The 57,671-nt window shown below is 49.3% G+C and carries 35 protein-coding genes (1 of these 35 running past the window's edge); 14 read left to right on the top strand and 21 right to left on the bottom strand.

Going from position 1 to position 57,671, the window contains the following annotated elements:
- A protein-coding gene (locus HGH92_RS14815) for an N-acetylmuramoyl-L-alanine amidase (RefSeq protein WP_247654945.1) crosses the window boundary here: on the bottom strand, positions 1-598 show its 5' portion. It extends 236 nt beyond the left edge of the window; only the first 598 of its 834 coding nucleotides appear in the window; the start codon lies at positions 596-598; its stop codon lies off the left edge, out of view.
- 173 nt (positions 599-771) lie between these two features.
- Between HGH92_RS14815 and HGH92_RS14810 the strand changes: the two genes are divergently transcribed.
- Positions 772-1,635, top strand: a complete 864-nt coding sequence (locus HGH92_RS14810; RefSeq protein ID WP_247654944.1) for a lysophospholipid acyltransferase family protein — start codon at positions 772-774, stop codon at positions 1,633-1,635.
- Between the two features lie 60 nt (positions 1,636-1,695).
- Positions 1,696-2,700, top strand: coding sequence for a fatty acid desaturase family protein (locus tag HGH92_RS14805; protein WP_247654943.1), 1,005 nt, complete (start codon positions 1,696-1,698; stop codon positions 2,698-2,700).
- Here the strand turns inward: HGH92_RS14805 and HGH92_RS14800 are convergent.
- On the bottom strand, positions 2,648-3,352 hold the full coding sequence (locus HGH92_RS14800) for a DJ-1/PfpI family protein (RefSeq protein WP_168871587.1): 705 nt from the start codon (positions 3,350-3,352) through the stop codon (positions 2,648-2,650). The genes HGH92_RS14805 and HGH92_RS14800 overlap by 53 nt on opposite strands.
- Before the next feature lie 53 nt (positions 3,353-3,405).
- Positions 3,406-4,413 (bottom strand): aldo/keto reductase, encoded by a 1,008-nt coding sequence (locus HGH92_RS14795; RefSeq protein WP_317166414.1) that lies wholly within the window; start codon positions 4,411-4,413, stop codon positions 3,406-3,408.
- Between the two features lie 1,055 nt (positions 4,414-5,468).
- On the opposite strand from HGH92_RS14795, the gene HGH92_RS14790 reads away from it, so the two are divergent.
- Together HGH92_RS14790 and HGH92_RS33605 are read left to right on the top strand one after the other, a co-directional pair.
- Positions 5,469-6,419, top strand: a complete 951-nt coding sequence (locus HGH92_RS14790; RefSeq protein ID WP_168871586.1) for an ADP-ribosylglycohydrolase family protein — start codon at positions 5,469-5,471, stop codon at positions 6,417-6,419.
- A gap of 56 nt (positions 6,420-6,475) precedes the next feature.
- Positions 6,476-7,318: a DUF6515 family protein gene (locus HGH92_RS33605; protein WP_211092648.1), complete on the top strand. Its 843-nt coding sequence runs from the start codon at positions 6,476-6,478 to the stop codon at positions 7,316-7,318.
- Positions 7,319-7,382: 64 nt separating this feature from the next.
- Here the strand turns inward: HGH92_RS33605 and HGH92_RS14780 are convergent, their stop codons facing one another.
- A complete protein-coding gene (locus HGH92_RS14780; protein WP_168873208.1) occupies positions 7,383-9,056 on the bottom strand; it encodes a TPM domain-containing protein in 1,674 nt (557 codons plus the stop codon).
- 211 nt (positions 9,057-9,267) lie between these two features.
- On the opposite strand from HGH92_RS14780, the gene HGH92_RS14775 reads away from it, so the two are divergent.
- From HGH92_RS14775 to HGH92_RS14765, 3 genes are all read left to right on the top strand, one after another.
- Positions 9,268-10,359, top strand: a complete 1,092-nt coding sequence (locus tag HGH92_RS14775; protein WP_168871585.1) for a hypothetical protein — start codon at positions 9,268-9,270, stop codon at positions 10,357-10,359.
- 141 nt (positions 10,360-10,500) lie between these two features.
- A complete protein-coding gene (locus HGH92_RS14770; protein ID WP_168871584.1) occupies positions 10,501-10,956 on the top strand; it encodes a VOC family protein in 456 nt (151 codons plus the stop codon).
- A 100-nt stretch (positions 10,957-11,056) separates the two neighbouring features.
- Complete coding sequence (locus HGH92_RS14765; RefSeq protein ID WP_168871583.1) at positions 11,057-11,686, top strand: DUF5710 domain-containing protein; 630 nt, start codon at positions 11,057-11,059, stop codon at positions 11,684-11,686.
- A 114-nt stretch (positions 11,687-11,800) separates the two neighbouring features.
- Here HGH92_RS14765 and HGH92_RS14760 read toward each other — a convergent pair whose 3' ends face one another.
- Positions 11,801-12,598, bottom strand: a complete 798-nt coding sequence (locus HGH92_RS14760) for a M48 family metallopeptidase (RefSeq protein ID WP_168871582.1) — start codon at positions 12,596-12,598, stop codon at positions 11,801-11,803.
- A gap of 124 nt (positions 12,599-12,722) precedes the next feature.
- Positions 12,723-15,824, bottom strand: a complete 3,102-nt coding sequence (locus tag HGH92_RS14755; protein ID WP_168871581.1) for a leucine-rich repeat domain-containing protein — start codon at positions 15,822-15,824, stop codon at positions 12,723-12,725.
- 118 nt (positions 15,825-15,942) lie between these two features.
- Here HGH92_RS14755 and HGH92_RS14750 point away from each other — a divergent pair, with 118 nt between their 5' ends.
- Entirely contained in the window at positions 15,943-16,566 is a 624-nt protein-coding gene (locus HGH92_RS14750; RefSeq protein ID WP_211092647.1) for a Pr6Pr family membrane protein, read from the top strand.
- Here the strand turns inward: HGH92_RS14750 and HGH92_RS14745 are convergent.
- The 10 genes from HGH92_RS14745 to HGH92_RS14700 form a co-directional block, all read right to left on the bottom strand.
- Positions 16,547-17,569, bottom strand: coding sequence for an endonuclease/exonuclease/phosphatase family protein (locus tag HGH92_RS14745; RefSeq protein WP_168871580.1), 1,023 nt, complete (start codon positions 17,567-17,569; stop codon positions 16,547-16,549). The genes HGH92_RS14750 and HGH92_RS14745 overlap by 20 nt on opposite strands.
- Positions 17,570-17,626: 57 nt before the next feature.
- On the bottom strand, positions 17,627-18,001 hold the full coding sequence (locus HGH92_RS14740) for a DUF4188 domain-containing protein (protein WP_168871579.1): 375 nt from the start codon (positions 17,999-18,001) through the stop codon (positions 17,627-17,629).
- A gap of 11 nt (positions 18,002-18,012) precedes the next feature.
- Complete coding sequence (locus HGH92_RS14735) at positions 18,013-18,465, bottom strand: hypothetical protein (RefSeq protein ID WP_168871578.1); 453 nt, start codon at positions 18,463-18,465, stop codon at positions 18,013-18,015.
- A 65-nt stretch (positions 18,466-18,530) separates the two neighbouring features.
- A complete protein-coding gene (locus HGH92_RS14730) occupies positions 18,531-19,112 on the bottom strand; it encodes a Crp/Fnr family transcriptional regulator (protein WP_168871577.1) in 582 nt (193 codons plus the stop codon).
- A gap of 138 nt (positions 19,113-19,250) precedes the next feature.
- Complete coding sequence (locus HGH92_RS14725) at positions 19,251-19,853, bottom strand: short chain dehydrogenase (RefSeq protein ID WP_168871576.1); 603 nt, start codon at positions 19,851-19,853, stop codon at positions 19,251-19,253.
- A 61-nt stretch (positions 19,854-19,914) separates the two neighbouring features.
- A complete protein-coding gene (locus HGH92_RS14720; RefSeq protein ID WP_168871575.1) occupies positions 19,915-20,781 on the bottom strand; it encodes an AraC family transcriptional regulator in 867 nt (288 codons plus the stop codon).
- Between the two features lie 76 nt (positions 20,782-20,857).
- Entirely contained in the window at positions 20,858-22,192 is a 1,335-nt protein-coding gene (locus tag HGH92_RS14715) for a RagB/SusD family nutrient uptake outer membrane protein (protein ID WP_168871574.1), read from the bottom strand.
- Between the two features lie 11 nt (positions 22,193-22,203).
- Entirely contained in the window at positions 22,204-25,557 is a 3,354-nt protein-coding gene (locus tag HGH92_RS14710) for a SusC/RagA family TonB-linked outer membrane protein (RefSeq protein ID WP_168871573.1), read from the bottom strand.
- Positions 25,558-25,608: 51 nt separating this feature from the next.
- Positions 25,609-28,224, bottom strand: a complete 2,616-nt coding sequence (locus tag HGH92_RS14705; protein WP_168871572.1) for a zinc-dependent metalloprotease — start codon at positions 28,222-28,224, stop codon at positions 25,609-25,611.
- A gap of 383 nt (positions 28,225-28,607) precedes the next feature.
- Complete coding sequence (locus tag HGH92_RS14700) at positions 28,608-29,186, bottom strand: hypothetical protein (RefSeq protein ID WP_168871571.1); 579 nt, start codon at positions 29,184-29,186, stop codon at positions 28,608-28,610.
- Positions 29,187-29,622: 436 nt separating this feature from the next.
- On the opposite strand from HGH92_RS14700, the gene HGH92_RS14695 reads away from it, so the two are divergent.
- The 6 genes from HGH92_RS14695 (at position 29,623) to HGH92_RS14670 (ending at position 41,867) form a co-directional block, all read left to right on the top strand.
- On the top strand, positions 29,623-34,056 hold the full coding sequence (locus tag HGH92_RS14695) for a WGR domain-containing protein (RefSeq protein WP_168871570.1): 4,434 nt from the start codon (positions 29,623-29,625) through the stop codon (positions 34,054-34,056).
- 96 nt (positions 34,057-34,152) lie between these two features.
- On the top strand, positions 34,153-34,770 hold the full coding sequence (locus tag HGH92_RS14690; protein ID WP_168871569.1) for an RNA polymerase sigma factor: 618 nt from the start codon (positions 34,153-34,155) through the stop codon (positions 34,768-34,770).
- Between the two features lie 47 nt (positions 34,771-34,817).
- Positions 34,818-35,771: a FecR family protein gene (locus tag HGH92_RS14685; RefSeq protein ID WP_168871568.1), complete on the top strand. Its 954-nt coding sequence runs from the start codon at positions 34,818-34,820 to the stop codon at positions 35,769-35,771.
- Positions 35,772-35,938: 167 nt separating this feature from the next.
- A complete protein-coding gene (locus HGH92_RS14680) occupies positions 35,939-39,076 on the top strand; it encodes a TonB-dependent receptor domain-containing protein (RefSeq protein WP_211092646.1) in 3,138 nt (1,045 codons plus the stop codon).
- An 11-nt stretch (positions 39,077-39,087) separates the two neighbouring features.
- On the top strand, positions 39,088-40,509 hold the full coding sequence (locus HGH92_RS14675) for a tetratricopeptide repeat protein (RefSeq protein WP_168871566.1): 1,422 nt from the start codon (positions 39,088-39,090) through the stop codon (positions 40,507-40,509).
- An 11-nt stretch (positions 40,510-40,520) separates the two neighbouring features.
- The gene (locus HGH92_RS14670; RefSeq protein WP_168871565.1) at positions 40,521-41,867 is read left to right on the top strand and encodes an alkaline phosphatase family protein; all 1,347 of its coding nucleotides are present in this window, start codon (positions 40,521-40,523) and stop codon (positions 41,865-41,867) included.
- Positions 41,868-41,923: 56 nt separating this feature from the next.
- Here HGH92_RS14670 and HGH92_RS14665 read toward each other — a convergent pair whose 3' ends face one another.
- Genes HGH92_RS14665 through HGH92_RS14645 form a run of 5 tightly spaced genes read right to left on the bottom strand, consistent with a single transcriptional unit; the run spans position 41,924 to position 57,664 of the window.
- Positions 41,924-42,604 carry an ABC transporter ATP-binding protein gene (locus HGH92_RS14665; protein WP_168871564.1) on the bottom strand — a complete coding sequence of 227 codons (681 nt, stop codon included), beginning with the start codon at positions 42,602-42,604 and terminating at the stop codon, positions 41,924-41,926.
- Positions 42,605-43,849: an ABC transporter permease gene (locus tag HGH92_RS14660; RefSeq protein ID WP_168871563.1), complete on the bottom strand. Its 1,245-nt coding sequence runs from the start codon at positions 43,847-43,849 to the stop codon at positions 42,605-42,607.
- Positions 43,850-43,874: 25 nt separating this feature from the next.
- Positions 43,875-44,972 (bottom strand): efflux RND transporter periplasmic adaptor subunit, encoded by a 1,098-nt coding sequence (locus tag HGH92_RS14655; RefSeq protein ID WP_168871562.1) that lies wholly within the window; start codon positions 44,970-44,972, stop codon positions 43,875-43,877.
- Positions 44,969-46,294, bottom strand: coding sequence for a TolC family protein (locus HGH92_RS14650; protein ID WP_168871561.1), 1,326 nt, complete (start codon positions 46,292-46,294; stop codon positions 44,969-44,971). Before HGH92_RS14650 ends, HGH92_RS14655 begins: the two co-directional genes overlap by 4 nt.
- Before the next feature lie 48 nt (positions 46,295-46,342).
- Positions 46,343-57,664 carry an SDR family NAD(P)-dependent oxidoreductase gene (locus HGH92_RS14645; RefSeq protein WP_410493978.1) on the bottom strand — a complete coding sequence of 3,774 codons (11,322 nt, stop codon included), beginning with the start codon at positions 57,662-57,664 and terminating at the stop codon, positions 46,343-46,345.
- Between the last annotated feature and the right edge of the window lie 7 nt (positions 57,665-57,671).

Below are 57,671 nucleotides of genomic sequence, written 5' to 3'. Positions count from 1 at the left end.
GGAAATACGCGCTGGGGTCTACTTTACGGCCGGGGGCAATGTCTCCGTGGCCCACAAAGTTGGCAGCGGGGATATTGTAACGATGCTGCAGCGTGTCCAGCAGGATGATCAGGCTATTGATCTGTGCGGAAGAAAAGGGTTCTGCGCCGTTGTTGTCAAGCTCGATACCGATGGAACCGGAATTGATATCGGTAATATTTCCCCAACGGGAAGCGCCGCCATGCCAGGCGCGGAGGTAATCATTCAGCATATGGTGAATGGTACCATCACGGCATACCACGTAGTGGGCACTTACCTGCGTCCGCTCCAGGGTGAAGGTTTTCAGTGTTTGTTCACATGAATTTTGCGCAGTATGATGGATAATGACCATATTCGGTTTGCGGAGATTGTAATTGGTGGTGCCAGCCCACCATGCAGGCCTGATGCCGTTTTCGCCGGGCAGGGCGCCGGGCTGTTCGCGTATCACATGCGCGTACCCTTTGGCTTTCTGCCGGTATATTTTATTGGTGGCCGCATACGGAGAACGCGCGCAGTAGCTGCACAAGCCAATAACCGCAGCCATACAGGCCCATCTTGTCAGGTGTCGGATAGTGTTCATCTGTATATGTTAAAGTTTATAAAAGATGCCTGGATAAAGATAATAAAACATAACAATGCCGTGTTTTTAAGGCTATATTGTGAAAAGTTCCGTCTTTCCTATATATTTACATTTTTCATAATGCTCATCAGAGCAACAAAACCTACGCTGACTTGACTGTTATTGCCTATTACTTGTTACTGCCAGTAATTTACTTTGTTTCATTGCTGCCTTTCCGGATGCTGTATTTCGTCAGCGACCTGCTGTACCTGCTGCTGTACCGGCTGCTGGGCTACCGGAAAAAAGTGGTAATGCAGAATCTCCGCAATTCTTTTCCTGACAAAAACGAAGCCGAGCTTAAAAAGATATGCAGTGATTTCTACCACTACCTCTGTGATCTTTTTCTTGAAACGTTCAAAACGTTGACTATCAGCAAAAAAGCGATGGTACAGCACTGCCGTTTCACCGATGAGACGATTGCCCTCTTTGAACAGCTGGCAGCGGACAAACAGAGCGTGGTGCTGGTAATGGGGCATAAAGGCAACTGGGAATGGGCCGGCAATACCTTCAGCATCCTGTGCCGGCAACAACTGTATGTGATCTATCACCCACTGGCCAACAAACATTTTAATGGCCTGATGTATAAAATGCGCACCCGCTTCGGCACCAAACTCATTGCCATGCAGGACACCTTCCGGGACATGGTAAAAAACCGCGACCATGTGAGCGCCACAGCCTTCATCGCTGACCAGGCGCCACAGCCCCAGACAGCGCACTGGATGACCTTCCTCCACCAGGATACGCCTGTGTTCAAAGGAACAGAAAAAATTGCCCAGAAATTAAACTACCCGGTAGTATACGTCAGCGTACAACGGGACAAAAGAGGCTACTATACCGTATCCGCCCATATGCTTACGGCCTCCCCTTCTACAGAAAAAGAAGGCGAGATAACTGCGTTGCATACACGCCAGCTGGAAACAGATATCATTACGCAACCTTCCACCTGGCTATGGTCCCACAAACGGTGGAAACACAAGCGACCAACTGTTCAACAATAAAGACAACTGTATTTTTTACGAAATCGACCCACCATTATGCTGCAAGGCAAAGATTTGATTTTGGCTACCAAGCCATATGCATGTGAGGAAAGAGCCAAGAGCTGGCTGTACCTGTTTACCACTTTATGTTTGTTAGGGCTGGCCCTTGCCAGCACTCTTTTGCTGCCACTGCCCTTCCGTATAGCCGGCAGCGTGCTTTCCGGTCTTTTAATTGTACGGATGTTCGTCATCTATCACGACCACCAGCATCATGCCATCCTGCATAATTCCCGCATAGCGAATGTGATCATGACTTTGTTTGGCATTTATGTGCTGGCGCCCACCAGCATCTGGAAACGGTCGCACGATTACCACCATAAACACAATTCAAAGCTTTTCAGCGCCAGCATAGGCTCCTACCCGATCGTAACGCGCCAGCGCTTTGAGCAGCTGTCCCGCGGCGAACGGAGAAGTTATTTGTTTACCCGCCATCCTGCCACTGTTGCGGCAGGCTACCTGTTTATGTTCCTGATCGGTATGTGCTGGCAGTCCTTTACCAGCAGCCCCCGCAAACATGCGGACTCCCTGCTGGCCATGGTATTGCACATCGCCGGCAGCATAGCAGTGTTTTATTTCCTGGGATGGCAAAGCTGGCTGTTCTTTATACTCATACCTTTTACCATAGCCTGTGGCATCGGTGCATACCTCTTTTATGCACAGCATAATTTCCCGGGTGTGGTGTTTAATGACAACGACAACTGGTGTTATGACAAGGCAGCGCTGCTGAGTTCCAGCTACATGCAGATGCACCCGTTAATGGCGTGGTTTACCGGCAATATCGGTTACCATCATATCCATCACCTGAACGCCCGTATTCCTTTCTACCGTCTGCCACAAGTGATGGAGGCGTTTCCTGAACTGCAACAGGTCACCGTTACCACATTGCGCTTCCGCGATATACGTGCCTGCTTCCGGCTAAAAGTGTGGGACCCGGAAAGGGGCCGCATGATTGGCCTGCGGGAAGTTTGCGCTATCAGGACTGAGGCGCAGCAGGCATTCCGTGCGCCTGCAGCAATTCACGGATAATACCTCTTCTGGTCTCCAGCATCAGTTTCGTTAGTTCCCGGGTAGCCTGTAATACCGGCGTGCCCGCCGTATGCGGAGAACCCGCCCGGAAAGGCGGCGCCGGGTTGTATTCCAGCTGCAACTGCACAATACGGGCCAGCTCTTCGCCGCCGATCATGGCAGTAAGCGTAAGCGCAAAATCAATACCGGCCGTTACACCGCCGCCGGTGATACGGTTACGGTCTCTCACCACCCGCTCTTCCACCACATCCACGCCGAGCATACGCAACAGCTCCAGCGAACGCCAGTGCGTAGTGGCTTTATATCCCTGCAACAGCCCTGCGGCCGCCAATACCAGCGCGCCCGTGCAGACGCTGGTAATATATTTTGCGCCCGCCGCCTGCCGCTGCAGAAAATCCAGCACCGTGCGGTTAGTCAGCAAAGGATTGATGCCTTTCCCACCAGGGACAAACAGGATGTCCAGCTGCGGACTGTCGGCCAGCGCCACGGAAGCCTGTACCGTCAGGCCACCCTCCACCTTCACGGGAGCAGTGGATTCTCCCAACAGCACCACTTCAAAACAGGGCGCTTTTACAAATACATCATAAGGGCCGGTGAAGTCCAATATGGTCATGTCCGGGAACAGGAGCATGCCTATTTTGAGTTTCTGCATACGAAGGACTTTTGATTATCTACAATATAATAAATGATCCTGCTAGATGGGCATCAGCGGTGCTGCTCATATCTGTTGACCGGCAATACCTGTTGCAGTTGCTGTATTTCCGTTGCTGTAAGCGGCACCGCGCCGGCGGCAGCCAATGCATCCTGTACCTGTTGAGCGGTACGCATGCCCACTACGGCCGTCGTGACGGCCGGTTGTTGCAGCACATACCGTAACGCCGTGGCCGCTGGCCCTCTGCCGGCAACGGACAAACGTTGTGCCGCCGCAGCGGCCTTTGCCACATCGGCAGCATCGTAGTTGAGGTATGGCTCCGGCGCTTTATTAACCAGCAGGCCTTTTGCCACGGCGCCTCTTACCAGCACACCGATGTTGTGTTGTTCCAGCAACGGGAAACAACTTTCTTCCGGGCGGCGGTCCAGCAGGCTGTATTGCATCATTACGCTCACGATATTGGACCGTTCCACAAAAGTCCGGATCACATTGGGGCGTATGGAGGATATGCCATAATAACGGATTTTTCCTTGCTGCACCAGCGTTTCAAACGCCGAGATGGTTTCGTCCGCAGGGTCTTCCAGGGTGCCGCCGTGCAACTGGTACAGGTCAATGTAATCCGTATTGAGCCGGCGCAGGCTCTCTTCCACACAGGACAGGATATACTCCCTGCGTGGATTCCAGTCCCAGCCGCTGCCGTCCGGCCGCCATTGGTTGCCCACCTTGGTGGCAATGACAACATCCTGTCTTTTGCCCTCCAGCGCTTTCCCGAGGGTGATTTCATTCCGCCCGTGATCATACAGGTCGGCGGTATCGAAAAAGTTGATGCCTCCGTCTATGGCCTGTTGTACCAGGCGGGCGTTGTCTGCATCGTCGCTGCCCAGCGACATGCAGCCGTAGCTGATTTCGCTGATGTGCAGGTCTGACCTCCCTAACTGATGATATTGCATAAAAGCGGGTTTTAACAGGTTTCCGGCTATCGCTTCCGCAGAAGCATACCAGACGAAGTTAAAAAAGCGGGGCAGTTTAAACAAACGCCCCATGCTTAACCCATGACTCATCAGTTGTATAGTACAAGGCCGCCTGGAAAGGCGGCCTATGCTGATATTGATCTTACCATTCTCAATCCGTCCTTAATCTGAAAATCTTTAGCAGGACCGCCTGGACAAACGGTCCGTGGTTAAATTCCACCGTTTCGCTTATGAATAGAGCCTGTTTATTTTTTTATTTATGATGAAGGTTGCGGTGCAACCTGAATTGTCTGGCAGGGGACTGTCTGAAAAGACGGTCCCTGAAGCTGAATCAATCGTACTGCGAACAAGCTGTTGATAGCAGTTGCCCACATGGTTCATATGGCACTTTTAGTGGCTTTGGGAATTGTCATGCGAGGCGGAAAACCGGACCATCTGGACAGATGGTCCTTTCCTTTCCTTCTTTTACATGGCATTCCAACATTTATGTAGTGGCCCGTTTACCGGCAGCAAGACGTTTTCTGAGGGGGACCGCCTGGAAAGGCAGTCCCTTCAGCCTTCATCTTATATACCTGCATTTGGACTCAGAAATTTCTTTCGGGGGACTGTCTGGAAAAACAGTCCGTTTCATCCACCTATTCCCATAAAAATTGCTGTTGAATCAGTAGCAATGGTTGGTCAAAGCAGTTTTGGCTAGTTAGGCCAGCAATGAGCAAAAAAGCAGCAATGATATTTTCCGAGGAAGGTACATGTCTGGCGATGTGCGTTGAACAAAAAAGCGTGCATAATAGATCGGGTTTTGAAGGGCAGCTGCCTTGGTACGTATCAAACAAGCTGTTGACGCCTGTTTTCAGACAAACAATGGGGCGGCAGTTGCCGGAGTTAACATTGGGTAATAATTTCCGTTTAACCTTTCCTGTTACCAAAAACCCACCGGGGTGAATGCTGGTGTCAGTACTAAATGTTACTATGCAAAGATAAAACGCCAACCGAACAAAGAGACAGTCATCCGGGTTATCTGACTAATGAACAAGAGTGAACACACCTCTATCCGCTGGTCAAATTGAACAAAACAGCGGCTTTCACATACCGAAAACATTTGTTGGCACGTTTTTCAGTATATATACAATATAAATCCCCATTCTATGCAACAACAGATCACAGGCGCTTTTCTGGGTACCGCCATTGGCGACGCGCTCGGTGTTCCGGTTGAGTTCAAAACCAGGAGCTACCTCCAGGAAAATCCCATCCGGGAATTTATTGGTTATGGATGCTGGAACCAGCCTCCGGGGACCTTTTCAGACGACACCTCCCTTACCCTTTGTACAGCAGAAAGCCTCACTCACGGATATAACCTTACACATATGGCCCATACCTTCCTGAAGTGGTATGCTGACGGATACTGGGGCGCACATGACAAGGTATTTGACATCGGGCATACTACCCAACGTGCTTTAAGGCGGATAGGCGCCGGCACCTCTCCTTTGTTCTCCGGTGGTTTTGAAGAATTTGAAAACGGTAACGGTTCCCTGATGCGTATGATGCCGGTAGCCATTTACCTGGCGCGGGAAGAGAGCATCAAACAACGTTATCATATTGTTAAAGAGGTATCAGGTATCACGCATCTGCATTTCCGCTCTGTGATGGCTTGTTTCATATATGTGGAGTTTCTGCGGAACCTTTTAACAGTAAAAGACATACAGGAATCTTACCAGATCATGCAGGCGGCGGTGAATGATTTTATCATAGAACAACAGTTCAATCCGGCGGAGATCAGGATTTTCAACCGGATATTACAGGATAACATTACCAATCTGACAGAAAACGATATTCAGAGCTCCGGTTATGTGGTACACACGCTGGAAAGCGCGCTCTGGTGCCTGCTGAACACCGGCAATTACCAGGATGCCGTGCTGGCAGCTGTCAACCTGGGCGGCGATACCGATACCACCGGTGCTGTAGCAGGAGCTGCCGCAGGCCTGCATTACGGGCTGGACAGCATTCCTGTGGAATGGGTACAGGCCGTGGCGAAATCGGCTAAAATCATCGAATTGTCACAACAGTTCACGGATGCGCTTAGTACGCCTTCTGCCTGAGTTTCCGCTTAAACTATTTGATCTGGTATCAGTCTAAACATTATAATCCGAAGAAGATGAAAAACAGACTTTATATGCTGTTTGTGTTGATTGGGCTGTTATGCACAACTACAGCAACCGGCGCATTTGCTCAACGTCATGGTGGTGGCGGAGGACATTTTGGAGGTGGCGGCGGTCACTTTGGCGGAGGAGCAAGAATGTCCGCTCCCAACTTTGGTTCCCGTAGCAATTTCAGCGCTCCCAGAACAATGGCTCCTGTAAACAGGGGATTCTACCACGGCTACCGCGGACCTGTTTACCATGGAGGCGTTTATTACAGCCATGGATGGTATGGACCAGGCTACCGTCGTTATTACCGGTACCGTCCTTACTACTTTCCTCCCATTGGATTCTATGTTTCCACCCTGCCATATGGCTACTTTGCCCTTGGCCCTCAATTCGGCCCGATTTATTATTCCGGCGGGACTTACTACGAATCTGACAATGACAACAACGGCTACCGTGTGGTAGATCCGCCGATGGGCGCAGCTGTTCCGGACCTGCCGGATGGTGCTTCTGAAATACAGTTCAACGGTAACACCTATTACGAGCTGAATGGCACCTACTATCAGGAAACCATGACTGACAACGGCCGTCGATTTAAAGTGGTGGGTAAAAACGGTAAGATCGGCGATACAGTGGTTACGCCACAGGATAACAACAACAATAACAACAACACCAACAATGGCACCGAAGCTGTTCCTGGTGATCTTCTGAAAGCGCTCCCTGAAGGCAGCCGTTCTGTACAGATCAACGGACAACAGTACTTCCTGTCACCCGACGGTATGTATTACCAACAGGTAAATACCAACAATGGCACCGGTTACCAGGTTGTCGGTAAAATGGACGCAGGCCAATAAAACAAAGGAACGAACAACATAAAAGGGCGTACCCTCATCCGGTACGCCCTTTTTTTATACGCTTTTACCAGCTGCTGCTGGCGCCGCCGCCCCCGGAAGATCCGCCTCCCCAGCTGGAAGAAGAGGACGACGAAGAGGAAGAAGACGAAGAAGATGATGATGATTCCCTGATACGGGGTATCTCAAAACGGTAGTCGTGTTTATAGGAACATATCGCACAGGCGTAGGTAGTGATGCCCCAACCAGCCGCCCTGGTAGTGGCTCTCTTTTTGGTGACAGACTGTTTGGCCTCCAACGCAATATAGGAGCAATGCGGACATTCGGACATCGCCGTGTTCACATTGGTATAATCCAGTACCATCCGGTGATCGCAGGTATCACATTTCCAGACGTCATAATCCACTGCCATCAGGTCTTCTTCTATCACCTGTTCTTTTTTAAGGTAGACATCTTCGTCTTCCTCTGAGAGCTTATGCAAGGCATGGGAACAGTCCGGGCAATCGTATGGGCTGTTGCGCAGCTTGTCCATGCGCCGTTTCAGCCCTGCCAGATAAAACCAGAGCGGAAGCGGGAAAACGTATTTCGCCGCCCTGAACCTATTGGCGGTGCGGGAGTGACTTAACCATTGCTGTTGACGGTCTTTGTCGCGCAGGATGCTTTTTGCCCTGATGGATATCACCAGCACCGCGATGATCATAAACAGCGTCCACAGGATATAATAGAGCACAAAGGCCGTAAAGAAATTGACGGACCAGCCTCGTTTAAAAGCCAGGAAGTTAAGGGTGACGAAGGCCGTCACATGAATGAAGAACAGGCCGGCCAGACCAGGACGCAGAAAGTCGTTGGGCAGATCTTTGATTCTCACCGGCATGGGGTCGCTGCCTTTTTTCTGCTTCGGCTTTTTCCCAAAGAACACGTTCATCATAGCTGCCGAAATAACCAGCCAGAGGAAGCCCGCGAAGTAAGTGCTGCCGCCGAATTCTCCTCTCACGGCGTAGTCAGTCGTTTGTGAGGGCTGCGTCACAAAAGGCCGGGCATTGGCGACATATTCGTCCGCAGTAAGGCCCGAAGGCACCGCTCCAGCTGCCTCATTGGGATCATTGGAGATTTCAGCCGGCGCTGGAGATGGGACGGCCACCAGCCCCTGTGGCTCGGGAGCATCCCGGGTGTCCCCGGCGTCCGGCAGCAGGGAATGGTCTTCCACCGGTTGCTGCATGTCTTTATCATAGGCATAATTGCCGCTATGCAGCTGGGCGGAGATGGATTTCAGGCCTTCTTCAAATGCCTGGTCATAATCCGCGTTTTTGATATACGGGATCATATAGTCCTGCTGGATACGGAAACAGATCACGTCAGGCATATCCGCTTCCAGTCCTTTGCCGGTTTCAAATACCAGCCGGTGGGCATCCTCCACCAACAGTACCAGGAGGCCGTTATTGGTACTGGCATTTCCGATTTTCCAGTAGTTGAACAGCTTGTGGGCAAAATCGCGGGGCTCATTGTCGCCGATGGTTTTCAGCAGTACCATGGCCACTTGTGCCCTGCCGCTCTTATCAAGGGTGGCCAGTTTTTCATTCAGGCCGTTTACCGTTCCGGCAGTAAGTAGATGATCGGGGTTACTGATATAGCCGCCACCGCTTTTTTTGGGGTCCGGCACGTCCGCTACTGAGTACTTCGTTTTCTGGCCGGCGCAGGACATTAACAGGGATACCAACAACAGGTACAAAACATTTCGCATAACAACGGGTGATTCAGGCAATCGTCAATTAAAAAAATAAGCCGGAACGAAGTCCTGGCGGATTTAAAAATACTATATTTTAGTATCTGTACGTTTAAGATATTCCGGCCATCACCGCAGTATTTTCAACGGCAATGGCAAATATTACATAATTTAGTGATGATTCTGGCAGTCATCGCTGTCACTATTACTATCATTCAATACCGCGCACATGAAAAGGCTTTTTGTATTGGTTGCCCTGATTTTTCCGCTGGCTTTAAGCGCACAGACCAAGCTGTCGGAAACTGTTGCCGCAGATTTCTCTGCCCGGGTGGCCCATCATTATACATTGAAGAATGACTCCATTACCGGCTATATCGCGGAGCAACTGAACCGCAGTGGTTCCGGCGGACTGGACATTGACTCCACCATGTTCAACCTGAAAAACGATCTTCCTGCCCTGGACGCAGCGTTGAAATACCTGTACCAGTACAGTGACTGTAACCGGCAGCGGTTCATCGCCAATCTGCGCAATATGGACCTGCAAACCAACAGTGTTTTTCCACTGGCCACTTATACCGCCAATAAATATAAGAACGATACCAAAGCGCTGCTGGAAGACAAAAGCGATTTTCTGAAGACTTATACCGGTCCGGTGACCGGCAAACAGGCCCCAGCCGCTATTGCGCAGGCCGCAGCCTCCACCAGCAACAGCACCACGGCTTCCGCCGGTGAAACAGCCGCTGCCGGTACTGCCACCACAACTACAGAAGGCGCTGCTCCTGCAGCCGCTACCACCACTGTGGCGGATACACGCAGCTGGGAGGTGAAACCGCTGTTCCAGGTGCGTACACCGGAACAACTGGTGGAAATGTACGGTAAAGACAATGTGACGCAGCGCGAAGCCACCGATCTGGCAGGCACCAAAGAAGGAGAAGCTTACGTGATCTATCCTGACACCGACGACGAACTGGAAGTACAGTTTGACGGCGAAAACGGCAACATCCTTACCTTTTCCCATTTCCCCTCCAAATGGAAATCTCCCTACGGCATCAAAGCCGGTGATCCGCTGGAGAAACTGATCAAGGTAAACGGCCGTCCTTTCCGTATCAATGCTTTCGAATGGACCAACGGCGGCCTCGTAAGCGACTGGCAGGGCGGTGCCCTCGAAGGCAAAGGCGTTGTCATCCAGCTGAAAGCCAACAATACCGGCGATCCCAAACAATATGACCAGGTGACCGGTGATAAAGTCCTTCGTTCAGACCTCCCCGTATTAAAAAAACTGGATGTGATTATTCAATCGGTGGCGTTCAAAAGCAACTAAATCATTAACGGATTTACGAATTTGTTGATTTACGAATTTAAAATGCAGCGGAGATTGCTCTATGTCGGGTAATCTCCGCTGCATTTTTATTCACAAAATCGTAAATCAAAAAATTCATAAATCTTTTTTTATCTTGTTTGTATGAAACAGACGATAGTTATTCTTTTCTTTGCCATCATGGGAATTTCCACGAGCATACAAGCACAGACCAAAAAATACCCGTCGCTGAACCATATCGCGATTTATGTTGTCAGCCTGGAGCGCGCCACTGCTTTTTACCGGGACGTTATCGGCCTCGAAGTAATGGACGAACCTTTTAAAGACGGCCGCCATAGCTGGTTCAAGGTTGGGGACCATAGTCAGCTGCACATCATCTCCGGGGCCGCCAAAGCGGAAGTACACCCCAAAGACACCCATCTTTGCTTCAGCGTTCCCTCCATGAAGGATTTTATCGCCGTGCTGGCACAGCACCACGTCACCTACGAGGATTGGCCAGGCAAACCCAATACGATCAACAAAAGAGTGGACGGCGTACAGCAGATCTATTTCCGCGACCCCGACGGCTACTGGATCGAGATCAACGACGATAAATACTAAACTTCCGGGCAGCAGGTAACAAAAGACCGGTCATCTCCCTAAAAAATAACAGGCGGGAGTGGTCTTTTTTTGTTAAATTCAGTGACCACATTCCAAGATTATGTCATTACTACTGAATGTTCCTGCTGCGGAAGAAACCGAAGCCAAGTCAAAAGGGGCTTTGTGGGACGCCAACCTGCAAACCTGGTACCTGCCGGATATCAACTATGATCATATCATGGAGGTAGACAAATGGATTACTGACCGGGACACCGCCATCATCCTGTCTGACGAAGTGATTATTGCCCATGCGCAGCATACCTGTCCGCATTGCCGGAACACCACACCCGTCATCGCTATTGGCAGCGATTTCTTTTATGAAAAAGACATGAACGAGCGGGACGAACTGGTATGGTTTGAACTGGATTTTTTCACGCTGTTTCAACAAACATCCGTTATCTCAGCCCATCTGTTCAATTTCTTCAGGGACAACTACCCGCTTTACAAACAGGGCCCGGCCAAAAGCGCAGATGGTTTCTATTGGTGCAACCATTGTGAACATTGCGGTAAAGACATTGACGATGCCACGCTTTTTGCCGAACCAGGCAGCGTCTTCAACCCGGACAATGCCACAGCCGCCACCGCCATTACCCTGCGTACCTTTCCGTTTAAATACGCGCCACACATAGACGCTGATTACAATATGAATGAGAATGTGCGGTTGATCAATGAATTTGCAGGCAGAACATAGTCATTTAAGGATTTTTTGATTTACGATTTTTTGATCGATAAAAAACGAAGACCGAAACGAATAAGTTAATCGTTTCGGTCTTTTTATTCACAAAATCAAAAAATCTCTAAATGATTACGGTTTCTTATAACCGTCTTTTGTGGCTTTTTCAGCCATGGTCACCATTCTTTTCTCGGTGTCGGGGTGAGAAGAGAACAGCTGGGCGCCTTTCTTTTTCTTTTCGCCGTTATTAGCTTCCTGGGATGCTTTCCACAGTTTTTCAAAGGCAGTGGACATACCCCATGGATTCAGTTTATTCGCTTTCAGGAAATCATATCCATAGTTATCGGCCTGGCTTTCCTGGCCACGGGAGTAGGCCGAATTAGCGACCGCCTCGCCCAGGTCACCCAGCTGGGAATCGCTCAGGGCTCCGGCAGCACCACCTTGTGAAGACACACCGTCTTTCAGGGCGGAAGTCATCAGCGCCGTTTTAAAGGCGTCTTTGGAATCTTTGTTCTTTACATGCCCGATCTCGTGACCGATCACACCCATCACTTCATCATCTGTCATTACCTTCATCAGGCCGGCGCATACGCGCACACTCCCGTCCGCACAGGCAAAGGCGTTGATGTCCCTTACCAGGTACACTTTGAAGTTCAGGTTCATGCCTTCATAATTAGCAGCATTGGCTGTCAGTTTAGCCAGCCGTTGGGCCAGCGGATCATCAGCAGGAGCTACCGGGTTATGCTCGTCCATCCACTGGATGTACTCTTTGGTGTATTTGATGACTTCATCATCACTCAGGGTAACAGCTTTCGCAGCTTTCACACCTGCACCAATGGTTTTGGAATTGAGTTTGAACTGGGCGCTGGCAGTAGAAGCCAAAGCAAGGGTAATAGCACAAACAATGCTACAGCGAGTAAAAACAAACATAAAACAACTGTTTAGTTAGGAAATGGTTTAAGGTTAAAAAACATTTGCGCAGCGAAGATAAAGTGAATACACGAAATAAAAAAAGCTGCCTTTTATACCAAGGCAGCTTTTTGTTGATAAAGTATTACGGATTGGGCAATTTCAGGTCTTCCAGTTTTTTCAACTGCTTAAAATCAAAACAATCCGGTGGGAACGGGTTATAATCCAACCGTAGTTTTTCCAGCTGCTGCAGCCCGTCCAGGGCCGCAGGCACCTGTGTGAACCGGTTACCTTGCAGCTCGGCAGTGACCAGTTTAGTCATCGCCGTAACAAACGTCATGTCAGGAATTTCGCAGAACTCCAGGCTCAGATGCTGCAGGTCGCGGCAGGCAGCAAGTCTTTCCGTATGTTTCAGCGGCACATAGGCCATCCAGAGTTTTTTCAGGCGCACTTCTATGCCTGTCAGGTCGGGGATTGCCAGCTCCCTGTCATGTTTACGCCCAACACGCAACTCCACCGGCAGGGTAAAAAGAGATGCCGGTATTTCATCTGTTGTAATTCTGACAGACAGCTCATTCAGCGGCAGTTGCCGCAGGTAATCCACCAATCGCGGCAGGTCAGTCGTTTCACTCAGGTCAAGATTCACTGATCTGACATGCTGAAAATGGGCCAGCACATCAGAAATATCGCTGGCAGGCATGTCCCGCAGCACCAGGCTGTTCACCCGGTAACCTTTAGCTTCTTGTCTTCTCACCATCTGAAAAGCCAGTACAAAAGCGCAGGCATCCAGTTCGGGGTGAACGTACAGCACCCGGCAATCATCTTCCGGCCTGTCTTTGAACCGGGCCTGCCAGGAGGATTTAAGATGATGCTGCAAAGTAGCCGATGCATATTTGCGGAACAACGTTCTGGATTGTTTACGGATGGCCAGGTCCTGATGAAACAGATGAATAGCCGCCAGGTAACTGAGCAACACCTTACCGGCGCCGCCACCTTCAATCATTTGCAGCACCAGCTCCATATTGTTGCTATGCTGATCTGCCAATAAACGTGTAATCTGCTCCGTTAGCTCGCCGTTTTCCTCCGTCATCAGGAAAGGAGTGTCATCTCTTATTTCCTGTGCCTTGAGATGGTCTTCCAGAATATACTGATGGTCTTGCCGGAAAAGTCCGTTGACAGCATCTTCCGGGACATTTTGCCCCAGGAACAAGTGCGTGGCCGCTGTTATTTCTTTCACGATAACAGCGCCACGGTTTTGCAGCAGCTTTGCCAGTGATTTTTTATCTCCCAGGGTAGGCGTACCTGTTACATATACTTTAGCATCCGGTATATTGCCGGCTGCATCGAAGGGATAAGGCAACAACACATGCAATGCATCATATTGGTGCGACAGTAATCCGAAAGCTATTTCCCGCTGATGTCCATTTGTTATTTCCATAGAAGCCATCTGCGCAAACGCTGCACGGTAGGGCTTCAGCGGGCCTTTATCTTCCAGGGCGATGTGGCCTCCTTTGGCACGGCCCAGCGCCAGCGGGACCACAGGCTTTTTCTCCTCCCAGTTGCGGCCATAAAGCGCATCGCGTGTGAAACGGAGGTGAAGCCTGTCCAGGTGAGACAGCTCCAATAATGATTCCGGTAACTCCATGGAATCAACGTAACAAATAGCTTCCTTTAGTGCCGGCAGGCCTTTCAGGCATGCTATATACCAATCAAATGACTGCGCTCTTGTGCCGAAATCGACTAACCTCAAGCCTGGCAGGCGTTTCAACTGTGGCACGATATCGTTTGGATCAATGGTCTGGTAGTGATCAAAATTGAATGTTTCTATGGCGGGCAGCTCAAAAAACGCGTCCGGAAGCTGTGTTGTTCCGTGGGGCAATCCCAGCAAGCGAAGACAAGGACACTGCTTTAACAATCGTGTATCCTCTTCCGTTATATGTGGCACTCCTAATTCTTCGAGCCGCGGCAGCTGTGCGATCCCCGCGAAGTCTACTCCTGAAACGGATTCCGGCAACGTCAGCTTGCGCAGGCCTGTCAACCGGTACACCCATTCGGGCAGTTGGCGTAATGTTTCACTTTGCAGGAAAAGCGCCTCCAGCCCTGTCAGCCCGGCAAGGTCCGGACAGTCCTGAAAGGTACCTCCGGCAATGTCTAAAGTTCTTATCCAGGACATTTGTGACAGCGATGCCGGCAACACATCGAGGTCGTAAAGGCGCATCATGGTCACATGCCGCAGCTGCGTAATATCATCCGGCAACGTTTCCTTTCCATTGACGATATACGGTTGCAGGTTGCTGGTACTAAAAGTGGTACATGCCGGATTGTCTTTTATCATGTTGATGAAGAAGGGCACAGGCAACGCGTAGTGGGTGTTAATTTCCCGCAGCTTTTTTAGCTGTAGCAAAATCTCCGGCACTTCCTCAAAATAGTTATCATTCAAATCAATAGATTCCAGGCCTTCGAGGAGGGTAATGGACCCCGGCAGGGACTTCAGGCCACAGCCCTTTAACCGCAAACGTTTCAGCTTTTTACAATTGGCCAGCACACGGAAGGCCTGGTCAAAGTCGAGTCCTTTATTACCGTTGAGCGCCACTACTTCCAGTTCCTGTAGTTCGCCCAGCTCATCGGGCAGCAGGGTGAGCTTATTATATTTTATATGCAGCTCTTTCAGTCGCGACAGCTCTTTGATCGCCGGAGGCAAAACAGCAATACTGTTGGAAGAGAGGTCTAATATCTGTAAAGCCGGGAATGCAGCAATTTCTTTCGGCAGGGTTTTAATTTCATTGAAGCGCAGGTTCAGTTCTTCCAGTTTCGGCATGCCGGCCAGGTTTTTAGGGAAGGTGGTAAACCGGTTGGTCCGCAGGTTGAGGATACGCAGTTCTTTCAGTGCCTGAATGCCGTCCGGCAGTTCTTTTAGCTGGTTGCCCGTGATTTCCAGCGCTTCCAATCCGGTTAACGCGCCGATGCTGTCTGGCAGCTTGCCCATTTTGGTTTTCGTCATGCCAAGGCCTTTGAGATTGGGCAGTGCCGCCAGTTGCTCTATGGCATTGGCATGATCGAGCCCTTCGTTATATCCCAGATCGAACTGCACATGAGGTATATGTGCAGCTTCTTTCACATCAGGCATTTTCTTCAGACGCTTGCTATGCAGTACAAATCTCACTTTGGGATGCGGGCAATCTTTGGCTTCTTTTAAATCGTTCAGTTCTGTAATACCGGGCTCGGCGTACATCTGTCTGTGTTCCATGGTTTTTCAGGTAAGGGATTGATAGTTTTTATCGCCATATAAAGAAAGAAAACTTTCTGATACCATCAAAAAGGTTTGCCTGATAAATAGAACATGAAAAAATCCGTATACTTATGCTATGGAAATAAAACGGTCCCGCATATATCCGGCTATACTCTCCCTACCGGGATGGTTTGCCCTGATAGCGCAGTATTACCTGATGGTCCGGAATGGCACTTTGCCGCCGGAGGAGCTGACCATCCGCTTTTTCAGTTATTTTACGATACTGACCAATCTGTTGGTGGCCATCTGTAACACTGCGTTGTGGCTGAATCCCGGCAATCGTTTTTTTTCCAGTGCCGGCACGCAAACGGCGCTTACCGTGTATATCCTGGTAGTCGGGATTATTTATAATGCGGTACTACGTTGGCTGTGGCAGCCGCAGGGCTTGCAATGGGTGGTAGATGAACTGTTGCACAGTGTGATCCCCGTGTTGTCGCTCGTATACTGGGGGCTGTTTACCGCAAGGCGACGGCTTGAATGGAAACAATGCTGGCCGTGGTTGTTGTATCCGCTTCTTTATTTCGTGTACATCCTTGCCAGAGGCGCTGTTTCCGGCTTTTATCCCTACCCGTTCATTGAAGTGAACCGGATAGGGATAACGCAGGCGCTGATCAATGCATTGGGCATTGCCGGCGTATTTCTTTTACTGTCGCTGTTGTTTATCAGTATCAGCAGATATCTTACTTCAGCTCAAAAGTAATCAGCAGCGCCTTGTGATCGGTAGGCCATACGCCTTTGGGCGCCATGAATTTGTCTTTGGTCGTTTCCTCCGTGATAGCGCCATACACTACCGAAGCGCGAGGCCCTACGATAGCCGCATCTTTCAGGCGTAGCCTTTTGTCCGGGCGGAAGAAAACAAAGTCGATACGGTCTCTGTCGTCCGCATCCGGCGCCCATGCCAGCTTACTAACGGGAACGGCTGTATTGCCTGCCGGGAAAGTAAAGCCGGGATGTGTTACCGGATTAGGGTACAGCTGACGGTACGCATCTGTAAAACCCGCCTTTTCCAGGGCCAGGGTCACGTTCCAGGGTACTATGGTACCATGATGGTCAAACAGGTTTTTCGTGGCGGCGGTCCAGTCCCGGTGCGATGGTTCGTTGAAATCGCCGCCCAGTATCACCACGCTGCCTTTTGCGGCTTCGCGCCGGGCATCGGCCAGGAACAATTCAATTTCCTCATCCCTTTGGGAAGCGCGGTTGTCTGTCAATACACTGTCCACGCTGGTGACAGGCGCAGGCAGCTTCTTCCAGCTGCTGCTGTGATAACCGCGGGGCAGATAGTTGGCCGCATGCAGGTAGTCCAGGTGTGCCGTATATACGGCCACGTTAGTACCACCTACCTGTACCACCGCTTTGTAAACGGAGCCATGATCATTTTTTTCCGGGCTGATGGTTTCAAAATGAGCAATCGGGTAGGCCGACAGGATACCGGAGTCGTAGCTATACTTACTGTAAAATGTGCGGCCTCTTTTGGCCAACGCTTCCCTGATCCGGTCACAGAAACGGGTCTGCTGATAATTGCGTACTTCGCTGAAGGTGATGATGTCTGCGCCGGTATGTATAATCTCGTCCGCAATAGCTTCAAATCCGCCGGGCACCACAGTGCCTTCCTGCCAGATATTAAACTGCAATACTTTTAACGTGGTCGCCGCCTGTACCTGCCATGACAGCAGGAGCAGCAATGGTAAGGTCCATTTCATCATGTGTTCACTGTTTGGGATAAAAATACAGTTTATGGCGTGTTTTTATCGATATATTTATCACAACTTGCGCCGGAAATTCTTTGCCAGTCCGAATTCACCGTTGATATATTTCCCTGACCTGCCGGGGGCATAGCTTTCAAAATACATCCCCAGCGCTGCAGGATATCTCTTTACAAAATCCATAAAACGGCGGTGAAAACTGCCCTGATGGTACTCACCCAGCTCACGGCAACTAAGCCAGTAGCTGACCATCACTATCTGCACAGGACTTACCAGCGCCGGGATACATTCATAAGCACCATAATGCCGCTTAACAGACCGGATAATAGCCGGGAGGTGCAGCCATAACCAGCAAAAGCCTCTCAGGTTACGTGCCCGGATACTGTTAACAAACACAACATTCTCTGCGTTAGTGATGTCTACTTCGTACATACGACTCCGTTTTAAAAGCCGATAGCGAAAAAATACACCCAGGCGATGAACAGTAACTGCTCAGGCACGCGAAACCAGAGATAGCGCGGTCCCGGCCCGCCATAGGTGGCTTTTTCCAGGTCTACATGTTTGATGGTCGCATAGACATTGGCGGGAAAAATGAGGATAAAGAAGATAATGGCGGTATAACCGGTCATCTCCCGCAGGGAAGGTATCATCAGGGAAATCCCCATAATAATTTCGGCCACGCCGGTAATATATACCATGGCTGTTTTGAACGGTATCACCGGTGGCATCATCATGGTCATGCCTTTAGGAAAAAGAAAATGGCCGAGGGCGGTGAAGCACAACATACAGCACATGCCCAGATTACCGGCAAAAATCAGCTGCCAGTCGCCGGTAACCGGTCTGGATACAAATAAAGCCACCGCAAATACTGTTATCAGGATAATGACAGGTTTCATGTAAAAGGTGTGTTTTTGTCTGGGACAAAGGTCCACCTTCCCGCTTCCCCGGAAAATGATGTATGTTAGTTTCTGGCGTGCTGCTTTCTGATACGGCTCAGGCTCTCCGGCTGAATGCCCAGGAAAGAAGACAGGTGTTTCACGGATATTTGTTGCACCAGTGCGGGATTACGCTGCAATAGTGCTATATAACGTTCTTCTGCCGTCAGCGATAGCAGTTCCATCTCCTTTTTTAACCGTCTCACGTACTGGTATTCCGCCACCAGCCGGCCTATACGCTCTCCGTGGTGGTATTTGTTATAGAACTCCTGCAGGAAACGGAAAGGGATGGCCACAATGTCGGCATCTTCCAGTAACTCGATAAAAATCGTGCTGGGCTCCCGGGTGATAAGCGAGTAATAAGCTGTCACCATCTCGCCTTCAAAATGAAAATCAACAGTGAACTCTTTTCCATCCCGAAGGAAATAATTGCGGGTAGCCCCTTTATGAAGGAAATAAATAAAATTTTCCACCTGCCCTTCGCGGGCGAGGAAATCACCTTTAAGGTATTTTTTGATGATGAGTTTAGCAGAAAAGTCCTCCCACTCCGCCGGGGTAAGCGGATAGAATTTGTAGATGGCTTGCTGAAAAGATTGGAGGGCTGTCATCTTTGCAAAGATATGCCATCGTAGATTAGTATAACGCCAGATGATTATGTGGGAAATGAGCGGCAGCTGTTTTTCTGGTAAAGCTGCCGCTACGATAATATAATAGAACTTTACGCCTCTTAACAATGCGGTAGATGACTAAAAATGCGCTTCGATAACCCTGCCGTTCACAGCACCTTCCACGCTCAGTAAGTAAGCATTTACCACCCGTTGCATTGGTACCGGGTTATAGCCGGGAAACAGTGCTCCATAACGTTCCAGGCTGTCTTCCACCAGGCCGGGGCTTACCACGTTGATGCGCTGGTCTCTTTTCAGCTCCTGGGACGCGCCCAGCACAAAACTGTTGACCGCCCCATTGATCATGGCCACACAGGTGCCGTTTTTAGCAGGCATCCCTGATGCAATACCCGATGTCAGCGTAAAAGAGCCCCCTTCGGTGAGATAGTCTTTTCCGATCAGGACAAGGTTCATCTGCCCTATTAATTTACCCTGAATGCCGGGCATCATATGTTGTTGGCGCATGGCAGCAAAATCGCCGTAGTAACCGGTACCTGCGGTGCAAATACAGGCATCGGCGGTTTTCAGTTCCCGGAACATATTTTCGATGGATGATTCAGATGAGATGTCTACCTGGATATCGCCGCTACTGCGGCCGGCAATGATCACTTCATGTCTGGGCGCCAGCGCTGCGGCGACAGTTTTGCCAATGGTGCCGTGCCCGCCTATCAATATTATTTTCATGCTATATGATTTTATAACACAAAATTATGGAAGGCATCAGCCGGCGGATAGTCCGGACGGCTCAATCAATCGTCATTTCGGCTCGTATAGCCTGCGGGGTATGTCCGAATTTCTTTTTAAAGATGCGGATAAAATGGGAAGTACTGTCGTAGCCGCAGTCTCCGGCGATTTCTCCTACCGGCAGGCGGGTATTCTCCAACAGCATCCGTGCGTGTTGCAACCGCTGCCCGTTGATCCATTGCCGGGGCGGCATATGGTATATGCGCCGGAAATCGCGCTTAAAAGTAGCCAGGCTGCGGTTGGTGAGGCTGGCCAGGTCTTCCAGGGTGACAGGCTGCAACAGGTACGTACGCATCACCTCGTCCAGGTCAGCAGGTTCGGTACTGAGCGCAGCAGTGATAAAGTCCACCACCTCCCGCTGATGTACTCCGTTCATCAGCAGTAATAATATTTCTCTTTGTTTTAATGCCAGCAGCTGGCTGGTATATAATACCGGTTTATCGAAGTACAGGCGCAGATGGGCTTTGAAAGCCTGCACCAGCTCGTTGCCGTTAAAAACGGTATATGGTGTCGTGGAAGGTGTTTTACTGCTATGAAAAAAAGGCTCGGTAGCAATACTCTTTAAAAGCTTCACCGGCAGAAACAACATCAGTGCTTCAAAGTTCAGCCCTTCTTCTATGTATTCCGCCATAACGTAAATGCCCTTCTTCAGCAATATCACGGTATTCGGACCGGCTTCGACCGTTTCGTTTGGCAGGTGCAGCAGCTTCACTCCTTTGGTAACAAAGATGAGGGTATGTTCTGTCACAAAAACAGTGCGCTTGCCGGCTTCGGTTTCCTGCTTCAGTTTGGCGAAGATTTCGCCGTTACTGGTCAGGAAAGACGGGTCGGCAACAGGAGCGGATATGGGAGGAAAGCGGTGAAACATGATGTCTACAAATATACATAAAAATGCCCCCGGCACATACCGGGGGCATTCTCTCTGGTTTGTATAACTTTCACCGTTACTCTGTCAACAGCGGGTTGTTGGCAATAGCATCGGTAGGTATTTTAATGGTGTACCGCGGATCACCTGCCTGCAGGGTTACCGTTCTGCCTTTTAAAGTGTGTACAATCTGCGGCTGTGTGGTCCTCCGCAGGTCAAACCAGCGGTGCCCTTCGAAGGCCAGCTCGCGGAAACGCTCGTCCTGTATTTCTTTTAACAGGTCAGCGCCGGTGAGGGCAGCGAGACGGGCAACTTCTACCTGATAAAACGCCGGTGTGAGGCGGTTTTTCTTCAGTTCATTCAGATAGTTGCGGGCCTGGTCTGGCTGGTTCAGCTGAGCAGCGGCTTCTGCTGCGATCAGGTATATTTCCGCCACGCGGAAAGACTGCCGGAAGCTATTGCTGTTCGTTACCTTTATAACAGTATTGTTTTGTTTGGCGTCTTTGCCGTAGAATACTTTCGGACGCAGGTCGCCGGCCTGGTCATACATCGCATACAGCTTGTCTGACACCAGCGCAGTTTGGATGGTAACAGCATTGTAGTTCTGTTCAAACGCCTGAATGGATTCTACAGAATTATACAGCGTAGGCAGGTTGTTGCTCTTATTGAAGTCAGCCAGGGTAGGTTTCTTTTCCAGCAGTGCTTTCGCGGCAGTCAGGGATTTATCCCACTGATGGGTGTAGAGGTATACCCGCGCGGCCAATGCCAATCCGGAGAGTTTGGAGAAACGATAGGATGATGCAGTTTCGAACTGGTCTACGTTCACCAAAGCAAGCCCCGCTTCCACATCCGCAATCACCTGGTCAAAGGTTTCTTTGACGGTATTACGCGGGGTGGCTTTCTGCAGGTCAATCTTTGTAATGACCGGGACAGCTTTGTCAGTGCCGGCTGTAGCCTCGTTATAAGGCTTACCAAAGAGATTGGCGAGGTTAAAGTGAGCATAAGCCCTTATCAGATAAGCTTCACCTGCCAACTGGTTGATCTGCGCCTGTGTACCTTCTGTAGCACCGCCTACTGCGTCAATGAGGTGGTTGGCATAGAATATCTGTCGATAAAAATCTCTCCAGTTATAGGTAGCGATGTTTACTCCCTCATTTTCTTCCCAGAAAAAGTTCGGCTTCACCTGGTTTACGTCGCCGGAACGGGTTTCGTTGATCTTTAATTCATCAGAACGATAAGAAGCCAGACCTTTATCCCCCAGGGCGAGAATATACGCGGCATCCAGTTCTTTACGGAAGTCTTCTACCGTAGTGGGAACTACTTTCCCTACCGGCACAATGTCCAGGTATTTTTTACAGGAGGAGAAAGCTGCCAATGCAGCGATCAATCCGGTGGTATATATTACTTTACGCATGTGTTACAGTTTTAGAAAGTGGCGTTCAGACCAATGGTGAATGTCTTTGGAATGGGCTGTGCATAGATGTTGCCCATGGTTTCGGGGTCCATATAGCCGTCATAGTTAGCACCAAATACAAATGGGTTGCGCACTTCGCCGGTCACCTTCAACCCCTTCAGATGGATGCGGTTGCATACATTTTCTGTCAGACGGTAGCCCAGCGTGATGTTACGAACACGCACATAACCTGCATCGCGAATAAACATTCCCAGGCTTGCATACTGGTAGTACTTATCTTTCAGCCAGTTGCCCAACAGCCTTACATCTTCAGGTGTCTGTGCGCCACTGCCAAACAGGCCGGGATATTGCCCGTTCGGGTTGGAAGGCGTCCAGCGGTCGAGGATAGCGGTGGTAGTATTTGCGCCACGATCGAAATAGAACGGATTATATTGCGGCTGTATCTTCACTTTCTGCCCCAGGTTAAACAGTAACCCGACAGACAGATCAAACTGCTTGTAGGTGAAATTGTTGTTCAGGCCACCGGTGTACAACGGATCGCTGTTGCCCATGTTACGCAGCAGCGCACGTTGCTGGTCATTGGTCAGGCCGGAATACGGGAACAGGCCGCCCAGGTCCGGATCGCCGGCAAAATCATCTCCCAGCTTCAACAGCTCCGACAAAGACATTGTTTTACCATCGTGGTTCACCATGATCATGCCATGCTCATTGAGGCCCGCATAGTCAATACCCCAGATGGTCCCGGTAGGATGACCTTCCCTGGAAGGGAAATAGGAGTTGTCCGCCAGCGTTTCACGCAGCACGGTATTTTTGTTATAGGAGAAATTGAAGTCGGTGGTCCAACGGAAATTCTTACGGACCATGTTACGCGTGCTTACACTTACTTCCACACCGCTGTTGCGCATCTCGGCCCAGTTAACCGCCATATTCTGATAGCCGGTTTCCAGTGCCAGCGCATACATGTTAATCAGGTCTTTACCATGACGATCATAGTAATCTGCTGTAATGCTGATCCGGTTTTTCAGGAAACTGAGGTCAATACCGATGTTTTTGTTGATGGTTTTTTCCCAGCGGAGCTTAGCATTTGGCGGAGCATCCACCCCGATGACCTGCACAGGGTCTCCGGGCAGGATGGGGACATTGCGATAAAGTCCCATCACGAAGGGAGAGGTGTTTTTGTCCACGTTCCCCTGCAAGCCATAGGATGCACGCACATTCAGGGTATTGAGGAAACGTACATTACGCATAAAAGGTTCTTCCATCACACGCCATAAACCACTCACGGACCACAGCGGCAGGTATTTGTATTTCGGGTCTACGCCAAACAGGTCAGAACCATCGAAACGGATGCTACCACCCAGCGTATAGCGGTTGTTTAACGTATAGCTACCAGTACCAAAGAAAGACACAAAAGCGTTTTCCACATAGGTGTTCCTGTTAGTATACAGGTCTTTGGCATCATTGTCATTCTGGAACTTGATCGGGATAGTGGTCAGTGTCTTAGGATCAAAACCATAGCCTGTGGTAGTCTGGTATTTATCTTTTACCCTTCTCACCTCGTTGCCCACCATGAAGTTAAAATCATGGTTTTTATTCACATTAAAGCTGTATTCCGCCATGGTTTTGAGCGTATACTGCTGCATGTTCTGATTGGTGTTGGTAATAACACCCCCTTTGGGCAGGATGGTTTTCTGCGTGCCGGTGGCTGGATCAAAACGCATGTTCTGGTCTGCCAGCAAACGCATCAGGTAAGTATTCTCCAAAGCGATCTGCTCACCGGTGGTGATATCTGACTGGATACCCAGCTGGGAACTGATATGCAGACGGGGAATCACTTCATAGTCCAGTTTGAAGTTGGTGTTTACAGACTGCGTTTTCAGGGTATTGCTGGTATTCTTGCGTTCCTCCAGTATATTGAAATCAATCACATTCTTATCGCCGCCAATGTTCCGGTCATACACATAATTGCCATTGGCGTCATATACCGGTGTATAAGGATTAGCCAGACGGGAATATTGCACCGGACTGGTATTACCGGCACGGTTGGCATAGAAAGATGTTTGTGTACGCTGGTTTGCGAAGATACCGGCAGAGAATTTCAGTTTGTCGGTAATATCGTAATCTGTTTTCAGCGTGATGTTATAACGGTTAGCACCGGTACCGATGGTAGCGCCTTTTTCGTCATAATACCCTCCACTGAAATAATAAGTGGATTTATCACCACCACCGGAAACGCTTACACTGTGTTCCTGTGTGAAAGCGCTGCGGAAGATCAGATCGTTCCAGTTGGTATGAATGCTTCTCAGCGCATTGATCTCGTTGCGGGCGGCAGGGCTGATGCCATCAAAGCCTTTAGTGGCAAGATCTTCGGGTGTTACATTGTATTTATTGAGGATCTTGGACACACTACCGTTGTTCGCATTATAGGTGAAGTCTGATTTGAACAGATCAAGTTCCAGGCTTACCTTCTGGTCGCTGTTCAACAGGTTGAGACGGCCCAGGTCAGGCTTTTGCGTGAACGTAAAGTTGTTGCGGTAGTTAACGGTCATCCGCTCGCTTTTCTTACCGGACTTAGTGGTGATCACGATCACGCCGTTGGCAGCGCGGGCGCCGTAGATGGCAGTAGCCGCCGCATCTTTCAGCACGGTGATGCTCTCGATATCGGAAGGGCTGTAACCGGCGATAGCAGTGGTATACAGCTGATCGATAGATTTGGCGTCATCAGCGGTAGGCAGGTTGGTGCCTTCAATAGGCAGTCCATCGATCACCCACAGCGGGTCTTGTGTGCCCTGAAGAGAAGAAGTACCGCGGATACGGATTTTGGCCGCCTGTCCGGGCGCGCCGGACTGCGGCGTGATAGCCACACCGGAGAGCTGGCCTTGCAGCATCTGTTCTACGCTCATTACACCGGCCACTTCCACTTTGTCCATGCTGATCTTGTCGATAGCACCGGTGGATTTATTCTTCTTAATGGTCTGGTAACCGGTAAATACAAACTCGTTCAGGTTTTTACCGCTGGAAGACAGGCCCACTTTATATTGGTTGCTGGCGGTAAGGGTCAGCAGTCTGGTCTCGTAGCCCATATAACCGATGGTCAGCTGCTTTACAGACAGGGAGTCCGGCAGCTTCAGGGAAAATTCGCCTTTCTCATCGGTGATAGCACCGATGCTGATGTTCTCGATCACATTCTCCGTACCGGTAGCGGTACCGATGGTTCTATTGCCGGCATATACGGACACCCCCGGCAAAGCCTCGCCGGAAGTGGCATCCGTGACTTTACCCTTAATAACGCGCGGGGCGCTCTGCGCCTGTGCCAGGAAAGGGGAAAGACAAGCTGCCAGCAGCAGGCAAAAGACTTTTGCCAAAATCTGATTTTTCTTCATTGTTGACAGATGTACAGGTTGATAATTGATTTATTATTTGTTGTTAAGCGCTTGTTGTATACGGATGATCAGGTCATTGTAGTGATCGGCAGTAGCGCGGTCGCTGCTGTTTTTGCGGCTATTGAGCAGTTGCAGCAGACGCACCATCTCTCCCCGCTTGGCACTAACGGCATCAGATACACGATGAATAGAGAAATACTGCAGGTTACGGGAGGCACGTTCTGTCTCTTTTTGCTGCGGCTGCAAGGCAAAAGAGCAGAAATTATGCAGGTCCGCCGGCGCAAATTCTTCCTGTAACTTCTTCGCGTCCGGACGGGCAACAGATTTATCGATGCTCACGATCAGCGCGTCCACGAAGCCTTTCTGGCTGTTACGCTCGAAGATGTCCAGCGGCTGGCCTTTGATGGTTTTGGCGAACATGCCGTTATGCATATCATGCATCAGGTCAGACACGGTGTAAGCTGCGGAGCCGTTGGCCGCTTCGTTCTCCATCATACGGGACAGGCGTTCATCGCGCAGCAGGTCATAGAAGAAGTAGGACTGTAACCCTTTCGCATATACGAGGGCGCCATACTCCATATTTCCGATAGGGCTCTCCTTGATCGGATAACTTTTAGCGTAGATCTCATTTTTAAACAGCCATGCCGGTGTGTTAAACACTTCTTCCAGCAGGTATTTAACAGCTTCCTGCTGTTTCTTTTTGGGCACGTGCACGTAGCTGTTCTGCTGCTGACCGAAAACAGTCGGTGTAACATATATACCGCCTACATTGGCCATTACGTGGTAGCCGTATTGGTTCCACTGGCCGATAGCGCTGTTAAGCATTTTACCGGCTTCATCGTAGGTGTGGCCCTCTTCGCGGGTCCAGCTGAGGATTTGCGGTACAATACGTTTCAGGTTCTGCAAGCCATAGCGGCTGGCTTTCACCGCGTCGTTGCCGAGATCTTCTATTTGTGCGCGGGGATCAATGGCATCGCGGATATCCTGTTGTTCGCCGAAAGCATAAAGCGGATCGTTTTCGTGTGCGCGTAACTGTTTGTTCAGTTCCGGCAGTTCTTCGTGGGGATTTTTACCGGTATAACGGTAAGCCCATCCGATGGCGAATTTATCGTATACGCCGATGGCGGGCGTGATCTGCGTCACGTTATCACCGGGCTGCGCTACATAGTTAAAACGGGCGTAGTCCATGATAGACGGCGCCGTACCGCCCATGCGGGAAGTAAATCCCGGAGAACGCAGCGAGTCCACGTCAAAGGCGAAAGAGCTGCCCATATTATGTTGCAGGCCCAAAGTATGCCCTACTTCATGGCTGGACACAAAGCGGATAGCGTGGCCCATCAGCGAATCACTGAAGTGGTTGCCACGGGCACGCGGATCGATGGCGCCTGTCTGGATACGAATCCAGGAATGCAGGGTGCTCATCACATTGTGCCACCAGATGATGTCCGATTCAAGGATTTCTCCGGAGCGGGGATCTATGACGGAAGGGCCCATGGCATTGGCTTTGGCTGAAGCGGCGTAGGTCACTACAGAGTAGCGGGCGTCATCCCCGTCAAAGTCAGGATCATTCACCGGCGCATCTTTCGCGATAATAGCGTTTTTGAAACCGGCCGCTTCAAAAGCTTTCTGCCAGTCTTCAATACCGGCTTTGATATAGGGACGCCACTGGGCAGGCGTGCTGGCATCGATATAATATACGATCGGTTTCTTTGGCTCTACCAGTTCACCGTTCAGGTACCGCTGCATGTCTTCCGGTTTCGGCTCCAGTCTCCAGCGGGTGATCAGCTCTCTTTGTTCCAGCTTATGCTGTGCATCGCTGAAATACCAGCGGGGCGTGGTAAACAGGCCTACTCTTCTGTCGGCGAAACGGGCCTTCATGGGCTCTTCGCTGAGCAGTACCAGGTTGGTAGTGGTTTCAATGGATATTTCCACGCCGGTGATTTTGGCGGTCAGCTCCGATTTGGCCACGATATTGTCCTGAAAAGATTTGATGCCACGAATGCGGGACAGGTCCTTAATAGGGGAACCCGGCAGGCCCAGTGACTCAAAAACGTTGTTGATGCTGCTGTTGGAGCCATCAAACAGTTTGGAGACATTCACCACAAAAGCGGTGGTGTCTTTATTATATGCTTCTATCTTAAACTGATCGATCAGTGACGGGATGAAGTTATCGGCCACCGACTGTGCAATAGCGTTGCTGGCAGGTACTTCCAGGAAAGGGTTCTGCTTGCGCAGGAAAATTTTATTCAGCAGGGTATCTCTTTCAAAAGCGATGACCATATTGGCATAGTTCATTCCTTTGTTGACACCCGCTTCATTCAGCTGCTCCGGTACTTTGGACAGTTTGTTTACCACCAGTATCTGCCGGCCGGCCAGTTTCAGGGGGATTTCAAAGTAATAGTCTGTCTTCACCCGGTGAACCTTAAAAAGCCCGTCGACAGTGACAGCATCGGCAGTAATTACTTCCTTGTAAGGTTTCAGTCCTTTGGTATCGGGTTTCTTTTTGGCGGTCGTATCGGCAACAACGACAGGTGTTTTCCTGCCGAAAAGCCAGCTACGTTTCTTTTTCGATTGCGCCATTACATCAACGGATGTAAAGAGGGCTACGCATGGCAGTAGCCATAACAGTTTCCTGTAGTTAGCGTGCATAGATAGGAGTTGTTAAGATTGTACAGACAATACTTCAGGGAACAACAATCCGGCCCGCTGCCACAGGTACAACTGAGGTGATGGAATGCCACAGCAACGCCCAGCGAGGGCCGGGCTACAAAGGACGAATAACAGACTTGCTACAAGTATTGGGTGCTAATTTTTCTCATTGGGCACAGGCAATCTCTTTACAAGCAAAATGGTTTCCAGGTTAACATTTTTTTAACCTTGAGGGCGCAAAATTATCGAAAAGTATGCTTGAAACCGTTTTTTACTAAACAACTTTTAACGCCCGCCCAATAAAACGGCAGGAAATCGAGACCGGACGGGCATCGCCGTTCATAACATTTTTTTAAAGTTTATAGGAGGGGGATAACGTTACACTAGTTCTCTTTGTAGATATCATATTTCACAAACGGCACCTTTCCAAAATCTTTGGCAGTACGCACTTTGGTGGTCACACTGTCAGGTTGCGAGGCATGAAAACTGTCGCCCCCATCTTTATGCAGGTACCAGTTTTTGTCATCGGGAGAATACCGGAAAGTGATGATCCTTGTCCATCTCCAGGCACTGCCGCCATAATGTTCCACAGAGAAATAACCGTTTTTGATGGTCACTCCCTGGAAAGGATCGCCCATCATCCCGCCACAGTCCACACAATACACCACGTTGTCATTACGGGCGGCCAGCTTGTAGGAATGGTCCTGCTGACCGAGCAGTATCAGCAACGGCCGTTTCTCCGGATGTTCCACCACGTCAGAAGTGGAATCCTCTCCTTTTTTACGGAGCACCATGATCATATCGGGCAAAGCATCACGGTTAAGGTCACCGGTGGCCGTGTCTAAAATCTCATATCCTTTGGGGATAAAGGCTTTTAAAGAGGCTGGCTGCTGGAAAGACACTGTAGCGGTCAACAGGAAGGCGGCCATCAAAATTCTGGAGAAAAGGGGAAAACAGTTCATGATATGGTGATTTTAATACCTCACGGGCAGGGTTATATGATTTTACAATTTTATAGCATAAATATGCGACTTTCCCGGCAATCCGGACATTTTAATTTTGCGGATGTTATCGGAAAGGGAACCGGGGCTTCTCATTGGTTTACCTGTCAGCAAAACTATCGGGCCCGAAGGCGCCCGGTTCGAGAAACCCGTCAGGCTGGAATATGATTTCTCCAGGGTTGATCTTTCAGGGCCTATGTTAAAAAATAATGGCCGTCCCCTTCCGGAAAAAGATCTGTAGAGCAGACCTTTTTTTTGTTTGCTGCCCGGATACATTTCTGTGCATGTTTATATTATCTTAGCTTCGTTGTCAACCCGACACCTATAGTTCAGCACCCCAGCCCCTTCCGAAAGTTGCGGCCCGGGAACTGCCACAACAGAGAAATGAAAACATTGCATGAAAAAGAAATTTATTTACCAGGACGAAAAATCCCACAAGTTCTGGGACATTGACATCAATGGGCCCGAGCTCACCGTTACCTTTGGGAAAGCCGGCACACAAGGCCAGACACAGGTCAAAACTTTCGCTACAGAAGCCGAATGCCTGAAAGCCGCTGATAAACTCATCTCAGAAAAAACGAAAAAAGGGTATCAGCCGGTGGAAGAAAAAGGACCGGTACCGGCAGAAGAACATACCTCCGGCCCTGTAGCAGAAAAAACGCAACAAAGCGGCTTAACCATGCCGGACTTCCTCTATGATGATATCCTGGCAATGGCCAACCATGTGGAAACAGCATGGCCGGAAAATGTGCAGGCGCTGCATCCCGCGTCCGAAGAAAATATCCGGGCCATGGAAATCGCTTCCGGTCTCCTTTTTCCGCCGGCATTTACAAATTTCTGGCGAAGAAAAGGATATTTTCTCTTTGAAAAAGATGAGTTCCTTTGTGCCATATACGCTTATAACGATACCGCTGAAAATGCCACCACGCTATACAACATGCTGGAGACTTTCCTGAGATTTTACGGCCATCAGAGCGATTGGCTCGTACAGGAACAAGTACTCCTGTCCCACTGCTGGATGCTGGGCATGATCATGGACGACGAAAAAAAATGGTTCTTCTTCGTTGATCCGCTGGGAGAGGTAAACCGTGTATATATCGAACCCTCTTTCACAGAAGTGGACGATGACATACTCGCCGCAGCCTTTGCACCGCTGGTGGAGCAGAAAGCCTTCTTTCAGCTGCCTGAGAATAAAGCGGCCGTTGAAACGGAAGAAAAGGACGAAGAGGACGAAGAGGAAAAAGATGAAGACGCGGAAACCCGTGCATTCCTTGCCCAACACCGGCTGGAACAGCTCTCCTATAAGGAGGTACTGGACAGGCTGGGTACCACGATGCTGTTTGACTATTGGGACAATGACGACTACGACCCGGCCGATATCAACTGGGTCACCGAGAATTACGAAACGGAACACGAATACTTCGAGGACAGTTCTTCCATCTATTTCTGTGATGGCGACCTGGTCATAGACGGCGACCTGAGATTACCCAACGGATACCTTGGCCTGATTGTGGTAAAAGGCAATATGACCATCCGTGGACAGGTGCCATCATCCACCGCTTACTATGTGACAGGCAACAGCACCATCGACTTCCTTAACCTGGACTCGTTCCAGAAAACGGGCGGTGCTGAAAACGTACGCTACATGGCCGCCGCCCTCGGCCAGGATGATGAGGTGGTCCACACCATGCCACACCGGAAAATAAACGCCCCTTATTTCTTCTCCTGGTTTTATAACCTCCATTGTTTCGACTTTGCGCCGCAAACGCTGGTTACGGCGATGTACAATGAAGACGACCTTTCCGCTTATAATACCCATAATGCGCTGCTGACCTGGCATGAATACGCCTATGCCTTCCGGCCGGAGTTCTACGGCTCTATCAGTGAAAGCTGGCACGATAACATGGGGTTCTATTATCAACGGATGTATGAAGCCCTGCGGGACAAACAACCTGTATTACAGGAGGGCGTTACGCTCAAAGGCATTCAGCTGGTCCGTCAGGGAATCAGCCTGAAAGGTCAGGATGATTTCGCCGCCGCCTATCAATGTTTCAAAGAAGCCATTGCCGTATCTCCTGGCTACTATTGGGCCTACTACCAGGCCGGCAACGTGCTCTATAACCAGAAAGCATATACGCAGGCGATGGAACGCTACGCCAAAGGTATTCCGTACACCCCGGAAAAAGTGGCCTACGAATTTACCTGCATGCAGGAAGCTGCCTTCTGCGCGGTGATAACCGGAGCCTACGACAAAGCCCTGCAATGGGCGGAAATGGCTGTACAAAAATTCCCTTCCGCACACTTCTGTTTAAGGATCATAGCGGAAGCCCTTATACATCAGCAACAGCTGGACAAAGCAAAAGATTATCTTGAAAGGTCCATCGCCATCAAAAGTATTTTTACCAACAACTGGTTACTGGGTTTAATATATCACCTTCAGGGAGATCAACAACAGGCTGACACGTATTACCGGGCTGCCTATGACAATAACCAGAAGGCCCGTCCTTACACAGAACACACGGACCTTTCCTACATCTATGGGAAACCGGTTACTGTCAACTGGGACACACATAAACCCACGGCAGCCGTAAAAGACCAGGCCTACTGGGACCAGTTTTTTGCAGATACGCTACAACAATATGGCCCTGACCTGTACAAAAAAACCGGGCAGTTCCCCTCCTATTGGCTTTCCGGTAAAATTGCCACCATACCAAAGGAATACCGCAGTGGCAGCATGCTGCTGGCCCTGATGCAACACCAGCATCTGGGTGAATATGATGTAGATGGCGGCATCCTCCAGCAGTTCAATACAGAACTTATCACGCCGGAAATAGTACTGCTGGCCGTTAGCCGGGAAGAGGCCTGCCATTACCAGTACATTCCCCCGGCACTGCTCACAGACGACATATTTAAAGCGCATCCACATGGGATTGATCTTTCCTATGTGCCTGAAGAGAAAAGGACCTATGACCTTTGTTTCCTCGCCGTCAGCAACAATCAATACAATTATGCATCGGTACCGGCCGTCTTCCAGGATGAACGCATGAACATTGCGCTGATAGCCGGCGGCGTGCTGGGCAACTCATCCGGCAAAGTACTTCCATCGAAATATTATACCAGCGCGTATATTCAACAGGCAATTGACCTGGGCATTCATGTAATAGAGCGGATACCGGCGCAATATGTAGATAAAGCCGTATACGACTATGCCACTGCCAAATACGGACAACAGCCGGAATGGCCTTTTATCGTGGAGCAGTTTGATCGGCAGCGCTGGCGCTATGGTTCCCGTCACGATGTTCAAACGGTAGGCCGGCTGATCATGAAACATGGCATGGACATCTTCCTGCACATCCGTCAGGAAGCGATCAACCAGCAAAGTTACCAGTACATTAAAAAACATCTCGGCGACCACCCTGACTTCAAGGAAAAAGTAAAACAGTATGGATGGGAATCACGGACCAACATTGTTTTTGAGAAGCCGGAAGAATTCGATTATGATACTTTCGGTAAGGTATGGGCCTGTTTCTGGGACGAAGACTTCATCATCGGCGCCCTCACGGCCCACGAGACAAATTCCAGCGAAAGGATCTACGGCGTGCCGCCGCAATATCTCACACAGAAAATCTGCGACATCGCGGTTAAACGCAACTCCTACGATTTTCAGTTCGTGCCCAAACAGTTTGTGACGCAGGAAATGTGTGAAACAGCCTGCTCCCAGGACTACGGATCGGCGCTCGAATATGTGCCGCTGGCCATGCGTACGGAAAAAGTATGCAGCCTGGCACTGGGACGTGATGCGGAAACGATCCGCTTTATGCCACTGGCACAACGTACGGAGCAGCGCTGCCTACAGGTGGTCCTGAACAACAGCTCCTATCTTAAGTTTGTCCCTTATGAGCATTATGCAGCTGTGTTCAGCACCCTGCTGCAGAAACATAAAGCGCGCCTTTATGAAGATATGATACTGGTCAACCTGGGCCTGGGCCTGATTTACCAACAACATTATGCCGATGCCCGCACACGACTGCTGGCAGTGGAGAAATCAGCGGAAGTACGCGACCATTATATCCACCAGGCATTATATTATACCGGATGGAGCTATCACCTGGAAGGCGACAGTAAACAGGCCGCCGAATATTGGCGCCAGGCACAGGACACCGCCAAAACCCGGAAGATCGAAAAAGAATACTGGCTGACATTCCCCTATGACAGTTTCCAGCTGCCACCTGTTGGTGACGTATATGATTTCAGTCGCGATGACTTCGGCCACCATATGCGCGAAGCCAGCCTGTTGATTGAAAGCAATAACTATCTGCTGGCGCTGGACCTGCTGTCACAGGCCGAAAAGCAGCTACAGGACGCACAATGCACCGAAATGTGGCTATGGTCGCAGGTGTGGGACCATCAGCGTTACGCGCTTTATGAAGCCGGCCAACGGGAAGCGTCGCTGGACATATGCCGCAAAATCATCGCTGAACTGGGTAAACTGTCGCTCTGGGATTACCTGGAAGAATATACGCCTGTTCGCTCCGCCTTACGCAATGCGCACAACAGCCTGGCATACCGTTGCTATGAAACCGCGCAAGACCTGCAACAGGTGAAGGAAGGCCTTCAGCATATTAAAACCACCATGAAGACAATCTCTCCGATTGAAGACAAAAGCACGTTGAACCCCTTCTATGAAACGCAGGTATTGCTTTGGCACAAAGCCATGCAGTTTGATCCGGCCTACCAGAAAGATTTTCAGAAAGGCATGGAAAAAATTGATAAAATGAAGCTGCAGGAAAAAGGATTTCTCAGTGAAGACTTCATGGAGAAAATAAAATAGATATTATCAAAAAATATTATTGAATGGCTTTTAGTGTATACTAAAAGCCATTCTTAATATTCAGTTCACATCTGCTGTCTAAGTTTGCTACCGGATATGGAAAAGCTAACGGACCATCGGTTGTTATTACTGATTCAGCAGGGGAATCACATAGCTTTCACCACTTTTGTGAATCGCTACTGGGAGGAGATTTATACCTATACGAAATCGCGTATCAGACAAGGAGCGGATGCCCAGGATATTGTACAGGATATTTTTGTCAGCTGCTGGAACAACCGCGCACACCTGTACGCAGGCGAAAACGGGCGACTTACCGCCTATCTTTACCAGGCTGCCCGCTATGCTGTCATTGATTACTTTTCCAGGCCAGGGGTTACTATTTACAACGATATGTTACTGGAAGCTGCGGCTGACAGTCAAATGGAAAACAATTCCGAAGCCCGGCTGTACCTGAAAGAGCTGGAGCATCATCTCCGGCAGGAAGTGGAACAGCTGCCGGAGCGCCTCAAAACGCCCTACCTGCTTAGCCGGGAAGGCAACCTCAGTATGAAAGACATCGCACAGAAAATGTCGCTTTCTGAACAAACCGTCAAGAATAATATTACACTGGCACTGCGTATTCTACGCACGCGCCTGCACGAAAATGAACATTACCTCAGCACTATACTTTTACTGGCAGCTATTCCCTCTTATAACAACTTAATAATTCCGTAACATAGTTTTGCGGTACCAGTCGCCCTCCGGAGAGATTCTCTCTTTGTATGGACCATCCGCAACAACATCAGGACAGCGCAAAAGCGCTACTGAAAAAATACCTGCAGGGCAATGCTTCTCCCAAAGAGAAGGAGCAGGTGGAGTACTGGTACAGTACACTCCATAGCCCTGCCCAGTCGCCTTTATCTCCCGAAGAGCGGGCGATACTGCAACAATCAATATTGCACCACATCACCCGTCAAACGGCGCCTGTGACGCCGCTCTATCGCCGCAAATGGCTCCGGTATGCCGCCACTGCAGCACTGGTGGCAGGTTTAGGCGGATGGCTGTATGCCCGCTACCAGCCGGCACGTCCTGTAATGGTGCAAACAGGCGTTGGCACTACCAGGCAGGTCGTACTGCCGGACAGCAGCCTCGTTACGCTCAACGCAGGCAGTACGCTACAGCTCAGCGCACATTTCGGCCAACATAACAGAACGGTCATCCTGGACGGCGAAGCTTTCTTTGTGGTACATCCCAACGCCGCACGTCCTTTCAGGGTGCAACACGGACAACTGACCACCACCGTGCTGGGCACGTCTTTTAATATCCGCTCCCGGCCCGGCGAAGAAAACACCAAAGTGGCCGTTGCCAGCGGTAAAGTACAGGTGGCTACAGCCCGCGACAATTATATCCTGGAGGGTAGTGAAACGCTGCAATACAACAACGGGAACGGCCTCGCGGTAAAAGGCCATGAAGATACCACGCTGATAGGCCAATGGCAACATGCGATGCTGGACTTCAACGGGTACACGCTAAAGGCCATGGTGGCAGAACTGCAACGACAATACCCCGTCCGTATACAACTACATGCAACACCTGCGGACACCGCTCATTACAACATCCGCTTCCGGCGGGAAGACATTCATAACATCCTCGATGTATTGACAGGTCTTACCGGTATTACCTATAAACATGAAAATGAACAAATCATTATTTACAGTAAAACTTATGCGCACTAATCAGTAATCAACAAAAAAAACCGGAAGTGCTACCAACACCCCGGTTTTAGTCCCTGTGCCTGTTGAAAGGCACAGCATTTTTAACGACTCACATTAAAAACATTACAAAAATGAGAAAATTTTACGCCGGTTGCGTCAAGCCGGTCAAAACTCTTTTTTCCTTAAAAATGAGACTAGCACTCTTTTTCGCATTCCTTTCCACTTCTATGGCCTCTGCCGCGCATATAGAAGGTCAGTCGATGGAAAAGATCAGGGTGGACATCCAGGCCAAAGAACTACCGATGAAAAAGGTATTGCAGATGATTGAAAAACAATCATCGCTCACCATCGGATATGATATCAGTGCCATCCCTGCTGAAAGTAAGGTCAACTATACGGCCAACGGCAAAACCGTGGCGGTAGTGTTAAGGGAACTGCTAAGTTCCTTCCCCGTGAACATCGTACAGGTGAACGACAAGTACCTGCTGATACAGCCCGGCGGCCAGCAACAGGCCGTAAAAATCAGCGGCCGCATTACTGACGGTAAAACCCATGAGCCTTTACCCGGTGTCAGCATCAGTATCAAAGGCAGCTCCTCCGGTACACAAACAGATGTCAACGGCCACTTTTCACTGGGATTTCCGGCTGGCAAAGAAGAAGTGACACTGTCTGTTTACTTCGTGGGTTTTAAGAAGAAAGAAATTGTGCTGAAGAGGGAAAATGCCACAGGCCTGAACATTCAGCTGGAAGAAGACAGGCTCGGCCTCGATGAAGTGGTGGTGACAGGACAGGGTGTAGACATCGCGCGCCGCAGATTATCGTCCAACGTTGTCAGCATCGGCGCACGGGACATTGAAGATGTTCCTGCCGCCCGTATCGACCAGTTGCTGCAGTCACGTTTGCCCAATGCACAGATCAAACTTACCGGCGGCCAGGCGGGCGCCACTTCCATTATACGCGCCAGGGGCGTTAACTCCGCTTTCGTGAACTCCACTCCCATCATCTATGTGGACGGGGTGCGTATGGACAACCTCAATACCGCATCGGCCCTGGGCGGCGGTAGCGCGCAAGGCGCCGCAATCAGCGCCATCGCCGATATCCCGATGGAAAATATTGAGAAGATAGAATATATCAATGGCGGCGCTGCCACTACCCTCTACGGTTCCGATGCAGCCAACGGCGTGATCCAGATCTTCACCAAAAAAGGCGGCGCCGGCAATGTTTCGGTGAACGCTGAAACACAGATGGGCATTGAAACACCCACCGCCGACTTCCTTCACTTTAAACGCACCAAAGAACTGCTGATGCAGAATGGTTTCTTCCAGAAACATCATATCGGCCTCAATGGCGGTCAGGATAAATTCGGCTATAGCTTCTCCGGAAATTACCTTAACTCACAAGGCACCGAGATATTCGATCAGAACAGCAACCGTAAAATCGACTTCAGCACCGGTTTCCGCGCCGGCCTCGGAGAAAAGGTGACTTACGAGAGCTCATTTACCTACGTCAACAATAAATACAAACGTAACCGCAATGGTAACCAGGGCGGCTATACGGGGTTATGGTTTACCGAAAGCGGCGCCTCCGCTATCACCGGCCCTAAATTCAACCCGGACATCGATAACCTCTCCGACACGGAATTTCAAAGGATGAAAGATTATGTCCGCGAAGCAGAGCGGCTGCAGGACAATGACATCACTGTTAACCGCTTCCAGACTTCACAATCTTTTAAATACCGTCCGCTGAAAAACCTGGTATTTAAAGCTACCGGTGGTATCGATTACCGCGTACAGAAAAACCAGGTCATCACCACCAACAAATACCTTTCTTTCACCACCGGCAATCCGGTAAAAGACCAGGGCAGCATTACCAACAACGACCGCAAATACCTGGGCATCACGCTGGAGCTGAACGGACAGCATGAGTGGAAAACAGATCAGTTTTCTTTCGTTACCACTGTGGGTACTCAGTTCTTCCGCAACGAAGACCAGCAGATCGCCTACAATGGCAGCAATATCCGCGATGGCGCCAGAAACATCAAAGACGCAGCCTCTAAAACCAGCGATGAATACTACCTGGAAGTAGTGAACTATGGCATCTATGTACAGGAAAACATCGGGTTCAAAAACAAACTGTTCCTCGACCTCGGCCTGCGTGGCGACGGTAATCCTGCCTTCGGCCGTAACATCGGCATACAGTATTATCCCAAAGTAGGTTTCTCTTATGTTCCCAGTGCAGAGCCCTGGTTTGCCAGTTTTGAGCAGGTATTGTCTTCCGCCAAAGTACGCGGCGGTTTCGGTATAGCCGGTAATCTGCCAACAGCTTTCGCCAATGAAAGAACGATAGCCTTCCAGGGTTATAACAATGACCAGGCAGCATTTTTCGGTCAGCCGGGCAACGACAACCTGAAACCTGAAAAGACACAGACGCTGGAAGCAGGCATAGACTTAGGTTTCCTGAAAGACCGTCTGTTGATATCTGCCGGTTATTATAACGCCGTGACCAACGACGCGCTCTTTTATGTGCCACCAACACCGTCCACCGGCCAGTCACTGTCGCAGTTGTACAATGTCGGTAAGATACTGAACCGTGGCTGGGAGCTGAGCGTTACCGCCATCCCGGTAGATACCAAAGATTTCACCCTCCGGCTGAATGCCTCTGCCAACACCATGTATAATAATGTAGAAAGTGCCGGCGGCGTAGCGCCTTTTAACATCAACGGCTTCAGCGCCCGTACCATTCAGACCGTTGTACAGGAAGGATACCCTATCGGTTTCCTGCGTGGCAACTACGGCGTGTTTGGCCCTGACGGCGTATTACAGAGCACTACCGCGCAGCAGAACCTGGGCACCACCATTCCGGACCTCTTCGGCAGCCTGGGGCTGAACCTGCGTTACAAACAATTCAATTTCTTCGTCAACGGTGATTATCAGAAAGGGGCTTATGCCAACTCTTTCGACCGTCAGTTCCGGTTTAACTATGGCGCCGGCAACGAAGGTATTCCACAGGGAGAGATCGATAAAAACAAGCGTACCAACTGGCTGAACTTCACGAATATGTTTACCGAAAAAACAGACTACCTGAAGATCAGGCTGATAGGTTGCAGCTACAGCTGGAAACCGGCGCTGTTCAACAAAGTGATCAAAAATGCCACTGTCAGCTTCTCTGCTGTGAACCCGCTGAATTTCGCTGCTTCCTCTTTTGATCCGGAAGCTACCATCAGCGGCAGTGCGCAGGGCCAGGGAGGCGCCACCACCGGCGGTATCTCCTATGCCACCTATTCCGCGCCGCGGCAGTTCTTAGGCACTTTACGTTTAAACTTCTAAACCTGTCAATCATGAAAAAAAGATATATCACCGCTGCCCTCTTTGCAGGTATGCTTGCTATGGACAGCTGTTCCGTATTAAATCCAAATGTCACCGAGCCGGTATTTCTGGAGAACCCCAATGCCGCTTCCAGCTGGGTGACCGGCCTTCGCCGGCAGCTGGCGCTGACGATGAACCAGGTGGTGGTTTCCACTGAACTGGTATCTGACAACTATTACAACAACCGCACGTTGAGCAGTAAAGTTTTTGATATCCCTCAGATCGATTATTACGATCTGGATGTCAACAACCTGCAGATACAGGTACAGCGCCTGCGGGAAATGTCTGAATACGGCCTTAACAAAGTATTGCCCGCCGATCCTGCCGCTACCGCCGCAGATTCCGCAGAAGTATATTTCAGCAGCGCCTTTGCACATATCCTCAGCGGAGAATTGTTTATAGGCCTCCCCGGCAGTGCCGGCGGTGCGGTGCTTACTCCCGCAGAGCACCTGCAACAAGCTATCCGTCAGCTGGACCAGGCTATTGCCCTGAGTAAAAATGCCGCGGAAACAGCCGCTTATACGCTGCTCAAAGCCCGCGCCTACTACGCCCTCGGAGATGCCGCCAACGCCGCTAAATTCGCTGCCGCAGCTACCAACAATAACGGCACGTTGCTTCGCCAGGTAAAATATGACGGCGTGAACAACGTTCCCAATGACATGCAGACCTATCTTTTCTCTTCCACCAACAACGAGTTTGCGCCGCTGCCGCGACTGGATTTCCTGGACCCTAAATATTTCCATACCGGTCTGGCTGCCAACGACCAGAAGCCCGTCACCATTGCCAAAGCGGAAGAAGGTTGGCTGATCATCGCAGAAACACAGATAGCCGGTGGTAACCTCACCGAAGGCCGTAACGTGCTGAAACAGCTGTTGCAGCTGGTGGCCAACCGTCCTTCTGTCATGGTAGATGATAAAAAAGAAACCCGCAACGGTGGCAACCGCACTGATTATCCGCTGAAAGCCGTAAAAGTAAAATTTGACGCCAACGACACCCTGCGCAGCAATTATGTGCTGGACCGTCAGGCTGGTAACGTTAAAGTATATACAGTGTCCGGCACGCTGGTCACCAATAATGATCTCGATGCCGCCGTCACAGAAGACCAGTTGTTATACATCCTCTACCGCCTGCGCCAGGAAATATTCATGGCAGAAGGCAGACGGATGACAGACCTGGGCATTAAATTCCCTGTTTCCCAAACAGAACAGCTCAACAACCCGAACGTGAAACCGGAACACCTGAAAGCACAGATCCCCTCCTTTATCCCGCTGAGCCGGGGCATGGATGATTTCACCTACGATAAAACCAATGGCGTGGTAACTATGAAATACGACATGAATGCCGTGCTGGTGAAAAACAAACACGCAAAAGAAATTTTCCCGTTCACCAACTAAAGATTATTATCATGAAAAAACTACTCTTTTCCGTATATGCGTTACTGCTAGTATCTGCTGCCGCCATGGCCCAACAGGCTAAATATGTGGTATTAATCAGTATCGACGGCTTCCGTCCCGATTTTTATCTCGACCGTTCCTGGCCCGCGCCCAATATGCAACGCATCAAAGAAAAAGGCGTGCATGCCACCGGAGTAAAAGGCATTTTCCCGACCATCACCTATCCATCCCATACCACCCTGATCACCGGTGTAAAACCGGCCAAACATGGCGTCTGCTACAATACCCCTTTCGAACCGGAAGGGGCCAGCGGCCGCTGGTACTCAGAGACCAGCCATATCAAAGCAGAAACGCTGTGGGATGCTGTCGGCAAAGCCGGACTGATATCCGCCTCAGTCTCCTGGCCGGTGTCAGTAGGTGCTCCGGTGAACTATAACATCCCGGAGACATTCTCCCTTAGCAATCCCGGCGACCGCAGAGCGCCTACCAGCGAGCAGTCTACGCCCCAAGGCCTCTTCGAAGAAATACAGCAGCATGCCACCGGCGAGTTAGAGTCCACCGACATGAACCTCCGCTACCTCGGCATGAACGAAACCCTTAGCCGCATGGCCGCCTACCTGGTCCGTCGCTACAAGCCCAACCTGCTGACCGTCCACCTGCCATGCACCGACGAAGTGCAGCACCGCGAAGGACGGGAAGGCAACGCTGTAGCCACCGCCGTAGCTTCCGCCGACCACGGCATCGGCACCATCCTCGAAGCCATCGAAAAAGCCGGCATCAGCGACAGCACCGCCGTTATCATCACCGGAGATCACGGCTTCGTGGACATCCACACCTCCCTGGCGCCCAATGTATGGCTCGCACAAAAAGGCCTGGCCGGCACCAAAACAAATCCAGGCAGCTGGAAAGCCTTGTTCCATAGCGGCGGCGGCTCCACCTTCCTGAAGCTGAAAGATAAAAACGACACCAAAACACTGCAACAGGTAAAAACCATCCTGAACGAACTGCCCGAAAGCATCCGCAAACAGTTCCGTGTGATAGAACAACCCGCCCTGGCACAGACCGGCGCCGATCCTGACGCGGTGCTCGCGCTCACCGCCGTACAGGGGATCGCATTCTCCGCCAACCGGGAAGGAGAAGCGGTGAAAAAAGCCAATGGCGGCGCCCATGGTTATTTCCCCGATTTCAGGGAGATACAGACAGGGTTTGTTGCCTATGGCGCAGGACTGGCAGAGAATATTACCGTTCCGGTGATGGAACTGACAGATGTAGCGCCGTTGATAGCCAAATTATTGGGGATATCATTGAAAGATGCAGAAGGGATGGTATATCCCGGAGTGATGAAGAAATCCAATTAAAATGGATAAGGAATGGAAGCGGGGTTTCTACCCCGCTTTTTTTTGAGGAAACAGCATCAGAGAATTCTTCCGTCCCGCAATTCTATGATACGGTTCGTTTTTGAGGCAAAATCGTTGTCATGGCTGACCACGATAATGGTTTTTTTATGTTCTGCAGATAAACGTTGAAAAATATCGAAAACAATACCGGTGTTTTTAGTATCCAGGTTCCCTGTAGGCTCGTCACACATGATAACGGAGGGCTCGTTGATCAGTGCCCTTGCAATGGCGACCCTCTGTTGCTGCCCTCCGGAGATCTTTGAGGCCGGCTTCAACGCCTGCTCCCCTACACCCAGTTGTTTCATTTTTTCATAAGCATTATGTTCTATCTCTTTCGGGGATAACCTTCCAAGACGCAATGCAGGGATCATCACATTTTTCAGACAGGAAAAATCAGGTAACAGATAGTGGAACTGAAACACAAATCCCAGATGTTCATTCCGGAACTTAGCCAGATAATTCTCAGATCTGCCGGAAATTTTTTCTCCGTTTAATTCAATTGTGCCTTCATAATCAGTGTCCATCGTTGATAGAATGTACAACATTGTAGACTTCCCGGAGCCGGACTTCCCTGTTACCGAAACAAACTCTCCCTTTTCCACATCAAATCCTACGTTGTTCAATACCTGGAGTTTGTCCGGTGTATAAAAGTACTTATTGATATTTCGAGCCCTCAAGGCTATTGATGCACCAGACATTTATCCCCTTATAATTTTAATCGGATCTACTTTCGCTGCTTTTCTGGCAGGTATGTATCCCGCCAGGAAGGCGGTTATCAGGCCAAATACAGATCCCTGTGCGTAATGTTTAAACTGAAAAGTGACCGGAAGGTAGGTAACACTACCAACTCCCAAATAAATCCTTGACACAAAATAAGAAACCGACCAGCCAAACAACAGTCCTCCTATTGTACCAACCAATCCAATAAGTGATGCCTGTTTGATAAATATGCTGATTACGTCCAATCCCTGAAATCCCGTTGCCTTCAAAATCGCAATTTCTTTCATTTTCTCATAGATCACCATATTAAGAATATTATAGATACCGAAACCGGCCACCAGCAAAATGGTGATAACAACAGCATTGGCGATGATGTCCCTGATTTTTTTACCTGCCAGCGACTGTTCATTGGTACTTTGCCATGTTTCAACAGCATAACCCGTTTGTCTCTGTATTTTATCGGCCAGCCCGGACGTTCTGTTATAATCTTTTATGTTGATATAAATATCGGTAATATACCCCCGGTCCTTTTGCAATAACTGTTGAACAACCGGAACATTCGTATAGGATTTACCATTGTCCACTGCCTTGACGGTGGTTTTAAAAATACCGGTAACCTGCAGTCTCTTTGTAAAGCCGTTTCCTGTTGCCAGGGTGATGTAGTCTCCTTTTTTGACATTTAGTTTTTTCGACAATCCCGCACCAATGATAATACCATTATTATTTTCAGCGAGTGCCTTAACAGAACCTGAAATCATACTGGAAGAGATATCAAACATGTCATCCTGTTCAATAATATTGACGCCCACCACACTTCCATTCTCCTGCAGGTTATTATTTGAGTAGATCACGTTTGAGCTTACCTGTTTACTCATTTTTGTAATTTCTTCATACTGAGACAGCAGCTGTATTACATTATCAGGGTTAATGATATTATTGGTCGTATTTACGTACCGGGGATTACTGATAAGATGGACCGTTCCTTTACTTTCATATTTATCCAGCAGTTTGGTATCACACCATCGGCTGTCGGTATATAAACGCAGGTGGGGAGTACTGCTAAGCATGATTTTCTCCGACCACTGATTGGTGCCGGAGATCAGGGAATTGATAAAAATGAACATTCCTATTCCAAAAGTCACGCCCAGAGCCGCCACAATAGTTTGCCGATGGCGGCTGACCATATAAGTGAAAGCGATTTCAGTATTAACACCGAACTTCATTATCGTATATCTTATGCTGTTGCCATTACTGTTTCAGAATTCTGGTGGATTGGTTTAATGCCGAAAGGACCTCCACCCATTCGTTTGACACGATGCCTGTTTTGATCATCACCGTATCCCGCCCCCGTGATGCTTTCACCACAACGCTGCCATCCGGACCGAGGCATTTTCTGGGTATCAACAGGGCATTGTCCTTCCGGGCCACTATAATGTACGCCTGCAAAAGCGTTCCGTTGATGAGCGAAGGGCTGTTTTTTTCAAAAAGGGCTTCCACAGTATACGCCTGCGATGCAGCATCGAAGGCAGGGTACTTTTTAGATACATGCGCAATATGTGCCACGCCCTTTCCGGTATTTAACTCTACCAGCACTTTTTGCCCCAGGCGAATTTTTTCGATACTTGTTTCATCCACGCTCAGAACGATTTTTAGTTTTTGAGCATCACCCAATACGGCCACCGTTTCTCCTTTACGCACCCATTCGCCTTCTTTTCTAAGCAACGCATATACCTTGTATTCACCTGGCGCTTTAATATTATAGTAGCTGGTATTTACAGCTGCACTCAGTTGTTGCCCGTGACTGTTAACAACCGCCTGTTGTAAATCCAGGCTGGTTGCTTCTATTTTTTGTTTAAGTACATTGACATTACTGACAGCGTTGTTATAACTGAGCTGCGCAGCCTCCACCTCCACCCGGGCGACGGAGTTGGTGGTATATAACCGCTGCATTCGTTCCAACTGGATTTTATCATTATTCAGTTTTTCATTTGCCATGTTCAATTGTTCTTCCAGTTGCCGGAAAACAGCGGAATTGACAGCAGCCTCCTCTTTGACAATCCGGAGATTTTCTGCGGCGGTTTGTTGTTGAATTGCAGAAGTTGCGTTATCCTGAAAAAATAGTGTCTGGCCGGCCTTTACGGTATCTCCTTCGCTTACGGTTACTTTCTTTATATATCCGTCGTTAAGCGCCGCCAGCGCAAACTGGCCTACCGCTTCAATATGGCCGGAGGCGAATACAGATTCTGTAATGGATGAAACTGTGGGTGAAGTCCATTCTTCGTTTCTGTTTTTACAACTAATGGTTAACATCAGCACAATGGCCGCCATTATTCTCATCTTTCTCATTCCACAAAATTTGTTTGACGAATTTTCAGGAGATATTGTTGGATAAAGTAATCACTCATGTTTTGCAGATATTCGTTCTGATTGATGATCAGGTCCGAATATGATTTCAATCGTTCGTCCAGAGAGATAATACCCTCGTTAAACTTCCTTGTTGCATGGGCGTCATTACTTTGGTACAAAGCCAGGATATTTTTGGCTTTTTCATAGGTTTTCAGCGACGCTTTATAAGCAAGCAATAAATTTTTGTTATTGATATCCGACTGTAAGCGGGTGTGATGATGCTCTTTCTGTTGTATGTCATAATCAATTTTTGCTTTTTGAATATTATACAAACGGGTCTTCCCGGCGAACAATGGTGCTGTCAGCCTCAGCCCCCAATACTGCTGGGGCATCGTATTGCCATCTTTGGACTTCAGGAACTCACTTGTGGAAAGCTGAAGATTATACTGATATATTGCGCTCAAAGTAGGCGCCAGAGCGGCTCTGGCGTTCCTCAGCTCGTTCTCCGACAGTTGCATACGTGCGTCTGACAGCTTTATGGCGGGATCTGTCGGGAAGCTGTCCTCCGCATCCGTCAGCGTACCCTCGTCCGGATTACCCGTAAGGACGATACTATCAGATACATTCAGTAACAGTTGCAGGTTATTCAGTTGCAGCTGCCTGTGCTGCGTGGCGGCATCCAGGCTTTTCCCGGCCTTTTCCCTGTTAATTAATACGGTATTGATCGTTGCTTCGCTAATAACACCCTCGTGAAACTTGTTATCCGCCAGTTCATAAATCGCCGTGGTGGTTTTTAAGTTTTCCCGGGAGAGCCGCTCTGCTTCTGTCAATAACATACAGGCGTAGTAAGTATCCGCCAGTTGCTGATAGAGGCCCATTTTGACGTTGGCTATATTGAACCGGGATATGGCGTCATTCAGCCGTGCTCTTCTTATTGCGTACCAATCCTGAATATTCAGGATATCAAATTGGGCGAAAATGCCGCCATTGTAAATAAATCGCCGTCCAAAGGTTGCTTCGGTAAAAACGCCGTCCGGCACATTTGGGCGCAGTAGTTTTTCCGGAATCAGCGTAGGTTGTATTTTGATATTGTCAGTATACCCTCCTGTGGCCGTCACTACCGGCAACATGGCGCCATATGCCTGTTTAATATTAATACCTGCAATAAGGCCATTTAAATGAGCGCTCTTTAACTGAATATTATGTTGTTCGGCATAGGCCCAAATGTCCTGAAGGGAGGCGAAACGCAACTGGGCCCTGGCAGCATTGGCGACCAGCATCACTGGAATGCACCATAACAGCCGCTTTTTCAACAAAGTCATGCCATACTTTTTGTATCCTGATAATTCCATAAGTCTGCGGCTTCGGGATTATACTTCCGTACTGTGTCCGAACTGCTTTTCAAACAGTCCTGTAAAGGTTTCATTTTCATCATAATCAGATGCCTGATAGTATCCCGCTAATAACTGCTCTCTCATTTCCGGGGATAAGATATCATATTCTTTTAATTTTTTACTGCTATCCTCCAGAACAGCGGTTAAGAGATTAGTAAAATAGGTCAGATGAGCCTCAACTGTTGACGGTAAAAACAATGACCGGTCATATTTCAGACGCAGACAGAGTGTTTTTTTCAGGTCAAATACCTCCATCGTATATTCACTCTCCGTTTCCTGTAAAAATCCGTTCATCATCTTCACTTCTTCAGGGCCATTTTCCATTTTCAGCACATTGTCGTAAATATTCTGAAAGTTATAGGTCGTTCTGAACAGTGGCAGTTTCCCTTGTCCCCCTCCCAGCTGCAGGGCCGAAACAAGGCTTGTAAACGGATACCCGATGTGGTCAAAACCGCTGACTACCCCATTTTTCACGTCATCCACAAACGATGCAAATATTTTATCGCCTGGGACGCTATTTCTGACAATCATCATATTGACATAAAAACCGATGGCCGATTCGTGTTGTTTCCCAGGTCTGTTGGCCACAGGCATTAGTGTAAGGATGTCCTCTTCACCAGTTATTTTATACAGCAATAAAGTAAAAGTACTCAACATCAACGAAGACAGACTAACATTCAGTTTCTTTGACAATGATCTCAGTTCCTGTGACATCTCCGGGGAAACCAATTTTTCACTATATCCGGTGCCCGCAGCGGAAGCAACGGTATCAAAAGGCAATGACAATACCGGTAGCGTACCTGAAAGCTTTTCCCTCCAGTAAGCCAGGCTAAGACCTCCTCTTTCACTTTTCATAAACAAACGTTCATCTTCCACAAAACTGAAAAAGGCCCGGTCCTCGTCCCGCGGAATCACAATACCGCCACTGTGAAGCTTTTGGCATTTCTCAAGGAACGACCGCATAAATACCCCGCCAGACATTCCATCAAATACGATATGATGAAATACAAACAACAGATACATCTTTTTGCTCATCTTGTCCTGTCGGATATAAAAGCGAACAGGTGTATCCTGTCTCAGATTAAACGGCATTTTCAGTAACCGGTTGAACTCCGCACTGACATCATGCTGTTCGTTAATTTCGACAAAGTCAACAAACAGCGCATCCTCCACCATATTAATCTTTTGGCAAACGGTGCCTGTTTCTTCGTCAATACCGAAACCGGCCCTCAAAATCGGATGTTCGTGCAACATCAGGCGATAGGCATACACCAGCTGATCTTTGTTGGCCTGCCCGGTAAAAGTAAATGCCAGGGGAATATTATACACAAAATTGCCGGCATCCATTTCCTGATTGTACCACAGGCCTTTTTGTGCTTCGGATAGCGGATAATGCAGGGTTTCAGGTACAACAGGAACATCATCTGCGGGTTCTTTATCCGGGTTGCATTCTGCCGGACGGTTTAAATTTTCTCCATAGCAGGTCTGTATAAAACCGGCCAGGTCAACGATATTGGTATTGTTATAAATATCAGAAGGTGTCAGCGTTATCTTCAATACTTCGTTAATGTTCCGTATAAAAGTATTGGCCAATATAGAATCAAAACCATAATCCATGAAGTGTTCATTCACATCGAGATCGGCCTGTGGTATTTTGATGGTTGCTGATGCAATCGCCAGCAGCTGTGCAGTCAGCCATTCATTATGCTGCTGTCCCGCGGAGGGGCTTACAGGCGCCTGAGGAGCCCTGGCAACATTGGCAGAAACAGGCGGTGCTTCATGCACCTTAATTTCCGTCTGTCCACTATTGACTGCGGCAATGATCTGCTGCGGTAACCCACTGTCCGACGGATGGAAAGAGACCTGTCCAAAACCGCTTTTTGCCAGCACGGCCGCCCAGCTTCCAGACGACAGGCAGGGGCTTCCTTCCATTCGCAGGGCCTCATCTTCATATAGCCACCATCCGTCAAGTAATCCGAATGTCAGTGTGGTAAACAGATTAGTGGTAACAATTTCATTCAACAGCAATAACCCGTTTTTCTTCAGTAAAGGCCTGATATTGTTCAATGTCCGATATATGTTACGGGTGGCATGTACTACATTGGAGCCTATCACTATATCATAATATTCAATGGGCTGTGCTTGTCCGGCTACCGGCGATTCTATATTTAAAACGGCCGTTTTTAAGTAAGGAGCCAACTCTCTGTAATGAGCTTCAGCATGTAACAGAAAGCTGCGGGAGATATCGGTGTACACATATTCGACCCGATCACTATAGGCCCGGAGCTTCCGGAATATGACCTCGCTACTGCCTCCTGTACCAGCCCCTACTTCCAGTATACGCACCTTCTCTCCGCCGGCTAAATGATCAGAGATATCTTTCACCCGGCTCAGTACTACTTCCGATAATACATCATTAAAGTAGTCAGACTGATAGTTCCCTTTGTATATTCCGCTTACATGCTCCATACTTCCTCCCGGAAAGATGACGTCTGTAGCCCTCGCTTTTCCTGTCAATATTGCGCCGAAAGCTCCCAGGCAAGCCTTTAGCAGTTTACTGTGGGGCGTATAGGATGTATGAGTTGCTGTCAATGCATCGATAGACGCTGCCACATTAAAGCCCGGCAAGCTGTTTTGTATGGCTTCCGGTATCACCAATGCGCTTCCTTTTTTCTCCAGATAACCACGGTCCACCAGGAAACCTATCAATACCTTAAACAAACGATGATACTTTGTAGCTATTTCCGCTGGCTGTTCCGTTTGCAGCCCGAATTCCAGGAATACCTGCAACAGCCCTTTCGCGCAGATGGCTTCAAATGGCTGTTCCACTTCTGTTGCAGGATGGTAAGGCGGTATCGGCGGCAGCGATAATTCCGGGAGGACTTTTTCGGTTTTGGTCGTTAAAGGCAGCATAGCTCTGGCCGCTGCAGTTAGCTTTGCATAAATCACCTGCCTTGTATTTCCTTCCAGTACCGCTTCCAGCAACGCCATTCCTTCCGCAGAGGAGATGCTTTCCACTCCCATGAACGCCATTCTCCGCTGGTAATCGGAAGAAGATACGATTCCCACTTCTCCCCAATATCCCCAGTTAATGATATACACCGGTATTGGCAATTGATGGCTAACGGCATGGGCGTAGCTGTCCTTGTAGCTACAGCCGGCAGAATAATTACTCTGGCCGGCAGCATTCCATTGTGATTGCGCCGAAGAATAAAAACAGATAAAATCCAATGGTTCATTGCGGAATGTTTCCACCAAACAATGGCTGCTGGAGGCTTTCACGGCAAATGGACCTTCAAAGTCCTGATCACTCATATCTTTCAGCAATTTGTCATTTAATACAATAGCTGAGTGGATCAGTCCATGTACAGGCCCATATGCCGACTTAATTGCAGCATACGCATGTTCCATGTCGGCCCTGTCGGTTGCGTCACACTGAATATATACCGGCCGGTTGCCGGACACTGACACGGTATCCTGCCAACGGCTGATTTGTTCATCCTGTGCTCTTCGTCCCAGCCAGATCACCCGGGCATTGTGCTTCCTGATGAGATATGCCGTCGTTTCCCGGCCAAGACCGCCGGCACCGCCGAGGATCACGTAGGTCCCATTTTGCCGGAAGCGGCTTTTTCCGGTGTTGCCTGCTTTTATTGTGCGAAGCTTGCGTTCATAGTACGCTCCATGCCGGTAGCCGCATACCGTTCCGTCTTTATGGTAAGGTGTGTCTGGCAGGGATGGAATGTCATTATCGTTTTCGATATCTATCACCCGTACACGCCACAATGGTTGTTCTTTGGCCAGCGAGCCAGCCAGGCCGGTAATACCGCTGCCTGTTACTGATACCTTATCGGCCGCGAGTATCTGCTGGGTATGGGCAATGACAATAGTAAGATTTAGCTTTCTGTCACGATAACCGGAAAACAACAACTGCTTTACAGCCGTAAAAAACTGTCGTTCCTGATCTCCTATTACGGCTGTGTCTTTGTTCAGGCCATGTAGCAGGTAGACATCCGTCGTTCCGTCTGGTAGTATCTCAGCGGTCTGTTGCACCACCACCGGAAGGCCACGCTGCTGCAATATCGCCTCCAGTTTTTCCGTGAACGGCCGGTCTGCGCCGCCGGGGAGCACGACGTGGATACCATTACCAGACAGCTGTCCGGCACTTTGTGTAGCCACCTGTTCCCATTCGGGAACGAAACACAATATTTCTGCTGTTTCCTTTTCTTTAGTAGCAGCAGGTATTACAGGCTGCGCAGCAGTGTCTGAGGTAGCGAGCCAATATCTCTCTCTTGCAAAGGGATAAGCCGGCAAGCTGATCCTGGCGGGCAGTTGCTGAGCGTATAGCTGCTCCCAGCGGACCGTAGCACCCTGCACCCATAGTTCTGCCAGGGCTTTCAGCTCCCTGTACCGCATATGCCGGTCGACCAATGCCTTTACAGTACCGCTTTCCACGCCACCCGGTGTTGCGTTCTTCCTGATATTGCCTGTTAAAAGATGGCGGGTGTCTCCTTTTATATAAGCTGTAAGTACTGCCACCAGTGTTTCTTTATCTGTCGCCACTATTGCCAGTCGTTCTTCCATTGCCTTTCTGCCTATCTGCAGCGTATAAGCGATATCATGCAGTTCCAATGCCGGGAACTTCTCCACATATTGTTTCAGATTTTCTGCCAGCTTCCGGAGCCGGTCAGCGTTCCTGGCGGACAAAGGCAGGATAACTGGCCCGGAAAAACGTCTTCCTGTATCCGGCGCCACATATTCTTCGATGACAACATGGGCATTTGTACCACTGAAGCCAAAACTACTCACTGCAGCCCGGCGTGGGAGACCATCTGGTGCTTCCCAGCTGGTTAGCCTGTCCTGTATGCGAAAGGGGCTGTCTTCGAGGCTAATCAGTGTATTACAGGCTTCGAAATTGATCGTCGGAGGCAACTGCCGGTGCTTCAGTGCCAGAAGGACCTTCAAAACACCACTCACGCCTGCTGCCATAACGGTATGGCCTATATTACTTTTTACGCTTCCCAGCCCACAATACTGTTTTTTGCCGGTAAACTGGCCAAATGCGGCCGACAGGGCCTGAAACTCAATGGGGTCGCCGAGGCTGGTACCGGTACCATGTGCCTCTACATAAGAGATCGTCGCCGGATCAATATTATATCTGTTATAAAGCGCCGTCTCCAGGTTTTTCTGCGAGGTGGTGCTGGGCGCTGTTATACCGCTGGTAGTACCATCCTGATTGGTTAATATTCCTTTGATAACCCCATATATATGGTCTCCGTCTCTTTCTGCATCCTTTAACCGTTTCATCACCACAACACCAACACCTTCACCCGGAACAAATCCATCAGCCCTTCTATCAAATGTATAGCAGCGGCCATGAGGAGACAACATCCCCGCCCGGCATGATTGGCGGTAAAACTCGGGGGTGGTGTATACCGTCACGCCACCGGATATGATAAGATCGGTCTCTCCCAACAGCAGGCTTTTACAGGCTATATCCATGGCCACCAGCGAGCTGGAGCAGGCGGTATCCACTGCTACTGCCGGGCCTTTCAGATTTAAATAGTAAGCAATACGGGAGGCAAGGATAGAACTGGTATTACCCCAGAAAGCAGAAGCTTCAGTGGTAGCCTTCATGGACAGCTGCACATAGTCACCGGGGCCAACACCTACAAAGACGCCACACTTGCTTCCATTGAGCTGCTCCGGGTTAATGGCCGCATCTTCCAGGGCTTTCCAGCAATGCTCCAGAAACAGGCGCTGTTGCGGGTCCATTGTTTCGGCTTCCACCCCCGTGATCCGGAAAAAGCGAGGATCAAATTTGTCAATATCTTTCAAAAAGCTGCCCCATTTACAATAGATCTTGTTTTTATCTTCCTTATTGGTACTATAAAGCGCATTCACATCCCAACGCTCGGGCGGCACTTCTTCAATGAGACTGGTACCGCTTTTGAGCACATCCCAGAACTCATCCAGATTATTTGCCGCCCCGAACTGGCCGCTTATGCCGATGATTGCAATATCACTTTCCATATGTGATATCGGCCGTATCTCCCTGGCCTTATCTGTATTATAATCTCCGACTACTGGTCCAGGGATTTGTGTATTAATAACTATTTTACCAATGTTACTCCTATTTTCCAGTTGCGTGTATGCGTCCCTGAACTGTTGCAGATCAAATTGCCGCCCTATAACAGGCGTTATTACATGCTGTTCTATCAATGTTTGGCAGGCATCCCAAAGTTCCCTGGCATAACTTTCGTCGTCCTTCAACAACCGGTTAATATCCAGGCTGATAAACGTCTGGTTGTTGGAGAACTTACTGAGATCAATCTTGTTGGCCGATTTAATGCCGGTCATTGACAGCTCCACATACCTTCCCCGTTTACCCAGGCAGTTAATGCCTTTTTGGATGTTTTCACCTCCCAGGGTATTGATCAATACGTCCACCCCTCTTCCGGCAGTGATCTTTTTCACCTCTTCTTCAAAATCCTGCTCCAGATAGTTTATTACATGACTGACACCCAACTTTCTCAGGTAATTAAGTTTTAATTCACTTCCGGCTGTAGCGATCACGCTGGCACCTGTATGAAGCGCCATTTGTATGGCAATCAATCCGGTTCCACCGGTAGCGCTCTGGACAAGTATCGTTTCTCCGGACCTCAGGCCCGCCCTTCTATATGCTTCCACCACTGTCATGGAGACAGCAGGCATGGCACATGCCTCCGAAAAAGAAAGTTTCTCCGGCTTGGGCAGGAGCTGCCCGCAGTCAACTGTTACATGGGTTGCATGCATTCCCAGGCCTTTATTTCCGGCAACCAACACTTCATCGCCTACACGAAAAGCTGTGACACCATGACCAGTTTTCCTTACAATCCCCGCAGCTTCAAAGCCCGGAGTAAAGGGATAAGGAGGCATATTAGGATACAACCCCTTAACGCATAACAGATCCCCAAAATTCAATGCAAAACTTTTTACTTCTACCAGTACTTCTCCTGCGCGGGGAGCCATTGGTTCAAATGGCATCAGTTGTATATCGGCAACAGTCCCCGGCGCCTGTAGCAACAATCTCTTTCCTGCGCCGCCAGCAACACCGGTATGCTGTGCTGTTATTCCTGCCGGCTCCGACGCCTGTTGCTGGTACGGGCCACTCACCACCTGCGGATTGCTGTCTCTGAAGCTGGCAGCATATTCAAGTTTCAGGTATGCTGCAAATTGATTAATAGTTGGATAATCAAACAGGATAGTGGTCGGTATAGCGGTTTGCAAGGCTTCGTTCAGCTCCTTGATCAGATTCAGTCCCAGTATTGAATCGATACCGTATTCAAACAGCGGTGTATCGGGGTCAACCTGGGCAGGCTGCAACTTCAACACCTTACATACGATCATGACAAGCAGTTCCCTAATCCTGTTATCCAGGTCCGCTGCTGTATGCATATGATCACCGGCAGTATCTGTGGCCGGTGTCACAATAGGTTCCACCTGGCATGCATTTGTATTGGCAGCATATTGGGGCGCAGTATTCATTGGAATGACGGCAAAGTCTCTGATGGTCAGCAATACCTCACCATCTTCATTTAAGATGTCCAGGTCAAAGTTGTTGAAAGTATGTGCAACGCCATTCCCATTCGCTTTTCTGGCGTAACACCAGATGTCTCCTGGCAGTTCCCTGTAGATATTCACTTCTCTTATGCTATAGGGCAACGGCAACCTTTGTGTTTCGTTTTCTGTGCACAGACAAACACAGGTTTGCAGCGCGCTATCCAGCATCCCCGGGGTAAGTACGAAAGACGGGCTTGGAGGAAGCGTTATTTTCGAGAGCGCTTCCGTTTCATTAAAATAAAGTGTGGTTATCCCCTGAAAACTATCTCCATAATGAAGTCCTTTTTCGGAGAACCAGTTGTAACATTCTCTCTTATGCATAACGCGGGGTAACCGTCTTCTGATAATCTCCGGATCATGGCTTCCCGGCAACGACAACATTGCGGTTCCTATGCGGCCCTGGCTATGCATTTCTTCTCCGTGGCCATTAGTGCGGAGAACCTGGTAGCACCACTCAGTTCCCGTCCGGGTGAGTACAGTATCTACCTTCGCCCCTACTCCGTTGATCGTCATTGGCCGCATCCAGACAATATCCTTTAACTGGGTGATCTGCCTGCCTGTCATATGGGAAGCGGCTTCACGGGCAAGTTCCAGATAGGCTGCTCCCGGAAATATCTTTTCCCCCAGCACGATATGATCTGCCAAAAAAGTCTCCTGACCGGAATATACGTTGGTATATCGTTGTTGCTGACTTATCTCCGTTTTAGGGTAATCTGCCCGGGAAGGTTCCGCAGAGGGCACGGTTTCGTCGTACCAGTAAGATTCTCTCGCAAAAGAATACGCAGGCAGTCCCACCTTGGCGGGCAATTTGCCGTCATACAGCAAATGCCAGTTGAAATCACCACCTTTTACCCATAACCGGGCGAGCGACTTCAGTTCTTTCGCTTTAAGCGCCGCCTCGATATAGGCCTTTCCCGCTATCCCTTCCAACAAAAAGTCTATTTTGTCTTTTCTTACGTTACCGGTGAAAATTTCGCCCGCGCCTCCTGTAATGTATCCTTCCAGTCGGGTCAACAGCTCTTCCCGGCTTTTTGCGACAAATGCAAGCCTTTCTACCAGCGCGGCTCTCCCTGTCTGCAGTGTAAAGCCGATTTCATGAAGCTCCAGATGAGGATAGTCTTTCAAGTGCTGTAACAAGTTGCCGGCCATTTCCCTCAGCCTGTCGGGATGCTGCGCAGACAGGACAATGATGGCTGGCGATGTATTGGCAACAGCAACAGGCCTGGCTGGATATTCTTCGATCACCATATGCGCATTGGTACCGCTAAAGCCAAAGCTGTTGATAGCAGCCCGGCGTAGGCCAGGGTGTTGTATCACCCAGTCTTTCAGACTGGTGTTAATGTAAAATGGTGTCTGTTCAAGTGAAATATGTTCGTTCAGCTTTGTATAATGAATCGTTGGGGGTATCTGCTTATGTTTTAATGCCTGCACCACTTTTATAACACTGGCCACTCCCGCTGCCGCCAGTGAATGCCCTATATTAGACTTAACACTTCCCAAACCACAGAAGCCGGTTTTGCTGGTGTAGGTTTTGAAAGCTTCCTTTAACGCCTTCACCTCGATAGGATCGCCCAGTTTAGTACCGGTACCATGAGCTTCCACATAGGTAATGGTTTCGGGATGAATTTTAAATTTATCATATACATGTCGTTGTAATGCGGTCTGCGACTTGTCACTTGGCGCCATAATGCCGTTGGTAGCACCATCCTGGTTCACAGCCCAGCCTTTTATCACTCCATGTATTCTGTCTCCGTCTTTTTCTGCCTGGTCCAGTCTTTTCAATAACACCACACCTATTGCTTCCGCAGGCACAAAGCCGTCGGCCTGCTGGTCAAATGTTTTACATTTCCCCTCCGGACTTAACATGCCTGCCTTACTGGTCATGATATGCATATCCGGAGTTGTCAGCACACAAACGCCGCCGGCAAATGCCATGTCACAGTTACCCAGCAACAAGCCGTCACACGCATGTGCAATAGCGACTAAAGAGCTGGAACAAGCAGTATCTATTGACAGGCTGGGCCCTTTCAGATTAAGCAGGTACGCAATGCGCGCGCTTAAAATAGCACTGCTGTTACCAGTCAACAGATATGCCAGGTCGTTATTGCTGAATCCTATTCTTTTATGATAGTCACCATAGCCAGCGCCTATGTATACCCCGCAAGCCCGGTTTGCCAGCTGTTTGGGGTCATACCCCGCGTCCTCAATGGTTTTCCAGCATTCTTCGAGGAAGAGCCGCTGTTGCGGGTCCATAAATGTTGCTTCCTTAGGAGAAATATTGAAGAACAGGGGATCAAACCGGTCAATATCATCGAGTATTCCCATCCACCTGCTGTAGGACATGCCGCTTTCAGCAGGGTCCGGATGATAATAAGACGACTTCCGCCATCTTTCTTCCGGCACTTCTGTCACCATATCTTTGCCTGCTTTCAGATGTTCCCAGAAAATATCAGCGCTGGCAGCGCCCGGCATTCTGGCGGACATACCAATGATGGCAATATCACTTGCTACCACGACGGGTTGAGATTTTGGTGTTTCCTGTTTATCCTGCCTGCCTGCTATCGGAGAAGTTTCCGGGAGAGCGGGCGTATCGGCGATAGTTGAAGGGTTGGCTGCATGTGGCGGCAGCGTTGAAATATAAGCTGCCAGTTCTCTCAGCGTCGGGTAATTATAAAGATCAGTCGCTTCTATATGAAGTCCCAGTTGCTCGTTCATGTTTTTCACCAATTCCACGCCAATAATGGAATCGAGTCCCATATCAATGAGCTTCTCATCGTCATTGATTTGCTCTGGAGCTATATACAAAGCATCTGCCAACAACTGTCTCAATATTTCCGGTATTTCGTTTTTAACTGCTGTCAGTCGTGAGGAAATATATTGTTCGTCTGCTTGTTCTTTCTCCGGTACTGCCACCGCGTTCGGTAGCTGACTGTATATGTAAGCGCCTAACGTGTTTAAAGTAGGATAATTATAAAGATCTGTAACACTGATATCCGTATGAAAACAATTATTTACTTTTTGCAGCAACTCTACACCAATAATGGAATCCAGTCCCAGATCAATAAACTTTTCATCTCTATCAAACTGTGTGCTTTCTATATATAACGCATCAGCCAGCAGAGACGACAGTTGCTGTAACACCTGCGGCGCATCGTAAATTTTTTCTGTTATCATATCCTGTTCAGATGTTAGTGTAATAATTGGTTGAGCCATAGCGTGTTCTTTTTCTGTTACCAGTGGTTCCAGGCTAATCCTGGCAGCAGCAGCGGTGAGGGCTACTCGTTGTACATGTCCCGGTGGAGCCAGTACAATCTTGTCTTGCTTCTGTTGCGGCGGATCCGGCTCCTGTTTATTGGCATGTAGTCTAAGGTTATACCAGTAGCGCTTTTGTTCAAAAGGGTATGTGGGCAGGCTGATCTGTCGCGGCTTCTGGCCTGCCGAATAAAGCTCCTGCCAGTTAATAGTCGCTCCCTTCACCCATGACCGGCCCACCATTGCCAGGTCCTGTATTGATAACATGCCGGCCGTCACGCTTTCTTCCTTTTCCTTACGGCAGTTATCGTGGTAATATTCTCCGGCTTCACCGGATATATATTTTTCCAGTTGGGCCAATAACGACGGGACATCTTTCACCACCACTGCCAGGCGCTCGTCCATGGCTTCTCTTCCGGTCTGCAATGTATACCCCACATCATGCAGGCTGATG

It is taken from the genome of Chitinophaga varians, assembly GCF_012641275.1.
GTDB classification, from domain to species: Bacteria; Bacteroidota; Bacteroidia; order Chitinophagales; family Chitinophagaceae; genus Chitinophaga; species Chitinophaga varians_A.
The sequence above is the reverse complement of the archived record's forward strand: the minus strand, read 5'-3'. Positions and strand labels throughout refer to the sequence as shown.

What these genes read in the sequence shown, in the direction of transcription:
- HGH92_RS14800 (WP_168871587.1), bottom strand. Translation starts at nt 3,352, where the DNA reads ATGCAGAAACTCAAAATAGGCATGCTCCTGTTCCCGGACATGACCATA.
- HGH92_RS14795 (WP_317166414.1), bottom strand. Translation starts at nt 4,413, where the DNA reads ATGAGTCATGGGTTAAGCATGGGGCGTTTGTTTAAACTGCCCCGCTTT.
- HGH92_RS14790 (WP_168871586.1), top strand. Translation starts at nt 5,469, where the DNA reads ATGCAACAACAGATCACAGGCGCTTTTCTGGGTACCGCCATTGGCGAC.
- HGH92_RS33605 (WP_211092648.1), top strand. Translation starts at nt 6,476, where the DNA reads ATGAAAAACAGACTTTATATGCTGTTTGTGTTGATTGGGCTGTTATGC.
- HGH92_RS14780 (WP_168873208.1), bottom strand. Translation starts at nt 9,056, where the DNA reads ATGCGAAATGTTTTGTACCTGTTGTTGGTATCCCTGTTAATGTCCTGC.
- HGH92_RS14775 (WP_168871585.1), top strand. Translation starts at nt 9,268, where the DNA reads ATGAAAAGGCTTTTTGTATTGGTTGCCCTGATTTTTCCGCTGGCTTTA.
- HGH92_RS14770 (WP_168871584.1), top strand. Translation starts at nt 10,501, where the DNA reads ATGAAACAGACGATAGTTATTCTTTTCTTTGCCATCATGGGAATTTCC.
- HGH92_RS14765 (WP_168871583.1), top strand. Translation starts at nt 11,057, where the DNA reads ATGTCATTACTACTGAATGTTCCTGCTGCGGAAGAAACCGAAGCCAAG.
- HGH92_RS14760 (WP_168871582.1), bottom strand. Translation starts at nt 12,598, where the DNA reads ATGTTTGTTTTTACTCGCTGTAGCATTGTTTGTGCTATTACCCTTGCT.
- HGH92_RS14755 (WP_168871581.1), bottom strand. Translation starts at nt 15,824, where the DNA reads ATGGAACACAGACAGATGTACGCCGAGCCCGGTATTACAGAACTGAAC.
- HGH92_RS14750 (WP_211092647.1), top strand. Translation starts at nt 15,943, where the DNA reads ATGGAAATAAAACGGTCCCGCATATATCCGGCTATACTCTCCCTACCG.
- HGH92_RS14745 (WP_168871580.1), bottom strand. Translation starts at nt 17,569, where the DNA reads ATGATGAAATGGACCTTACCATTGCTGCTCCTGCTGTCATGGCAGGTA.
- HGH92_RS14740 (WP_168871579.1), bottom strand. Translation starts at nt 18,001, where the DNA reads ATGTACGAAGTAGACATCACTAACGCAGAGAATGTTGTGTTTGTTAAC.
- HGH92_RS14735 (WP_168871578.1), bottom strand. Translation starts at nt 18,465, where the DNA reads ATGAAACCTGTCATTATCCTGATAACAGTATTTGCGGTGGCTTTATTT.
- HGH92_RS14730 (WP_168871577.1), bottom strand. Translation starts at nt 19,112, where the DNA reads ATGACAGCCCTCCAATCTTTTCAGCAAGCCATCTACAAATTCTATCCG.
- HGH92_RS14725 (WP_168871576.1), bottom strand. Translation starts at nt 19,853, where the DNA reads ATGAAAATAATATTGATAGGCGGGCACGGCACCATTGGCAAAACTGTC.
- HGH92_RS14720 (WP_168871575.1), bottom strand. Translation starts at nt 20,781, where the DNA reads ATGTTTCACCGCTTTCCTCCCATATCCGCTCCTGTTGCCGACCCGTCT.
- HGH92_RS14715 (WP_168871574.1), bottom strand. Translation starts at nt 22,192, where the DNA reads ATGCGTAAAGTAATATATACCACCGGATTGATCGCTGCATTGGCAGCT.
- HGH92_RS14705 (WP_168871572.1), bottom strand. Translation starts at nt 28,224, where the DNA reads ATGCACGCTAACTACAGGAAACTGTTATGGCTACTGCCATGCGTAGCC.
- HGH92_RS14700 (WP_168871571.1), bottom strand. Translation starts at nt 29,186, where the DNA reads ATGAACTGTTTTCCCCTTTTCTCCAGAATTTTGATGGCCGCCTTCCTG.
- HGH92_RS14695 (WP_168871570.1), top strand. Translation starts at nt 29,623, where the DNA reads ATGAAAAAGAAATTTATTTACCAGGACGAAAAATCCCACAAGTTCTGG.
- HGH92_RS14690 (WP_168871569.1), top strand. Translation starts at nt 34,153, where the DNA reads ATGGAAAAGCTAACGGACCATCGGTTGTTATTACTGATTCAGCAGGGG.
- HGH92_RS14685 (WP_168871568.1), top strand. Translation starts at nt 34,818, where the DNA reads ATGGACCATCCGCAACAACATCAGGACAGCGCAAAAGCGCTACTGAAA.
- HGH92_RS14680 (WP_211092646.1), top strand. Translation starts at nt 35,939, where the DNA reads ATGAGACTAGCACTCTTTTTCGCATTCCTTTCCACTTCTATGGCCTCT.
- HGH92_RS14675 (WP_168871566.1), top strand. Translation starts at nt 39,088, where the DNA reads ATGAAAAAAAGATATATCACCGCTGCCCTCTTTGCAGGTATGCTTGCT.
- HGH92_RS14670 (WP_168871565.1), top strand. Translation starts at nt 40,521, where the DNA reads ATGAAAAAACTACTCTTTTCCGTATATGCGTTACTGCTAGTATCTGCT.
- HGH92_RS14665 (WP_168871564.1), bottom strand. Translation starts at nt 42,604, where the DNA reads ATGTCTGGTGCATCAATAGCCTTGAGGGCTCGAAATATCAATAAGTAC.
- HGH92_RS14660 (WP_168871563.1), bottom strand. Translation starts at nt 43,849, where the DNA reads ATGAAGTTCGGTGTTAATACTGAAATCGCTTTCACTTATATGGTCAGC.
- HGH92_RS14655 (WP_168871562.1), bottom strand. Translation starts at nt 44,972, where the DNA reads ATGAGAAAGATGAGAATAATGGCGGCCATTGTGCTGATGTTAACCATT.
- HGH92_RS14650 (WP_168871561.1), bottom strand. Translation starts at nt 46,294, where the DNA reads ATGACTTTGTTGAAAAAGCGGCTGTTATGGTGCATTCCAGTGATGCTG.